Raw genomic sequence first — 57,671 nt, 5'->3', positions numbered from 1 at the left:
TTATTGATACATTATCTTTTGTAATTACATCTTGATGAGGAACATCTAAAGTAACAATACGCAAATCTACCCTTACTAATTTATCTATAATTGGAAAAACTAAAATCAATCCTGGGCCTTTTGGCTTTAAAACTCTTCCCAAACGAAAAATAACTCCCCTTTCATATTCATTTAAAACCCTCAAAGAAGAAATTATAAGAAAAATTAAAATCAGGAGAGGTAAGCTAAGAGAAAACATCTTATTCCTCCTTTTTAATAATGTTTAAGGTTAAACCCTTATGGCCAATTACTTTAACTCGTTCCTTAGGCTTAAGTTCTACTGTAGACTCTGCTTTCCATAACTCCCCTCTTACTTTTATTTGCCCTTGTTTATTTTCCCAAACCACTACCTCTCCTTCTTCACCTATTGGAATTGGTTCTTGAATTTCTTTTACTTGTGCCTTAGCAACTAACCATACAATACTACCCAAAATTAATCCCATACCAATTAACCCATAGCCAAATTTTGACCAATTCCAAGTTAAAAGATCAGAAGAAGTATCATAAAAAAAATAAGAACCAAAAATTAAACAAACCATACCAGCTATACCTAATAAGCCAAAACTAGTAATTTTTATTTCCAAAATAAAAAACACTATGCCTAAAAAAATCAATAAAATACCTGCAATATTAGTAGGTAAAATAGAAAGAGCATAAAGACCTAAAACTAAACATATACTACCTATTACACCGGGCAAAACCACTCCTGGCTGAGAGATTTCAAAAAATAAACCTAGCAAACCTCCTAAAAATAAGAGATAAGCTATTTGAGGATGTAAAAGATAACTCAAAAATTTAGCAAACCAAGAAGGATTAAAATATTTTAACTGTATATTTTTGTCCAAAATAATTTTTTTACCTTTTGCCTCTAGTTGCAAAGAATTGAGTTGCGCAATCAAGTCTTGTTGGGAAACAGCGATAAAATCTATGACTTTATTTAGCACAGCTTCTTTTGCTGTTATGCTTTTACTTTGCAAAATAAAAGATTCATATATTTTTATATTTCTATTTCTTCTTGCACACAAGGTACTAAGTAAACTTAGTAAATCTTGCTCAATTTTTTTCCGCAAAGTTGTATTAATATCTTTTCCCTGCATTTGAATAGGTGTAGCCGCCCCTAAAGTAGTTTGCGGGGCCATTACTGCTATATCTGCACTAGCAACTAAAAAAACTCCTGCAGAAGCAGCATGAGCACCTCTAGGACTAACATAAACCACCACAGGCAAAGGAAAATTTAAAATCTTTTTTACTATTTTACGCATCGAAGAAACTAAACCACCTGGAGTGTCCAAAGTTAAAATAACGCACTTGGCCTTTTCTTTTAAGGCTTGCTTAAAACCTTGATCCAATATTTTCTCCATTGCAGGAGAAACAGTTCCTTGCAAAGGAATATTTAAAATTACCTCAGCTCTAACTTGCCAAGAAAAACAAAAAACAACAATTAAACTTAACAGCCATACTTTTAAAAATTTGTTACTCATTGCACTTACTTAATTAAAAATTACTCCAATCTGCCCTAATGCTTAGGACTAAACCTTAATAAAGTATTCCAAACCAAATTTTTTAATTTTTTATTGTCTGGCAGCAAATCATTAAAATCAGGCAATGTTATTAACATTTTGTCTTGATATTGGAAACTAGTATAAGAAAATTTTTTTTCTGGCAAAAGCTCGTTAAAACATTTTTGTCCAAAGCAAAAAATATATACTGGCTGAATCTCCTTTAAACCTTCGTTAAATAATGCTTCATCTTTAATATATTCGCGCCCTTTGAACCGAAACAAAGGCCAAAAACTAATCCTCTGTTTTCCCCAACTTAAAGCTTTTAAAATTTTTAAAATAAGTTCTTTACGAGGATTTACTCGAGTATCTAATAAATCTTGATAGTATTCAAAATAAATCCACAAACTATAGGCAGGACGATATTGCTGAACAAGCTTTGTCCTAACAGAAGATGGTAGTTTAAAAAAAAGAGGAGTACTATTTGGAGGCTGTTTTATAACCTTTGAATCTGTTTTTTTTATCTTTGGATCAGCAAAGATAAAATTTATACCCAGTTGTTTATAGAGGTTTACCTCTAAAGAATTATTTACAGAGAAAGGAGAATATCCCATAAACGCCAGGCTATTTCAGTCTTTGGGAGATCAGGCCATTCTTCCTCCCGCCCCTCTTTATCCAGCACAAGCACTGTATTTTTTTCTCTTCCAAAAGGACTTGTTATATTTACTTGATTTCCTACAATTAAATCTAAATTTTTCTGTTCTAGCTTACGTTTAGCCTCTTTTCGTAAATTCTCATACTCCAAAGCAAAGCCTACTAATTTTTGATCAACCCTTTTACTCTGGCCCAATGTTAATAATATATCAGGATTATTGGCGAATTTAACTGTCAAACCAGCCTTATTTCCCTTTTTTACCTTTAAATCGCCTATATACTCTGGTCTAAAATCGCATACTGCTGCAGCACAAACACCTATATCCATGCTCTTCCAAAGTTTTAAAGCTACTTCTTGCATTTCTTTAGCAGTAGTAATGGGATAAATATGTAGACCAGGTAAAGAAACTATTTTTTCTGATATAGGCCCACAAATTAAAAAAACATCTGCTCCTCTTAACCACGCGGCTAAACCTAAAGCCAACCCTGTTTTCCCAGAGCTAGGGTTTGACCAAAATCTGACTAAATCATAATATTCTCTTGTTGGTCCGGCTGTAATTAAAACCTTTTTCCCTGTCATATCCTGAGGTGTTATAGATTTTAATACATAAAAATATATACAATCTATATCTGCCAAACGCCCCTTTCCTACATCCCCACATGCCATCTTGCCTTCACCTGGTTCAATTACAAACACTCCCTGTTCTTCTAACATTTTTACAGCATTCTGAACTCTCACATTATTCCACATTTTAAAATTCATTGCAGGAGCAATTAATAAAGGTCCTTCAAAGGCCAACACTTGGGTAGTCAATAAATTATCAGCAAAACCAAAAGCTATCTTAATCAGAGTATTTGCAGAACACGGACAAATTAAAAAAGAATCTATTCCCTTTTGAGGATAAAGATGAGGAAAATCACTTGCAAAAAAATCCTTTTCTTCAAAAACAGTTGTTGCCCCTAAAGATCTAAAATTTAAGGCAGGGACAAATTCTTGCCCTGCCTTGGTCAAAGTGGCTGTAACTTTAATATTCGACTGAACAAGTAAACGCAGTAAGTCTAAACTCTTGTAAGCTGCAATACTTCCTGTAATACCAATATGGACATTCTTGCCATAATAATGTTGAAATAACATAAACCTATTCCACTTTAGTTTTTAATTCTTCATTAGGACTTAAAGGCTCTGCGCTTTCTCCCACTTTAAGTCGAGGAGTAACCCATATCTGCATTTCTGTATTAAATGGTTTATCTTTAATGTGAATAATACAATCTTTATCTGGCTTTTCAAATACTAAAATATATTGCCCATACTTAAAATAAGATCGTAAAGACCAATTTTCTTGGGGCATGGAGTTAACATAATAATCAAACAAAGAAACAGGATCCACCATCCCTTCAAAAGTTACTACGCCAGCTTTTAGTGCAGCAGATTCAAATAAAATAGACTTTTTAGGAACAAGTTTCATTTCTTTAGGCACAGGGATATCATCGAAATCATAATATGCTTGTAACTCTTCTCTTTGTGGTGGTTTAGGAGGCTCAGGCGGATTAGGTCCTTTTGGGGCTTTAGGAGAACAAGCCACAAATAAAAATAAAGCTATAATTATACTAAATAAAAAAAATTTTCTCATACTTCCTCCTTTAAATTATTTTTTTTATGTAAAACCAAAGCTAACGCAGTAGTGAGTTTTATCACATCGTCATTGGCTTTTCTCAACCTAAAGGCTAAATTTTTAGCAATATTTAAAACTATTTTTAAACCTAACTCTGGTTCAGATTGAATAAGATGAAAAAAATTCTTTTGGGAAAGTTTTAAAAACACACACGGAGTAAGTGTGTAGATAGTAGCAGAGCGTTTATCTGAGTCCACTAGAGCTACTTCTCCTAATACTGGGAAATCTTTTCCTTCCAAAACAGCCAATACCTTTTCTGTTTCTTGCAAAAAGGGAATCTTTTCGGCTACTTCTGGTTTTAGCATTTGCTTGACTACTTTGACTCGACCAGAAATTAAAATAAACATCTCTGTTCCAAATTCCCCTTCTTTAATAAAAGGAACTCCTGCTTCTACTTCTATTTTTTGAAGTAATGCAGCTATCTTTTCTTCTTGTTCTCTACTTAACTCTTTAAAAAAAGAAATCTTTTTTAAATCAAACATAACTCATATAAATAACTGCATCAAAAGATGCTAATGATGTTTCTAATTCTGGATTTAAAACAACCTCTGGCTCTAAAGAGCTTACTGTATCATCAACTCCACAAGCGTCAAAAATCTCTTGAATAAACTTATCTAAGTTTGAATTATCATCTAAAACTTGAGAAAGAGAAATAGTTGCTCGCTCCTTACATAACGCTAAAGGCACTATTTCTCTATTATTCTCTTTAAATTCCTTCCAAGACATCTTTCTTTCTTCACCACTTAGCCTTTTAATTTTCAATAAATTACCAGAAGATGTAAGTAATTTATAGGCAAAGGTAAAGATAAAAGGAGAAACGCTTACTTGACTAAGTAAAAGAGATGTAGCCTCTCCCCTGATTAAGACTCTATCTGCTCCTGCCCGAATTATATGAGACTTGTTCTGAGGTTCTAAGATCTCTACAAACACAGGGATACTGGGTGCAAGTTCCCGCACACTGAGTAAAGTATAAAGCACTTCTTGATCAGGATCATTTGTAATTTTAGACTTATCAGGACTTAAAATAATAGCAGTTTGAGCCATCTGGAGTTTGGCTTTTTTTAAAAAATTCTCCCTCTTAGGAGAACCATTTAAATAATATACCTCCTTTTCAGTTTCTGCCTTTATTTGCTCAAACAAGTCCTCTTCTAAAGGAGCAACTATTACTACAGGCAAGCCTGTCTTTTTCAAAATCTCCCATCCAAATTCATTCCAATTCAAAATTACTAAATGTCCTTTTAAATTCACTTCAAGTTGTCCCTTCCTTTTTTTTATTCTTTTTTCCATTAAAAAAGAAGCCAAATTACCTGTCAAGATAGAAACCAGGCCAATGCCCGTAAGCATTACCACAACGCCTAAAATTTTTCCAGCTCCAGTAGAAGGAACAATGTCTCCATATCCTACGGTAGTTACAGTAACAACAGTCCACCACAGAGCTAAAAAAAAATCTTTTATTCCTGTAAAACCTGGTTCAAGTAAATAAAATAAAAATGAACTAACTCCAAGTAAAAATACAAAAAATAAGCTTAACTTAAACCAGGTTTTAGAAAAAAGTTCAACTAAGCTTTTCTTCATCTATCTCTTCTTGCATTTTAAGCAATTCTTCAAACCTAATATCAGCACCTAAAATAGCCTTTATTTCATCCTGTTCATCAAAAATTGGCAACGATACTGTTAAACACAGTTTGCCTGTAAACATAGAACGGTAAAAATCCGTTATATGGAGCTTACCACTTTGCATAGGAGAAATAAACCAATCTCTTGAAGAAAAGTCTGTACCTATAGGCATTTGCTCATAACTTTTAATATATTTTGGATCACTGACTTTAAAGGTAATTAGTTTACCTTTTACATCTGTCAAATAAATATACTGAATAAATGGATATGCATCTAAAAATTCACTTAAAATAGGATCTATTTTCTCTTTATCTAAAGAAGAAAACTCTGCTTTTGTCGACAACCTTGTCATAATTTTTGCCGCTATATTATGGGCAAGGACTTTTAGATGATCAAACTGGGAAGGAAATAGCTCTGGCATAAATCTTTTTACCAATCTTTCCATTTCTTGATGAGAAAAATTAGTTGTTCTGCCTTGTTCATAAGCCTGCATAATCTTGGCATATATCTTTTTAACTGCAGGATGTCTTTTATCTACCTGTTTATCTGCAGGCAAATCCAAATTATGATTTATCCAATAAGCAACGCCTGCTTTACCTGCCTTGTCTGTAATAATAATTGGCACAGGTCTATCTAAAAGTAAATTAGTATCAAAGATATTATAAATTTCCTCATTTTTCATTAAACCATCTATATGAATACCAGCACTGGTAGCATTAAAATCACGACCTGCAAAGGGATAGTTTGGCGGAATCTCTAGTCCTAATTCTTTTTGAAAATATCTTGCAAGCTCAGTAATAGTACTCAATAATGCAGCATCATCATCGCCTGTTAAAGAAATATATTCTACTGCCAAAGCTTCTATTGGAGTATTTCCTGTTCTTTCTCCAAAACCAAACAAAGTACCATTCACTGCAGAACAACCATAGAGCCACGCAGTGATACCATTGACGAATGCTTTATGAAAATCATTATGACCGTGCCACTCTAAATATTTACTAGGTACACCAGCCTCATCTGTAAATGCACGAATTAATTTTGGTACACTTCTAGGCAATGCTGCTCCCGGATAAGGAACACCCATTCCCAAAGTATCACACAATCTAATTTTTATAGGAATACCACTCTCCTCAGAAAGTTGCATTAATTTCTGAGCAAACGGGATACAAAATCCATAAATATCAGCTCTGGTAATATCCTCAAAATGACAACGAGGAGTTATATTTAATTCCAACGCTTTTTGTACAATCTTTAAATAATCTTCTAAAGCTTTTTTCCTATCTTTTTTAAGCTTTAAATAAATATGGTAGTCAGAAACAGAAGTCAAAACACCTGTTTCTCTTATCTTCATTTCCTTAACTAACTTTAAATCATTTTCGTTAGCTCTTATCCAGGAAGTAATTTCTGGGAATCTATATCCTCTTTCTTTACACAACCAAACAGCTCTTTTATCTTTGTCTGAATATATAAAAAACTCACACTGTCTTATTAAACCAGAAAAACCTCCTAATTTATGCAAGAGATCATAAATTTTTAAAATCTGCTCAGGTGTATAAGGTGGGCGTGCCTGTTGACCATCCCGAAAAGTAGTATCCGTAATAAAAAAATCTTCTGGAGGTCTTGGAACAACAAACGAATCATCGAAATAAATTCTTCCTACTTTTCTATAGGGAAAAATCTCCCTGTATAATTCTGGTTTTTCTAAATTCTGCAGTTTATAATCCCGCCAAACAGGATTGCTCCGAATCAACTTACTTTTCATCTCTCCTCCCCTAAATGTATTTAAAAAAAAACCCCAACCATCTCTGGCTGGGGTTTATAGCCTCTTTATTTTTTGATTTTCCTTAAAAACTCCACCCCAGCTCCTGCCTCAAGTTTGCAGGAATATTTGCATCTTGAGGAGGTAAATAAGGTCTAGGAGCCCCTGCCATTTTTCGGCTAGCTTTAAGCTCTTCTAAAGAAAAGTCTCTTGGAACTACAAAAACTTGATTAGGATAAATAAGATCTGGATTCTTAATCTTATCCCTATTTGCTTTGTAAATTAAAGGCCACATAAAAGGATCATTGTAGATTTCCTTGTACTCAGCAATCCACCACAAACACTCCCCTTTTCGCACAGTATGTGCAGTAGGCAACTGGGAATATTTTTGCTCATAAAGTTCCATTGGCGAAGGAGCTACTGTTTCTTGAGTTTCCTGAACTTGCTCAGACTGTTGAGCCTGAGGAGCTACTGTTTCCTGTTTTGGAGCAACTGGTTCACTCTTTACTTGCTTTTTGGCACAGCCAAAAGCAAAAAACATAGCAACCAGTGTTAGGGCCACGGCTAATTTCTTCATTCTGTCCTCCTTAAGCTAAAACTTAAACTCCTTAATCTAAGATAAAACCTTTTGAAGTTCCTTAGCAATAATTTTTGCTTCTTGCAAGCCATCTTTATGGTCTGGAGAAATTTTTAATCCTATTTCTACAGCTTTTTTAGCTTCTTTAAACCATCCTCCTTTACGTAAACTACGAGCAGCCATAAAGTAAAGCATCGATAGATCATCTCCATATATATTTTCTAAAAGTTCAGAATGGGAGTGTTTAAATACTTTTTCTATTAAATTACTTTGAGCAAAAAGAAAACGAGCTAAAAGTTCGTTGTCTTTATGATAAGGCAAGTAAAGTAAAAATAAATGTCTTAAGTGAAATTGCAAAAATCTTATACGCTTTATCTCTCGTAATATAGATTCAGAAGTCTGTTTTAAAACTTGATAAAGTTCATCTACAATACCTCTTATTTCTACTTCCATTAAATCCTTTTGTCTAATTTCTTTAAACCAAGGGCGATAGTATTCTTGTTGATAAGCATCTTCTTTTAATTTCATACTTTCATGAAAAATATAACCCAAGCTCCAATCTATCAATTGAGCTAAAAGAGGAGCCTTACGTTCGTGTTTAGATAAAATATGGGCCATATCCTTCAAACGCCAAAGAGGCCCCTTACTCATTTCCTCTCCAACTAAATAATTAAAAAAAGCAAAATTCACTCTTCCATGTTGGTCATAAGCTGTAAATTCCTTCTCTAATTTACAACTTATTAAACAAAAATCTCGTAAAATATCTCTTACAAATTCAGGCAGTTTTTTGTTTATCCAGTTCTTTGACATCTTATTTTTTTAACACTACTTTTTAAAAAGTGCAAAAATAAATTTTAGGTCTTTTGATTTTTTTAGAAACTAAAACGAAAGAAATAGAAAGCCTTACTAGAGCGTAGTGGTATAGGAAAAGAGTAAAAGCCCTGTGGTTCAGATAGAAATCCTCCCCTCAGGCCAAGCAAACTGTTCATAAACTAACTAAATGGCCAATTTAACTCCTTTTTCTTCCAAAGCCTTCACTCTGGCACTACGATCATAATAATTAGTATGCAATAAGCGATGAGACATATGTCCGCAAGGACCTTCATGTAAAAAACCATGTTTCTTGTCATAAATCTTTTTAATCATAGGATTCTCTTGAGACTTTCTAATTTTATATACCTTACTATCAGCCTCATAAACAGACTTCTGCCTCAAGCCAATAAACTCCATAGTTGCAGCCACAGCCTGCTTAGTTAAATTAAAACCTAAAACCATATAACCTACTGCAATACCTGCTGTTTTAAGAAAACTACGTCTACTTATTGTTACTATTCGTTTCATAACATACCTCCTTATTCTTAACTAATAGTGGGTTTACGTCCTTTATACCGTTTATTTATCTTTGCAATCATCCTTTTAAATAATGAAGCTTCCTCACGGATACTTGGGTCTAAGGGCTGTCCTCCCCCATTTACACAACCACCAGGACAAGCCATAATTTCTATAAAATGGTAAGGAGATTTACCTGCTCTAACTTCTTCACAAAGTTTAGCAGCATTTTTAAGCCCACTAGCAACAGCTACTTTAATGGTTCCAAACTTAGGGATCTTAATATCCGCAGCCTTTATTCCTTCATGGGTACGAACAATTTTTATATCCGGTTTAGTAAGTTTTTGCCCAGATAAAACTTCATAAGCCAAACGAAGAGCAGCCTCCATAACTCCTCCACTAGTCCCAAAAATAGTAGCAGCGCCCGTAGACATCCCAAGTACAGGATCAGGGTCTTGACTAGGCAAACTTCTAAAATCAATACCAGCCTTTTTAATCATATAAGCCAATTCTCTAGTATTAATAGTTGCATCTATATCTCTAAACCCACTATCTGCCATTTCTGGTCTAAGACCTTCATACTTTTTAGCAATACAAGGCATAATAGATACTGTATAAATCTTTTGACCAGGTGTATGAGTTTGGTGCGCACCATAGGTTTTAGCTAATGCACTCAACATACCAATAGGAGATTTACAAGTAGAAAGATATGGCAAAAGATCTGGATAAAAAGATTCACAAAACTTTACCCAACCAGGACAACATGAGGTAAACTGAGGTAGAGGCTTATCCTTACTTGGGTGTTTAATTCGCTCGATTAACTCGGTTCCTTCCTCCATAATAGTTAAGTCGGCAGCAAATTCATTATCCCAGATATAATCAAATCCAAGCTTTCTTAAAGCAGCATGCATTTTACCTCCTACATATGTACCAGGAGAATATCCAAAACATTCTCCAAGAGCATAACGAACAGCCGGGGCAGGCATAGAAACAACTACAGTCTCAGGATCCCTTAACTTCTCAAAAACTTCATCCACAAAAGAAACTCCCTCATAAATAGCCCCATAAGGACAGTTCGCTAAACACTGTCCACAATTCATACAAGCTGAAGGACTTAACACCTGGTGAATACCTTCTTCATTTATAGATTGAATAGCTCCCGTAGCACAATGCTCCTCACATTCTCCACATCCCTGACACTTTGTAGGATCTACTTGGACAAAATAAATATTATCTGGCTCTTCATGGTGTGGAGCATTATTTAAATAAATAACGTCTTCCATCTTCCTCATCGTTCCCTCCTTTTCTGGAATTATAGCGGATAAATCCACCGGCAAAACTTTAGGCTTTTCCTTAACTCTACAAGCAGCCATAACACCTCCTCAAAAAATTAAAGTACATAAAAAACCAATTGGTTTAAAAACAATTGAACAGATGCATAAAAAATATAAAAAAATATGTCAACACAGCTAATTATTTTTTTCTTGAATATAAAAAAATAAAATTTTTTTAGAAAAAGTGCTTGATAATTTTATGACGATTCCCTATAGAAAGATTTACGAGTAATACTATTTTTTAAAAAGTAATACTAAAATGAATAAAATATCTATAATTAGTTTTGGAGATGTTTTAAAAGGTGATTTTGGTGCTGGGTGTTATCTCATTGAGGCCCTAGCTCAAGAAAACCTGGCAAATAATATTTCTTTAATCTATCTAGCAGAAGAAGCTGTAAAGGCAGATATTTGGATCTTTAAGGCAGAATTAGCCATTATCGTTCAAGCTATTAATCTTGGATTAAAGCCAGGCAAAGTGCTTTATTGGGACTATAAAAACTTTAAACAACATCTTCCGTGGTTAGAGGATCAAGTAAAAACTATTTATCCCTTATCTCAAGCTCTTAACAGAATAAAATTAATAAACGGTTTCCCTAAAGAAATTAAGTTTATCTTTATTCAAACTAAACAACATAACTGTATTTATATTTCTAAAGAAGTATGTAGAGCCATGCGTTTAACAATAAAAATAATAAAAAAAGAATTACAAAAACAAAACATTTTACGAGCAAACAACAAAATCGAGCCAATTTATAATCTAACCTCTTTAAGCAAAGAAAAATCTTGGAGGTTTTAAATGAATAAAAGAATGGGAGTGATTGCTATTGTTATAAAAAACAGAAAAGTATCTAGCCCAAGAGTTAACACAATTTTATCAGAATATGGAGATATTATTATAGGTAGGATGGGAGTTCCATATAAAGAAAAAAAATTAAATGTTATAGCTTTAATCGTAGAAGCCAACACCGATCAAATAGGGGCTTTCACTGGTAAATTAGGAATCATTCCTCAGGTAGAGGTAAAGTCTATTTTAATAACAAAATAAATCCTTACTGTTTTAATAGGAGGTACAAGCAATAATGTTATCCCTGACAGAAAAAGAATGGAGAGAAAATCGGTTAATTAAGATCAAAAAGTGGGAAGAAAATTGTCCCTGGGAAGATTTTATTAACGACAAAACAATATTAACCATTCTGGGGAAAAAGAAAAAAACAGAGAAAAAAGAAATTTTAGATATAATTACCAAAGCCAAAGAAAACGCCCTCACAGGAGAAATGCTTTCCCCTGAAGAAGTAGCAGCTCTTTCCAACGTTCAGGATCAAGAACTATGGGAAGCTATTTTTGAAGCAGCTTACTGGATTAAATGTAAGGTCTATGGCAATAGGATTGTACTCTTCTCTCCTCTTTATATTTCTAGTCCTTGTGTAAACAATTGTGTTTATTGCGGCTTTAGAAACAGCAATCATTCCATTCAAACAAAAACTCTTACTCTAGAAGAATTAGAAGAAGAAATAAAAGTTCTTACTAATATGGGACAAAAACGACTGATTGTTGTTTATGGAGAACACCCAGCAAGCAATTACGAATATATCTGCCAAACAATAGAAAAAATTTACAGTATAAAAAATGGCAAAGGAGAAATTAGACGAGTAAATGTCAATGCTGCTCCTTTATTTGTTGATGAATACAAAGCAGTAAAGTCTGTTGGTATTGGCACATACCAAGTATTCCAAGAGACATATCACCACCCTACTTATAAAAAATTACATCCCCAAAACACTTTAAAAGGACAATATAAATGGAGACTATTTGCTCTACACAGGGCATTACAAGCAGGTATTGATGACGTAGCCATAGGAGCATTATTTGGACTTTATGATTGGCGCTTTGAACTTCTAGGTCTACTTTATCATGCTATGTCCTTAGAAAAAGAATTTGGAGTAGGCTCTCATACTATCTCTTACCCTCGTTTAGAGCCAGCAATAAACACCCCTCTAACTGGGAATTCTTCTTATCTTGTAAACGATGAAGACTTTAAAAAAATCGTGGCCATTATTCGTCTCATGTGCCCTTATACAGGTTCAATCTTAACAGCTAGAGAAGCACCAGCATTACGACAAGAAATAATCAAAAAAGGTGGTGTATCGCAAATGGACGCAGGCAGTAGAATTGCTGTTGGGGGATATACTGAAATACAAAAAGAACATATCCCTAACAAGCAACAATTTGTACTCCAAGATACTCGCAGTTTAGATGATTTTATCTACGACCTATGTAAAGACGGCTACTTACCTTCGTTCTGCACTGCATGTTATAGAGAAGGTCGTACAGGAGACAACTTTATGCCTTTAGCCAAACATGCCACTGTAAAAAATTTTTGTATTGGCAATGGAATTCTTACCTTTAAAGAATATCTTATGGATTATGCTTCTCCTAAAGTAAAGGAAATTGGAGAAAAGGTAATCATTCCCAACTATCTAAAATGGCTAGACGAGAATGTACCTCAAGCAGCTAAACAGGTCAGGCGGCTCCTAAAAGAAGAAGAAGCAGGTAAAAGAGATCAGCATTTATAAAAGGAATAGAAATATGGCTGATATTAAAAAATTATTAGAAACAAAGGCTCAAATAATATGCACTAAATTTGGCTTATCCAAGGTATATTTTACCCGACCTTTAGGAAATCGCCAGCATTTTTTAGGTGGATATGGGATCGAAATTTTTACTCGTCCTCAAAAAATAAATTTAACTAACAAGCTTACAATGTTTTTAGAAGGACATATATCTGAAGAAGCAATGCGAGCCTTACTTCAAGAAATAACTCCCTTTGCCAAGCAACTTACCAAGGAAATTTAAACCATGCGCATAGAACAAGACTTATTAGGCAAAAAACAGATTCCCCAAAATGCTTACTTTGGCATTCATTCTTTGAGAGCAAAAGAAAATTTTGCCTTATCAGGCCTAAAAATTCATCCTGAACTGATCAAGGCGCTAGCTCTAGTAAAAAAAGCCTGTGCAAAAACCAACATAGAACTAAATTATCTACCCCCAGATATAGGAGAAGCTATAATTACAGCTTGTGAAGAGATCATCTCTGGTAAGCTCCATAACGAAATAGTGGTAGATGCTCTACAAGGTGGCGCAGGGACTTCTACTAATATGAACATCAATGAAGTTCTTGCCAATAGAGCAATAGAAATACTAGGAGGAGAAAAAGGAAATTATAATCTTGTTCATCCCATTAACCATGTAAATCTACATCAATCCACTAATGATGTTTACCCTACAGCTGTTAAAATTGCTGCTATCACGCTATTATCCCACCTTGAAACAAACATTGCTAACCTACAGGAATCTCTACAAACCAAAGAAAAAGAGTTCTCTGACATAATCAAGATAGGGCGCACAGAACTTCAAGATGCGGTACCTATTACTTTGGGAGCAGAGTTTTCAGCTTATGCAGAGGCAATTGCCAGAGACAGATGGAGAGTTTTCAAATGTCAAGAAAGATTACGTGTAGTAAATATTGGAGGAACAGCCATTGGAACAGGACTTACAGCACCAAGAAAGTATATTTTCTTAGTCATTGAAAAACTACGAGAAGAAACAAACTTAAACCTTGCTAGAGCTGAAAACTTGATAGATTGCACTCAAAATCAAGATGCTTTTGTGGAAGTAGCAGGAATCCTAAAAGCTCATGCTGTAAATTTATTTAAAATATCGACAGATCTACGTTTAATGTCCTCCGGCCCAATAGCTGGATTTAAAGAAATAATTTTGCCCGCAGTTCAAGCTGGCTCCTCTATCATGCCTGGCAAAGTAAATCCAGTTATTTGTGAAGCAATTGGTCAAGTAGCCATTAAAGTAATGGCCAATGATTTTATAATCTCCCAAGTATGCCAAAATGGACAACTTGAATTAAATCCATTTCTTCCTTTACTTGCCCATGCACTTCTTGAATCATTAAGCCTTCTCAATCAAGCAAATAAAATCTTTAACAAAAAATGCATCCAAAAAATATCTGCAAATAAAAATATTTGTACATATTATGCATACAATAGCCCTGCAATTATCACTGCTCTCTTGCCCTATATAGGATATGAACAAGCAACTTTGATAGCTAGAGAAGCTCTAAATACCAAAAAGAGCGTTTTAAAGATAGTTCAGGAAAAAAAATTAATTTCAAAAGAAAAATTAGACTACATACTATCTCCAAAAGCAATGACTGCTCTTGGATATAAATTATGAGTTATAAAACAAGTATTAAATATGAACTCTAAATATAATTTCTTTAATTAAGATAATTGGTTAGGAAATTTTAAATATAATCTTAATTTTGAATAATTAGTTTGGTTAATAGTTATATGAAAAAAGGATTTTTTATTTAAATTTGACTAAGTAAAGACTTTTTACAATACCCCCTATTAGAATTGTTAGTGTTGTTTGTCTTAATGTATCAAATTTATTTTAAAGGAGGGGGACATGTCCAAAATAGGAGTATATGTATGTCACTGTGGTACAAATATCGGAGGGGTAATAGATGTGGAGGCTGTGCGTGCGTTTGCTGAAAAATTGCCCAACGTAGCGATAGCTAGAAAAGATTTATTCATGTGTTCTGACGCAGGCCAAGAGCTAATCAAGCAGGACATTAAAGAAGGCCTAATAGATAGGGTAGTAGTAGCAGCTTGTACTCCAAGAACTCATGAACCTATATTTCGAAATACATTAGAGTCTGCAGGATTAAATAAATATCTTTTTGAAATGGCCAACATCCGTGATCAAAATAGTTGGGTTCATTCCCACGATAAAGAGGGAGCAACTGAAAAAGCTAAAAAATTAGTTGCCTCAGCCGTAGCAAAAGTAGCCCATTTGACTCCTTTGGAAGAAAAATACGTAAAAGCAATTAACTCTGCTCTGGTAATAGGTGGAGGCATAGGAGGTATTTCTGCAGCTTTAGAGTTAGCAAACAAAGGTTATAAAACATATCTAGTTGAAACAAAGCCTTCAATTGGTGGAGTAATGGCAATGTTAGATAAAACCTTTCCTACAAATGACTGTTCTGCCTGCATACTTACTCCTAAAATGGTAGATGTGGCAAACCATCCTAACATCGAATTACTGACTTATAGCGAAGTAGAAGTAGTTGAAGGATATATAGGAAATTTTAAAGTTAAAATACGTAAAAAACAAACCTATGTTGATTGGGATAAATGTACAGGATGTGGGGCGTGTGTTGAAGTTTGTCCTGTCAAAATTCCTGATGAATTTAATTGTGGTTTAGATTCTCGCAAGGCAATTTATATTCAATTCCCTCAGGCAGTACCCAAAAAAGCAGTTTTAGATATAAAAAATTGTAAAAATTGTGATGGTCGTAAATATGGAGAAAAAACAAAAATTAGCAAAAAAACTGGTAACCCTATTTTAGCACCTTGCCAAAAGGTATGTCCGGCAGGAGCAATTAATAGGGATATTCCTTATAACCCTCATGGAGAAACCATAGAAATAGAAGTTGGCTCTATTGTAGTTGCCACAGGTTATAAGGTTATGGAAAAAAATTGGTTTAAAGAACTAGCTCCTCATTCCCCAAACGTCATTACTGCTTTACAACTAGAAAGACTTATTTCTGCTACAGGACCTACTGGGGGAAAACTTTTACGTCCCTCTGACAATAAAAAACCAAACACCATAACCTTTATTTCTTGTGTAGGTTCGAGAGATGAAAAATTTCATACCTATTGTTCAAAAGTATGTTGCATGTATATGATAAAGCAAGCAAGACTATTAAAAGAAAAATATCCTGAACTAAATATCAACATGCACTTCATTGATATTCGCACGCCAGGGAAAGGATATGATGAGTACTATACTGGCGCTCGACAAATGGGAATTAATATTTTCCGAGGGAAAGTAGGCGGTTTAGAAGCACTTCCAGGGGATAAGTTAAGAGTTATGGCTTATGACCTTGAAGCAGGAACGCCCCTTGAATATGAATCTGATTTAGTTATTCTAGCTACTGCAATTGAATTACCCAAAAGCAGTAAAAAATTAGCTCAAACCCTAGGGCTTCAATTCTGTGGGGCAAACTTTTTTAAAGAACTTCACCCTAAGCTAGGCCCAGTAGAAACATCTGTAGAAGGAATTTTTGTAGCAGGTTGTTGCCAAGGTCCAAAAGATATTCCTGATACAGTCTCCCAAGGTAAAGCTGCAGCCTCTGCAGCAGCAGATCCGCTAGCTATAGGCAGAGTCAAAATCGAGCCTATTATTTCTGAAGTCTATTCTGAACAATGTAGTGGTTGCGGCATTTGTATGCCACTTTGTCCTTATAGTGCTATTTCTCTGAAAAAAAATAAACATGGGCAATTTAGAGCCATAATAGAAGAAACTAGTTGTAAGGGATGTGGAGTATGTGCAGCAGCATGTCCATCTCAAGCTATAATCTTACATGGATACACTAAAGAAGCTATTTTCGCCCAAATAGCCGCTCTTACTATGGATGACGCTTAAACAGATTTTATTTGAGCTGGCATGAGTCTATCTATATTAAAACACACCCTGCCAGCTTATATAAACCAAGGGGGGTATTGCATTGTCAAAGGTAAACATTGAAGTAGTTGTTCCTACTACACCCACAAAAATTAATGACAAACTCATCCCCAAAAATACGCATAACCTAGTTAATATTGTAAATATATACATTTTTAAGGAGGTGAGCAGATGTCTTTTAAACCAAATATAGTTGGTTTTGCTTGTCAGTGGTGTACCTATGCAGGAGCAGACCTAGCAGGTAACTTAAGATGCCAATATCCCCCAAACACAAAATTAATTCGTGTTCCTTGTTCTGGGACAGTGGCTCCTGAATTTATCTTAGAAGCTCTTTTAAAAGGCGCAGATGCTGTTTTTGTAGGTGGATGTCACTTTGGAGATTGTCATTATAAAGAAGGTAATTACAAGACAGAGCGCAGAATAAAAAAGATGAAAGAAATTTTACCGGAACTTGGTTTTGAGCCTCAACGTTTAAGGTTAGAATGGATTTCTGGCGCAGAAGGTTACAAATTCGCTGAGGTAATGAAAGAGTATACGACACAAATACAACAATTAGGCCCAAATCCATTAAAAGGAGAAGAGTTACCCCAAGAAACAACTCCTGTTAAACTTTCTGTTGATGGCCAAGAAATCCAGACAAAAAAGAATACTACTATTGAAAAACTTTTAAAAGAACAGAATAAATCTTACTTTCTTCCTTATCACCTACCTCAACTAGCAGCAATAAAAAATCAAAATTGTCCTTTATTAAATATTGTAGAAGTTGATGGTCGCATAGTACACGCAAAAATGCTTAAAAACTTAATGGTTAAAGAAGGTATGGTTATTAAAACTAAATCCAGTTTAATAGAAAAAAAACTTAACGAAAGGTTAAGCTGGCTTAAAGAAAAAGACAATTGTTATCTAATCAAGAAGTTACAAGAACTTGTTATTTGTGAAGCAGAAAATGCAGGATTAATTTCCAAAGAAAAGATAAAAGAACAAAAAATTACAGGTTGGATTTCAGCCCCTTCTATTCTTTATGACCCTGAGCTCTGTATACGTTGTGGTAGCTGTGTAGACACCTGCAAAACAATACAGACTGCAGAGGCAATTGTCCTTGATAAGGAAAAAGGAATAATACTAGATGAGTCAAAATGTGTACGCTGTGGGCAATGTATTCATGCCTGTCCCATGGGCAAAGAAATAAATGCCGTAAAGGTATTTAAAAAAGCCTTTGGTTGTGAAACTTGTGCTTATTCTAGACCACTAGGTGCAATTAGAGAAATAGATCAAGTACAAGAAGTCATAAATGTTCTCCAAGATCCAGAAAAGTTTGTTGTAGTTGAATTTGCTCCTTCCATTAGAGCCAGCCTAGGAGAGGAATTTGGCCTGGAGCCAGGTAGTTTAGTAACCCATAAATTATATGCAGCGTTAAGAAAGGCAGGCTTTGACAAAGTATGGGATACCAATTTTACTGCTGATCTAACCATTATCGAAGAAGGTACAGAACTGATCTTACGACTTATAAAAGCAGGAATCTTAAGCAAAGATGAACTACCTCCAGACCTCAACATAAATGAACATGCCATAGAAGAGGTAAGCTCTGCCTTGCCACAATTTACCTCTTGTAGCCCCGGTTGGGTAAAATTTTGCGAAACCTTTTATCCAGAACTTATTCCTAATATATCTTCAGCTAAATCCCCTCAACAAATGCTTGGGCCCATAGCTAAAACATACGCAGCCAAAAAACTTGGGATCGATCCTAAAAAAATGGTTGTTGTTTCTATTATGCCCTGCACGGCCAAAAAATATGAACGAGAAAGAGAAGAAATGTGTGATGCCTTTAAATATTGGCAAGAAAAAGGTGAAGTAAACAATAAATTTCAAGATGTGGATTATGTTCTCACTACAAGGGAATGCGCCAAGCTTTTAAAAATTCTAGGAATTGATCTTAAAAAAATGCCCGAGGAAGAAGCAGATCCCTTAATCGGTAAATATACGGGTGCAGCAACAATATTTGGACGCACAGGCGGTGTTATGGAAGCAGCATTACGCACAGCTTATGAACTAATTACAGGCACTCCTTTAGAAAAATTAGAATTTGAAGATCTGGGATCCTTGGAGGGAATAAAAAAAGCATCTATTAAACTAGGTAACAAAGAAATTAAAGTAGCTGTAGCTCATGGGCTTAGCAATGCTCGTAAGATATGTGAATCTATCAAGCAGGGTAATGGTTTCAAAGATTACGTGTTTATAGAATTTATGGCTTGTCCTGGAGGATGTATTGGCGGTGGCGGACAACCTATTCCCACTAATCCAACAACTGTTAAAACCAGAACAACGGCTTTAAATACAGACGATAAAAAGTGTGCCTTAAGAAAATCTCATGAAAACCCTGAGGTCAAACAAGTTTATTCTGATTTTCTAAAAGAACCTGTAAGTAAGCTAGCGCATCACCTATTACATACCCAATACATTGATCGTTCTAAAAAAGAAGTATCTTAGTCCCCTCTCCTCAAGAAGTCAGGTTAATGGACCTGACTTCTTGAATATAAACCAAAGTTATACAATGACTAAAAAAGAATTAATATATCACTTGCAAAAAACTCCTCTCTCTCAACTGATACAAGAGGCTACTAAAATACGTCAGAAATATATTGGGAAAGATGTGTATATTCGAGGAATTATTGAATTTTCCAACTATTGCTGCCGTCATTGCCTCTATTGTGGACTGCGCAGTGCAAACAACAATATTAAACGTTATCGCATGCAGCCAGGAGAAATCATTCAACTTGCTCTAAATATGGCTAAACAGGGGGTAAAAACCATTGTTTTACAATCTGGAGACGACTTTGCTTATGATACAAAAACTATTGCTTCTATTATCAGCTCTATCAAACACAAAGCTGACGTAGCTATTACTTTGTCTCTAGGAGAAAGAGATTTGTCTGACTACGAATACTGGCGCAAAGCAGGAGCAGATAGATATCTTATGAAACACGAAACTGCGAACCCTATCTTATATGCTAAATTGCACCCTGGTAAAACATTAAAAGAGCGCCTATCTAGCTTAAAATTCCTTAAAAAGATTGGCTATGAAATTGGGCTAGGATGCATGGTAGGGCTACCTGGACAGACCATTCATGACCTGGCAGAAGATATTTTGCTTATTCATAAATTTCAAGCAGATATGGCAGGAATTGGACCTTTTTTACCTCAAAAAGATACGCCTTTGGGCAACCATTCTCCAGGAGATTTAAATCTAACCCTAAAAATAATCGCACTTATACGAATTTTAATAAAAAAAATTCACTTACCAGCCACAACAGCAATTGCAACACTTGACCCTCAGCAAGGTATAGTTTTGGCACTCCAAGCAGGAGCTAATGTTATCATGCCCGATTTTACTCCCCAAACCTACAGCTCAAATTATGCCATATACAATAACAAAACTCGAATTACTCTTGATTTAAGCAAAGTATTTATCTCAAAAGCTAAACGAAAATTCAATAAAGGAAAAGGAGGTTCTTTGAGGTGCAAAAAACCCCAAAAGGTTTAAGACTTCACATAGGCATTTTTGGTCGAAGAAATGTAGGTAAATCTTCTCTTTTAAATGCCATAACTTCTCAGTCCATTGCTATTGTCTCAGACACTCCTGGCACAACTACGGATCCTGTAGAAAAAAGCATGGAACTTTTGCCCCTTGGTCCAGTTGTTTTTATTGATACAGCAGGTATAGATGACATAGGGGCCTTAGGAGAAATGCGGATACAAAAAACAATGCAAACTCTTGAGCGCACGGATTTGGCTATCCTAGTTACTGAAACAAACATCTGGGGAGAGTTTGAAGAAAAAATTAAAAATATTCTGCAAAAACAAAAAATACCTTTTGTTGTGGTTTTTAATAAAACAGATCTTGAACCTATAAATGCAACTCTCCAGCAAAAACTAGAAACAGCGGGAATACCTTTTATTGGTATATCAGCTACAAAAAAAGAAGGGATAAAAGAACTAAAAGAACTTCTTTTGCAAACTACACCTCCAGATTGGTTTAACCCTCCTACTCTAATAGGAGACCTTGTTTCAGCAGGAGAATTGGCAGTGCTAGTAGTTCCTATTGATTTACAAGCTCCAAAAGGGCGACTAATCCTGCCCCAAGTTCAAACGATTCGAGATATTCTAGATAATGATGCCTATTGTATAGTAGTTAAAGAAAGAGAACTTAGAAATGCATTGCAACGATTAAATCGCGATCCAAAACTTGTTATTTGCGATTCTCAGTGTGTATTAAAAACTGTAGCAGACACTCCCAAAAATGTATGGGTGACTACCTTTTCCATTATTATGGCTAGATTTAAAGGAGATTTAGCCATTTTTTCCCGCGGATTAAAAGCCATAGAGCAACTTCAACCACACGATAAAGTCCTTATTGCTGAGGCCTGTACCCATCATCCCTTGGCAGATGATATCGGTAGAGTAAAAATCCCTCGCTGGCTCCAACAATATACAGGAGTACATATTCAATGCGATATTTGCGCAGGAAAAAATTTCCCTGAACATCTGGAAGAATACAAGCTCATTATACACTGTGCTGCCTGTGTTTTAAATCGGCGAGAAATGTTAACTCGTATTTATAAAGCTCGAAAAAAAGGAGTTCCTATTACTAATTATGGCTTAACAATATCTTACCTCCAAGGAGTCATTCATCGTTGCCTTGAGCCTTTTCCCTACGCTCAATTATGTTTAAAAAACTAAATATTAAAAAGAGATACAAATATTTACTTAAATTTGACCTATAAAACTATCTAGAATATAATAAAATTCTTCTTTTTCAAGCACAAATCAAAAACTCTATAGAATTAATAAGGATCTAAGCATGCCTAAAAAAATAATCCTATATTCTATTATAGCCTCTATTTTTACTATTATTCTCAAGTTAATTGCTGCCTATCTCACAAACTCGGTAGCTATCTTTTCAGATGCATTAGAGTCTTTTATCAATTTAGCAGCTAGTATTGTAGCATATATTGCTCTTAAAATTACAGAAAAACCTGCAGATAACACTCACTCTTATGGATACTCTAAAGTAGAATACTTTGCCAGCGGTTTAGAAGGTGCCCTTATTTTAATTGCGTCTATTAGTATATTCGGCTCTGTGGTTCATAGGATTGTTCATCCTTCCCCTCTGCTTCAGCCCAATATAGGGATTGTTTTAATTGTTATTAGCACATTACTTAATTTTGTTGTAGCTCTTATTTTATTAAAAGGTGCAAAACGCTTTGACTCTATTGTTCTAGAAGCAGATGCTAAACACCTATTAACTGATGTCGCCACAAGCCTAGGAGTATGTATTGGAGTAGTTATTGCTTTTTATTATCCTAAGCTAAAATTATTGGATCCTATTATCGCCTTGATAGTTGCCATAAATATCCTAAAGTCTGGATATGATCTTTTAAAAACATCTTTTTTTGGTTTAATGGATAGGGCCTTGCCTTTAGAAGAACAACAAGATATTCTAAATGAGGTTATACATTATAATCCCAAATTTAAAGTACATAATCTGCGTACTAGAAAATCTGGAGCCAAAAGATTCATTGAATTTCATCTTTTGCTGCCAGGGAAAAAAACTGTCCAAGAAGCACATGATATATGTTGTACTTTAGAAAACAATATTAAAAAAAAATTTCCTTTAAGTGAAATAACCATTCATATTGAACCAATAGAAGATAAACGCTCATGGGATGCAAAAATTTAAAAGGGAGGTCTAAGTGAAAGGCATTATTCTAGCAGGCGGTTCAGGAACACGATTATATCCTCTTACTTTAAGCATAAGCAAACAACTCTTGCCTGTATATGACAAACCAATGATTTACTATCCTCTATCTGTACTCCTGTTGGCAGGAATTAAGGATATTCTTATTATCTCTACCCCTAGAGACTTACCTCGTTTTAAAGAACTCCTTGAAGACGGATCTATGTTAGGAGTAAAATTTTCTTATATAGAACAACCAAGGCCAGAAGGATTAGCTCAAGCCTTTATTTTAGGAGAAGAGTTCATTGGCCAAGATAGCGTTTGCCTTGTATTAGGAGACAATATAATTTATGGAGAAGGATTATCTACAGTCTTAGAAGAATGTGCTCAACTTAAAAATGGTGGAATCATTTTTGGATATCCAGTAAAAAATCCTCAACGCTATGGAGTAGTAAACTTTGATTCCAAAGGAAATGTATTAAGTATTGAAGAAAAGCCTGTTAAACCGAAAAGTAAATATGCTGTGCCAGGGATCTATTTTTATGATAATGAAGTAGTCTCCATAGCCAAAAAAGTAAAACCGTCAGCAAGAGGTGAACTAGAAATAACCGATGTAAACAATGCTTACCTTAAAAAAGGAAAACTAAAAGTAAAACTATTAGGCCGAGGATATGCCTGGCTCGATGCAGGCACTCATGCCTCTTTACATCAGGCCTCCAGCTTTATTCAAGCTATCCAAGAAAGACAGGGCTTTAAAATAGGAAGCATAGAAGAAATTGCTTACCGTAAAGGCTATATCAATAGAGAAATTCTTTTGCAATGGGCCAAAAAATATTCAAAAAATGAATATGGAGATTATCTAAAAAATATCTTAGAAGAAGACTCTAAACATTTACTACTTTAATTCTAAATCTCCTCTCCTTCCCTCTTCTTATCTGTTTTAATAATAAAAAAATAAAACTCTCTTCAATTAAGTTTAAATTAAAAACTATATCAATTTTATTTTTTTTTAATTTAAGAAAGACTTTGGGCCTATATTTAGTTAACATCTACTAAAAAATAATAAAGGAGGAGAACAATGAACTTAGCTTCCACTTTAAACCTGATTCAAAATTGGCTAACTCTATATGCATTAAAAGCTATTGTGGCCATCGCAATTTTTTTTATAGGCAAATGGCTTGCTCGCAAACTCACTAAAGCATTGTTAATTGTTTTAAACAAAAAAGGAATGGATATTACCGTCATAAATTTTGTCGAAGGGATATTATATTATTCTCTTTTAGGAATTGTTTTAATTATCACAGCCAGTCAATTAGGCATAGAAACAACTTCTTTCATAGCTATTCTCGGCGCAGCAGGTTTGGCTGTAGGTCTTGCCTTAAAAGATTCCCTTTCTAATTTTGCCTCTGGAATAATGTTAGTAATTTTTAAACCTTTTCGAGTAGGAGATGTAATAAAAACCAATGGCATAATAGGGACGGTACAAAAAGTTTCTATATTTAATACTATTTTACATAGCCCTGACAATCAAAAAATCATCATTCCTAATAGTAAAATAACTACTGATAACATAACTAACCTTACAGCTAACGATACAAGACGCATAGACATGACCATTGGTATTGGATATGAAGATAACATAAAAAAAGCCAAGGAAATACTTACCCAAATTATCTCTGCTCATCCTAAAATACTTAAATTTCCTGAACCAATAATAGCTGTTTCAGAGCTCGCTGATAGTAGTGTAAACTTTGCTGTTAGGCCCTGGGTTAAAACAGAAGATTATTGGAACGTATATTTTGAATTGATAGAAAAAATTAAAACAACCTTTGATGCTCAAGGAATCTCAATCCCTTATCCTCAACAAGATGTACACCTGTTTTTAAAAAACAGTCCTACTTCATAAAAATATTTTAAAGGGAAAGAGTTTTGAATACCTCTTTCCCTTTTATTCTTTCTATCTTTACCACCCTTCTAACTTCGCCCACTTATTAATATTGCAACTATTTTAGAAAGTACGTTTTCTAACAACCACAAAAGTTTAGTGTCTTTATCTATTATCAAACTGACAATAATGCTTTATATTAATTCCCTTATCTACAAATACAGCACTTTCTGCTATATTTGTAGCCAAATCTGCTATCCTTTCAAATCTACGAGTAATATTAATAGCCTGAACTGAACGTTCAATAGCAGGTGTTTCTTCTGTCATATACTGAATAATATATTTAGTAATTTGAGAGTTTAATTCATCAATCTCATAATCCATTTTACAAACATCTATAGCTAAATCTGCATTAGGTTGAAAAAAAGAACTTACAGCTAAGTCTAGCATTCTTGCTGATTTTTCTCCCATAACCTGGATTCTTTCATAAAATCCTAAAACAGGTTTACAACTAAGCATAATAGTAGCTTCAGCAATATTTGCACATTCATCTCCTATTCTTTCTAAATCTACAGCTATCCTCATACATCCTAAAATAAAACGTAGATCTCTAGCCACTGGTCCCTCTAAGGCAAGCAATCTCAAGGCTTGTTCATCTATTTTAACTTCTGACTCATTAATATCTTGATCGCTTTCAATAACTTCTTGTGCTAAATCAGCATCTAGTAAAGCAAAGGCCTTACATACTTTTTGTAAAGATTGTTTTACTTCTGAAACCATTGTTAGAACATTTTCCTTTAAAACTTCTAATTCTTGTTGCAAATGTGTAGTCATATTTATCTCCTAACCAAATCTACCTGTGATATATTCTTCTGTTTGCTTCTCTTTTGGTCTAGTAAATATTACATCAGTTGTATCTGCCTCTATTAATTTCCCCATATAAAAAAATGCTGTTATATCAGATACTCTTGCCGCTTGCTGCATATTATGGGTAACTATTATAATAGTAAATTTTTCTTTTAACTCAAAAATAAGCTCTTCTATTTTTTGCGTAGCAATAGGGTCCAAAGCAGAAGCAGGCTCATCCATCAACAATACCTCTGGTTCCACTGCAAGTGCCCTAGCAATACAAAGACGTTGCTGTTGTCCCCCTGAAAGGCCTAAAGCTGAGGTCTGTAACCTGTCTTTTACTTCACTCCACAAAGCTGCCATTTTCAAGCTTTCTTCTACTCTATAAGCAATAAATTCTTTATCCTTAATACCATTTACCTTTAATCCATAAGCAACATTTTCAAAGATAGACTTTGGAAAAGGATTTGGCTTCTGAAATACCATTCCCACTTTACGCCTAATCTCCACAACATCTATTTTTGGCCCATAAATATCTACTCCGTCTAGAGTAAGTTCGCCTTCTAATCTTGCCTCAGGGATAAGATCATTCATTCTATTAATACAGCGCAAAAACGTGCTCTTACCACATCCAGAAGGACCTATCAGGGCTGTAACTTGATTTTTAAACATATTTAAAGAGATATTATGTAAAGCCTGAAAATTTCCATAATAAAAATTAATATTTTTAGCTCTAATCTTTACTTCCCTGTCCATAAAACAATCACCTACCTAGTTATTTCTCTTTGGCAATGAAAACCACACAATACATCCATATCCTAGCTCCTTAATTGGACTTTCTACCCAAATTCTTCCCCCTAAATTATGAACAAGATGCCTACAAATAGAAAGACCTAACCCTGTACCTTTTATTCCCTTTGCCACATATTTTTTTACCTGATAAAATCGCTCGAAAATTCTATCTTGTTCCTCATGAGGAATACCTGGCCCATTATCCCATATTCCTAACCATATTTCATGTTTGTACTGTTTAAAGATAGCCTTAATTTGTGCATTTTTATCTGGGACAAACTTAATACTATTGTGAATTAAATTTTGAAATACATGTAATAATGACTCTCTATCTGAGATAAGTTCTATTTCTTTATCAATCATATTTACAAATTTAATATCTTTTTGCTTGATTAAGTGTTTTACACTTTCCCATGACTTTTCTACTATTTTATAAATATTTATATTTTCAAAAATAAATTCTTCTTTACCTGATTCTATCCTAGATAATTTTAGAATATCATCTAAAAGATAATTCATTTGTTCTGCATTTCTTAAAATAACTCTTAACATCTCCTTTCCTTTCTCTTTAAATATTTTATCACTATCAAGCAAAGTTTCTGTATATCCTCGTATAGAGGTTAAAGGTGTTCTAAGTTCATGTGATGCATTTGCTATAAAATCTTTACGCATACTCTCAACTCTTTTAAGTTCAGAAATATTATGAAATACTACAATTGCTCCTAAATCTGTCGCTTTTTTAATTACTATAATATTAACATTGTAAAACTCTTTATCAATGCGTATTTCTAAATTTTTAATATTTATCTGTTGCTGTAGAGCTTTTTGACAAGATTGATGCAAATTTGTATCTATTGTAATTTCTAAAAGACTTTTTCCTACATAATTTTTCATATTAGGAAAAATTTTTTCAAAAGCCTTATTATATTGAACTACTTTTCCTTGCTTATCTAAAGCTACAACTCCAGCATCTATACCATTTAAAATAGCCTCGACCTCTATTTTTTGTTTAGAAATAGTTGCCACATATTGCTCTATATTATTGGCCATTTCATTTACTGCTTCCACCAAAGGTTCAAACTCTTTTGCAGGCGAATTATAAATCCTTCTACTAAAATCCCCTTGTCCAATGGCCTTAGCTACGGTCACAAAACGATTAAGCCTCTTAAAAAAACTAGCTCCAAAAATATAAACTAACAACCCAGACAACAATAAGGATGCAATTGTAATGCCCCATATATTCTTTTTAATACGTCCTAAAACCACAGCTACTGTAGAATAAGGACGGGCAATTCGAAGATATCCTTTAGGTAATCCATGAGATGAATTTATTTTTCTAGCATAATAGATCAATTTTTTATGGATAGTTCCACTAAAACGAATACTCATTCCCTCTTTTTTAGTTCTTGCCTGAACAATCTCGGGTCTAGAAGCATGATTATCGAGTTGTTTAATTCTCTTTTTATCTACTTCAGAATCAGCAATTACTATCCCATCTTCTGTAATATATGTTATTCTATCTTGAATAACTTTCCCTATTTTTTTAATAAAAGTATCAAAAAATTCTTTGTCTTTTTTGAAGTTACATTTTTCTAAAATAAACTGTACACTATTAATTTCTTTTTTTACATTATATATCACATCTCTTTGGATCTCTTTTTGTAGCAAATCTAAAAAATAAGTGCTTGGTAAGAAAAGTGTTATTAATATAACAGACCAAAACAAAAATATTGTTTTTAATTTTAAACTCATTACTCTATCCCAATTTAAGTTTATATCCCATGCCTCTAACCGTTTCTATTACATCTGCATACGAACCCATTTTTTTTCTAAGTCGTCTAATATGAGTATCTACTGTTCTAGCATATCCTTCAAAGTCATATCCCCATACCCTGCTTAAAAGTTGCTCTCTTGATAAAACCTTGCCATCAGCAACAATTAACTCTGTTAAAAGTTTAAACTCTGTTGAAGTAAGTTTTACTTCCTTTTGATCCACCCAAAACTGCATTTTTTCCTTATCTAACTTTAAACCATCATAAGTCCACACTTTGTTTGTTAAAGGTTCTTGTTGACGCCTCAAAATAGCTTTTATTCTCAGCACAAGTTCTCTAATACTAAAGGGTTTTACCACATAATCATCTGCTCCAAGTTCAAAGCCTACTATTCTATCCACTTCTTCTCCTTTAGCAGTAAGCATAAGTACAGGAATTGAGGCTGTCTCTGGATCTTTTTTTATTTCTTTGCACACCTCTAAGCCATCTATACCTGGCAACATTAAATCTAAAATAAGTAAATCAGGATGGATTTTTTTTATCTTTTCTAAAGCTTCAATACCATTCGAGGCTAAATAAACTTCAAAGCCTGCCTGTTGCAAATTTAAATCCAAAAGATTTAAAATATCTGGCTCATCCTCTACAATTAAAATCTTTTTCATAAATATTATCCACGTTAATATTTTTTCTGCATTTTTGCTCTATAGTAAATAGCAATGAAGTTCATTCCAAAAATTAAGGTAATTAAAACCAAAGCAGTACCATATTGAAGGGGTCGTGTTTTTTCTATTTCGGTACCTGCAGTTGCTAAAACATAAATATGATAAGGCAAGGCCATAACTGGTTCCAAAATAGAACTTATCAACTTAGGTGAATAAAACACAGCAGCAGAGTACATAATAGCAGCTGTCTCGCCTGCTGCCCGACTAAGACTTAAAATAGCTCCTGTAAGAATTCCTGGCAATGCAGCTGGCAAGACCACTTTATATATGGTCTGCCATTTTGTTGCTCCAAGCCCCAAAGAGGCCTCACGATACGTAGAGGGAACAGCTTTTAAAGCCTCTTCTGTGGCGCTTATAACAACAGGCAAGGTTAAAAAACCTAAGGTGAACATACCTGTTAATAGACTAACTTTAAACTTTAACTGGGTAGCAAAAAAAGCCAAGCCAAATAACCCAAAAACAATAGAAGGAACTCCTGCCAAATTATTTATCCCTAGCCTAATTAATCTCAACAACCTTCCAGGCCTTGCATATTCATTTAAATAAATAGCGGAACCAATTCCTAAAGGAAGAGCAACTAACATAGCTCCAAAACTCAACAAAAAAGTACCTATAATACAAGGCATTATTCCACCTTGTGTCATCATATTTTTAGGTGGTTGGGTTAAAAATTCCCAAGAAATAGCAGAAATACCGTTTATTATTAAAAAGTATATTAAAATACCTAAAGCCAATGCATTAACAAAAGCTGCACACCTAAGCAAACCAAAACAAAACCCTTGAGTAATCTTTTTACTATGCATTTATGCTCCTAATAGTTTCCCTTTTTATAGAGTTGCCACCCCTACTTGTCTGTATTTATGAGAAATGTGATCTGCAACCATATTAAATAATAAAGTAAAAATAAATAAAACAATACCAATTGCAAAAAGAGCGTAATAATGTTCGCTTCTAAAAGGAGCTTCTGCCATTTCTGCGGCAATACTAGCAGGCATAGGACGCACAGGGTCAAAAATACTTTCTGGAATCATTGCTGCTCCACCTGCTACCATCAACACTACCATGGTCTCTCCTATGGCTCTAGACATTCCCAAAATTACTGATGTAATAATACCTGATAAAGATGCAGGAATTATGACTCTAACAATTGTCTGCCAATGCGTAGCCCCAAGAGCTAAAGAACCCTCTTTTAATTCTCTAGGAACGCTAAAGATAGCATCTTCTGAAATGCTACAAATAGTAGGGATAGACATAAATGCCAACATTAACGAGGCATTAAATAAATTTAAACCTGTAGCTAAATCAAAATAGTCTTGTAAAAAAGGAGCAACCACAACCATACCAAAAAAACCAATTACTACAGAAGGCATTGCAGCTAACAATTCTACTACAGGTTTAACAATATTACGCAGTTTAGGGCTGGCAATTTCTGCCAAATAAATAGCTGTCATTATCCCTAATGGCACTGCAATAAAAGAAGAAAGCAGGGTTACTAATACAGAACCTACGATTAAAGGAAAAATGCCAAAATCAGGAGGCTCAGAAGTAGGATACCAATAATTTCCAAACAAAAACTTTTTTACAGAAACATATTTAAAAATAGGCAGACCTTCTTTAAACAAAAAAAACATTATTAAACCTAAAATTACAACAGAAACCAAAGCAATCCCAAAAAAAATACCTTTAATTAAATTGTCTTTTTGTTTTCTAGATAACATTTTCTACCCACATTAACTATTAAAAATAGGGCAAGGCAATTATTTCCCTGCCCAAGTAGTTTTAAATTAATATAAAGGAATATAGCCAACTTCTTTAACTAACTTTTGTCCTTTGTAGGGATTTATAACATATTGAATAAATTTAGCCACATCTCCCTTAGGCCACCCATTAGTAAACATAAAAAGAGCTCTGGCTACTGGATAAGTTCCATCTAAAGCTGTAGCAGGAGTTCCCAAAATACCGTTCACCTTAACTTGCTTTAATTCCTTATTTAAATATCCTAAGCCTATATATCCAATAGCATATTTATTTTTAGCCACTGCTTGAGCTACAGCACCATTAGAAGCCTGTAATTGAGCACCAGGATAAACCCTAGCCTTATGTAAAACCTTTTTCTCCCAAACTTCATAAGTCCCAGAAGATGTATCTCGAGAAATTACAACAATCCTTCTATCTGGACCTCCAACTTCTTTCCAATTTCTAATTTTACCTGTATAAATAGCCTTAAGCTGCTCAAGGCTCAAATTAGATATAGGATTAGAAGGATGCACAACAGGGATAATACAGTCATAGGCTACTGCAAAAGGAACTGGATAGCGGCCATTTTTTACTGCTCTTTCAATTTCTTTTTGTTTAATAAATCTAGACGCATCTGCAATATCTGTAGTGCCATCAATTAAAGCTTTTATCCCATTGCCAGATCCTCCACCAGAGAGAGAAATACTTATGTTAGGATATTCCTTCATAAATTGCTCTGCTACTTTTTGTGCAATTGGCAAAACAGTTGTAGAACCTTTAATTTGAATAGATCCTGCCCATGCAGAGACAGTGAACAAAAAACAACTTAGCATAACAAAAAATAATTTTTTCATTGATAACCTCCTTTGTATTTTGCTTGTCCAAGTCTATAAGAAGATTATGTTACATTTTTATGACAAAACCTTGATCTTTAAATGACAAAAATATCCATTTTTATTAATAAGGAGAGAAAATGTTTGTTCTAGAAAACAACTCTTGAAATAAAATAGGCTATGATATAGCCTCGCCTTTGCAAATCGTTAAAAAAACAACTTCAAAAATTGCCAAAAAAAAGAGAAAATAACCCAACCCAACGAATACATTTGTTGTATCATTTAAACCCAAAGTAAGGAGAAAAGCTATGCAAATATTAGAAATAAGAACTACTCAAAGAGAAGAATTAAAAGATATCACTCATCTAATCTCACAAGAAATAAAAAAACAAAATTGGCAAGATGGAATTCTAACCATATTTAGCCCCCATACAACTGGGGGAATTACCATCAATGAAGGAGCAGATCCTTCTGTTGCTCAAGATATTATAAAAACATTAAAACGCGTCATCCCTTTAAACTGGGACTATAGCCACCTGGAAGGCAACTCTGACGCCCATATAAAAACATCGTTAATAGGCTCATCTGAACAAGTCATCGTATCAAATGGAAAAATTATGTTGGGGACTTGGCAAAAAATTTTTTTTGCGGAATTCGATGGGCCAAGAAACAGAAAAGTATGGCTTCAGTTTATAAAAAATTAAAAAGTCTATTTATTATCTAAATAAAGTACCTGTTGAGCCATTCGTTAAAATACTGTTGAGCTCTTAAAGCATAGGCTTTTTTACGCTCTTTTTTTCTAAGTTTCTTTTTTATGGCAGGGAAAAGTCCAAAATGAATATTAGAGGGTTGAAAACGTTTTTGTTCAGTTTGAAGGTGCTTTAATAAAGCTCCAAAGGCTGTTTCTGGAGGAGGAAAAGGAAACATTTGGTTTTTCATTTTATATCCAACAATTAGACCCACTAACAAACCACAGGCAGCAGATTCTACATAACCTTCTACTCCTGTTATCTGCCCAGCTAAATAAATAAAAGGCTTTTGTTTCAAAGAAAGATCATGGTTCAAAACTCTAGGGGCATTCACAAACGTATTTCTATGAATACTTCCTAAACGTAAAAACTCTGCCTGTTCCAAACCTGGCAACATCCTAAAAACTCGCTTCTGTTCGGGATAAGTAAGTTTGGTTTGGAAGCCGACTAAATTAAAAGCTGTTTTTTCCCTATTTTCTGGACGTAACTGCACCACTGCAAAAGGTTGTTTACCTGTATTTGGATCTATTAACCCAACAGGCTTTAAAGGACCAAAAGCCAAAGTTAAGTCGCCTCTTTCAACCATTTCTTCTATAGGTAAGCACCCTTCAAAATGTAATTCTTTTTCAAACTCTTTAGGCTGAACTTTTTTAGCATTTTTTAATTCTTCAATAAACGCAAAGTATTGCTCTTTGGTAAGGGGAATATTTAAATAATCTTTTTCTTCAGGATTATAACGAGAAGCCCAAAAAACCTTAGAGAAATCTATAGAATCTGCACTTACTATAGGAGCTATCGCATCATAAAAATATAATTCTCCACCTGAAAGTACTTTTAGTTCTTTTGCTAATTCTTCTGAAGGCAAAGGCCCTACTGCAAGAATTACACTATCAAATTCTTGTAAAAAAGGATCGTCCAAAGATTTTAGTTCATACGTCTTAATTTGAATTAAAGGAGAGGTTTCAAGTTGTTTGGTAATATATTTAGAAAAAAGTGTTCTATCTACAGCCAAAGCCTTGCCTGCAGGCACCTTGGTTTTATCAGCAGCCTCTAAAACAAGGCTTTCTAATTGACGCATTTCCCATTTTAATAATCCCACGCCAGAAGTTAAATCTTCGGAACGAAAAGAATTAGAGCAAACCAATTCAGCAAAAAAAGGTTCCTTATGGGCTAAGGAAAATTTATTGGGCTTCATATCTATTAAAACCACTTCTATACCTAAACGAGCTAATTGCCATGCAGCCTCACTCCCAGCCAAGCCACCTCCAACTACAAGTACTGCCATTTTTATTCCCTTACTTTTTAAATCTAAGTTTAAAAATTATTTTTTAAATCAATCTCAAATACTTTCTTAACCAGTTTTACCTAACTCTACAACTCTTAAATATCTACATTGTCCCCCAACAAAAAGCTTTCATCTAACTAGTTACGCTAGATGCAACCATTTAATTAACTACAATTTTCATCTCCTTCAATTAATATCTCAAAACTATTTCCCTATTTTCTACTCTTGCTTAAAAAATAACCTCTTGTTAAAGATATTTTTATGTTGGAAATAAGCGGGCTAAACGTATCTTTTCTTAACCAAGGGGGAAAAAATCTTCCTGTATTACGAGATATTACTCTAAAAATGCAAAAAGAAGAGTCCCTTGCTCTTATCGGGGAATCTGGATGTGGGAAGACAATCTTAGCTTTATCTATTGTAAAATTATTGCCTCCAGAAGCAAAGATTTGCCAAGGAAAAATTTCCTTTTTGGGACAAAATTTAATTAATTACAAGGAAAAACAACTACTCCAAATACGGGGAAAACAAATTGGGTTTATTTTCCAAGATCCCATGACTGCCTTAAACCCTGTTTTTAAGGTAGGAGAACAAATAGGAGAAACCCTCTGCTATCATTTTAAATTATCGAAACTCCAAGCTAAAAATAAAGTTTTAAATCTCTTTGAAAAAATAGGCTTTAATGAGCCAAAACGTATCTATAATTCTTATCCTCATGAACTAAGTGGGGGTATGAGACAAAGAGTAGTAATAGCTTTAGCAATCTGTTGTAATCCAAAACTTATTATAGCAGACGAACCTACTACTGCCCTAGATGTCACTATCCAGGCCCAAATTCTAGATTTGCTTTCTAAAATAAAAAACAAACAAAAAAGTGCTATTTTATTTATTTCCCATGATTTAAGTCTAGTCTCAAATGTCTGCCAAAGTTTATGTGTTATGTATTTAGGTCAAATTATAGAACAAGGAAACTTAGAAGTTATCTTAGATAATCCTCTTCATCCCTATACCCAAGGGCTTTTAGAAGCTTTGCCTCTTTTGGAAAAAGACAAAGAACTAAGCCCTATTCCAGGAACTATCCCTCCTCTTTCCAAAATACCAAAAGGATGTGCTTTTCATCCCAGATGCAAACACAAACTTGCTATATGTGGTAAAAAAAATCCTCCTGATATTAAATTCAATAATCTTCAAAAAGTAAAATGCTGGCTTTATAGGTAAAAAATGTTAGAAATAAAAAATTTAAGCAAAACTTATGAACAAAAAAAATTTTTAAAAACCACACGCCTTAAAGTTTTAACAAATATAAATTTATATATTAAACAAGGTGAAATATGGGGTTTAGTAGGAGAATCTGGTAGTGGAAAAAGCACTCTGGCGCGAATAATTGCTGGTCTAGAAGCTCCAGATACAGGTTCTATTGTACTTGAAAACAAAACTATTTCTTTCCCAAGAAAATCTATGCCACATATTATCCAAATGGTTTTTCAGGATCCTTTATCTTCTTTAAACCCTAAACAAAAAATAAAAAATATTTTAGATGAACCCCTTAAACTAAACACCAACTATCCCCATAAAAAACGTCTACAAATAATTAAAAGCTGGTTAAAAAACGTAAATCTGTTGGAAGAATCTTTAGAAAAATACCCTCACCAATTTAGTGGTGGGCAAAGACAACGAATTGCTCTTGCCCGAGCTTTTATTTTGCAACCTAAACTCATTATTTTAGACGAACCTGTATCTGCACTTGATGTATCAGTACAAGCACAAATTCTACTCCTCTTAAAACAACTTCAAAAACAATATAAAACAACTTATCTTTTTATCTCGCACGATTTAGCCGTAATAAGGTACTTGGCCACAAAAGTAGCTGTCATTTACAAAGGACATATCTTAGAACAAGGACTTGCCAATGAAATATTCTCCTCTCCTGCTCACCCTTATACAAAACTTTTACTTTCCTGCGCACCTAAATTAAAAGGTAAAATTTCTAGAATTCTCTTCAAAAAACACACAAAAATCTCTTCCCACCAAAATATCTGCCCTTTTGTAGATAAATGCCCTGTAAAAAAAGAACAATGTCTTCAAAATATACCTAAATCAATTCAACTCTCTTCTACACATAGCTATGTGTGCCTCTATAAATAATCCTACAATACTACCCCTTATAGAAAGCAAAGAACAGTTAAAAATCGTATATTTATTAAAAATAAATTCTATTATGCTCAATCTACACTTTTTATCCATTAAGCAGGCTACTTTCATTATTAAACAGTGTTTACAACTTAATATTAAACCTTTTCTATTTAAAAACTGGACAAAAAAGGATTTACAAAAAATTTGTCATCTTACTAACATAAAAAAAATAGAGTTTGTCTGCCCTATAGAATACAAAAAAATATTTCAACAATTTAATATTGAATATAACCCTTTTATAAAAAACATAAGCGAACTAATTTATTTTAAAAATTACAAGACTATATTTCTAAGTCCAATTTGCAATTTAGATGACATCAAAAATTTATTTAACAAAAATCTAAAAACTTCCATTTTAATACATGGCAAATATTGTGCATTCTTAGATCCAAAAACAACTTCTTGTAAAATAAATTTACACGCTCCTTGTACTGACTTTGGTCTGATGCACCTAGTTAAAACTATAAGACAAGCTAAGTATTGGGTTATAAATGGAATTGGTCAACCAATAACAAAATTCTATTACTGGCTATTAATCTATTTAACTTGGAGAGATAAATCTAAAAAAGAAGCAGAAAAATTAACCCCTAAACTACTTCAATTAGGAGCAAGTTTCAAACCTTCTTCTTATTTTTTCTTACCTCAAAACCCAAAACCACTTTTTCTAAATCTAAAGCAAAGACTTGAGCCAAATTATCTGGGACAAGTAAAAGGTACGTCTAAGCAACGCTATCTCTGCCCAAGGCAACCCCTTTATCCTAAAGACAGTATTATTATTTATCCAAATAACCTAAAACCTATCTTTTTTTCTATTCCTAAATATATCCCTCCTAGAGGACGTTTAAACCTACCCTCAAACATACCTCTAAAAAGCGCTGCATACCTCTTAGAAACCTATCCACTGGAACTACAAAAGGCGCTTCAAAAATGTAAAATTTAATTATATTTTGTTTTATTGGCCCTATTTTTGCTTTTATTTTTTACATGAAAAAGATTTTTCTTACCCTATTAAGCATTGTACTTATAAACGGATGTACTTATAAAAGTAAACATATAGTAGATAATAACCCTATCTGGATGTCCTATCCATATATATATGGTCCGCCAATAGTGCAAAAATCTTGTGCTCCTCTTTATTTTTATCCACGCAAGACAAAAAAAAATTCCTCAACAACTGCTATTTTCTTCCCTTTTTACTGCGGACAACAACCTAGAGATTTTCAACTTGAAACAAGAATGGGACAAATATTTTTTCGCATTTGGCAAGGAGAAAAAATATTTCCTAAATCATTTTTTATAAACCAACATTTACATTCAAAAGAAGAAGCCTTAAACATAGCAAGCAAACAAAATGCTTTTGCAGTAATTGGAGAAATAACCTATGTTTTAGATGGCGGCTCTTTAGGGGAAAGTGTTTTAAGTTTACATTTGGAAATATATTCTCCCAAAGGAGAACTTTTATGGTCTTTAAGTCATGCTGGTAGAATAGACAATCCACCTCTTATCGATTGGTATATTATAAAAAAGCAAATTCTTATGCCTGAAGACGGTCTGGGCTATCTTATTTCTTCTTTAGCCCTAGATTTAGCTCGTCCTATTTACGCCTGGGCTAGAGGTAAAGATTATAAAAAATTTATTTATCCTAAAAAAAATAAAAAACAAAAACCTTCCTCATCTAATTTACAATCTTCTTTGCTTAAAAAAGCTAGCTAGTCATAATTTTTAAAACATTAATTAAAGTAAGTCCTCTAGGACTAATTTTAGCTTTTAAAGGAATCACTTTGACTCCAATCTTTACTGCTTGCCAAAATAATTTAGCGTATTCTGAATCAATAAAATCTGCAGGAGAAAAGCATTTGGCATCACTCCGTTGAATTAAAAAAATACAATAAGTTTTAAATCCTTTTTGGCATAAAGAAATAAGTTCCCTTAAATGATTGGCTCCTCTTAACGTAGGAGCATCTGGGAAGTAAGCCACCTCATCTTCCACAAGAGTAACATTTTTAGCCTCTATCCATATCTTATCTTTTCCCGACCCTAAACAGGCATCAAGTCTACTTTTTCCAGAAAATACTTCTGGTTGAAAAGAAATATCCTTCCATTCATCAAGACACTTTTTCTCCCATAGTAATTTAAGAATCTTATTCGGATAACTTGTATTTACTCCTACCCATAAACCACCTATATTTATTGCCTCTAAAGTATATGGTAACTTTCTTTTTTTGTTTTTAGATTTACTAATTAAAATTTCTCTATTCTGCTTTAATAAGCCTAACATAGAGCCTGTATTATTAGTATGGACCCATAGTTTTTTGCCAGAAAGCTTATGAATAGCTTCTATAATAAATCTCTTTTTTCTTTGAATAAAAAAAGCTCTTGTGAGTGGCTTTGGAAAAATAATTTCCACTTCTTGAAACTTATTCATCTTAATCTTGCTTATTAAACCTTATTTTTAATCAAATATCTTGTCTTTTTGTTACTTTTCAAACATTCTCAGTTTCCTATTGACTTCAAGTCATTAGTTTGACACTTTTATATCTAAACCCTTTATTCAAGGAGTTTATATGAACTTTAATCCTTATGGTATCTTAGGCAACAGTCCTGCTCTACAAGAAGTATTTAAAATCTTAGAAAAGGTTGCCCCTACAGATACAACTGTCCTTGTTACTGGAGAATCAGGAACAGGTAAAGAGTTATTGGTTCGAGCATTACACAAAAATAGCCAACGTAAAAACAAACCATTTGTTCCTGTAAATTGTGGAGCTATCCCAAAAGAATTATTAGAATCTGAATTATTTGGTCATGAAAAAGGAGCCTTCACACATGCCATACGTTCTAGAGCTGGCCGTTTTGAAGTAGCCAATGGAGGAACTATCTTTTTAGACGAAATAGGAGAATTAGATTTAAGTTTACAAGTTAAAATACTCAGAGTTATTCAAGAAAAAGAATTTGAAAGAGTTGGTAGCAATAAAACTCAAAAAGTTGATGTACGAATAGTAGCAGCAACGAATAAAAATCTAGAAGAAGAAGTAGATAAAGGAAACTTTAGAGAAGATTTGTTTTATCGCTTAAATGTTATTCCTATTCATCTACCTCCGCTTAGAAAAAGAGGATCAGATATTCTCCTTTTGGCAAATTATTTTTTAAAAAAATTTTGTACGGAAAAAAATCGAGAACCTCTTACATTAACTTCAGAAGTAGAAAATCTTCTTTTAAATTACTCCTGGCCTGGAAATGTTAGAGAACTTGAAAATTTTATGGAACGCATATCTATCTTATGTGAAGGAACAGAAGTAAAAATTCAAGACTTACCTGAGAAAATTATTAAAACCTCTAAAACTTCTCCATCGCAAAAAAAACAATTTCTATTTCCTTCTCTTGCAGATATGCATAACTTAAATCTAAACTTAAAAGATTTTTTAGAAGAAATAGAAAACAAACTCATTCTAGATGCCCTTAAAAAAAGTAATGGAGTAAAAAATAAAGCAGCAGAACTTTTAGGAATAAAACGGACTACTCTTATCGAAAAAATAAAAAAGAAAAAACTTTAAAAATAATTTTGCCCATTTTTTGCATATATTTAAAAAAAATAAAAAAATCTAGCTAGATGAAAAAAACAATTTTCTTTTTTATAACTCTCCTCCTAACGCCCTTATTAATACCCCAATCCGCAAGGGGGTTAGTTTATTTTTGGCAAAAAAAACCTCAAAGTGAACGTCTGGTCTTTGAATTTCAGACCTTAACAAGTGCGCCAAAGGTAATTCGCTCAAATTATCGCAGTATTTCCATAAAAATACCTCCTGCTATACTCCAGCAAGAACCAAAGCCTGCTCCTGTGGACTTATCTTTTTCCCATCTGGTGGAAAAAATTATTATTCAACAATCCAACATTATTATACAAACAAAAACCAATGCCATTGGCTTCATATCTTTTTGGAAAAAAAATGAACAAAAACTTTATCTTGATTTATTTTTTGATCCTTTAGGCAAAAGATGGAAACCACCTGCAAACAATAAACCCAAAAAGACTATTAAAAAAGTATATACTCAGAAAAAAACTCAATCTAAGCTTAAGAAAAAAGCTCTTAAAATAAAAAAAACAAATGCTTTACCAAAAGCTAATCCTCAAAACTTAGACAAAAAACAATCCTCTAAGGATTCTACACGTCAAACACCTCCTCCCCTCAAAAAACAATTTACTGCCACTGGCAATATTCAAAACAAGACAAACCTTCAAAATAAAAAGTCTCCTTTATTTAAACTCAAAGCCAAAATAAAAAGAGTTTCTATAGAAAATGCTGTAATACTAAGACCTATTGTTAAGGTATCTAATCAAACTAACCCATCAGATCAAACAACAGCTCAGCCTATTAAGCAAAATAAAAAACCTACCTCCCAACAAAAACCAAAATCTGATTCCAAAGTTATACAAAAAAAACCATCTACCACAGAAAATAATAATGTATTATCACCAGATAATGCTACAAATGCCTCTTTGCCCAATGCTGATACTCCAGACTTTGAAGATTTGTTAATAACGGCTAAAGCAGCCATTGCTAATGGAGAGCTAAATGCTGCTCTAGAAACCTTAAAATCTATTATAAACCATCCTAAGTTGCCTGAAAATCTTAAAGAAGACGTATATTATACATATGCTAATGTACTTTTTGATTTATACAAAGACAAACTCCCAGAAGGATTTGAGCAAATAGTTGCAGCATATGAAAGAGCTATTAATTATAATCCTAAATCTTTAAATGTTCCTAATGCTCTTCTTAAATTAGGATATTTAAATCTACAAGTAAACAACATCCCTGAAGCAAAAGGCTATTTTAATCTTTTAAGAGATAAATACCCCTATGATCCTTCTGTTCCACTTACTTATTTTTATTGGGGTGAGTATTACTTTAAACACAGGCAATATCAAAAATCAGCAGACTTATTTCAAACATTTATAACCAAATATCCAGACAATAAAGTAGCAGAAGATGCTGCCATTTATCTTGCTAAAAGTTTAAAAAAGCTTCAATTTTATACTCAAGGACTTGAGATAGTCCAATATATAGAACAAAGATGGCCTAGGTATTATTTAAAAAAACCCTATTTTCTTTTAGACAGTGCGTTTTTATATTATAAAAACAATAAATTCCCACAAGCAAAACAACGCTATCTTTTATATATCAACTTATTACCTGAGGGAGAAAATGTAGATATAGCTCTGGCTAGAATAGGAGATATTTATCTTTTACAAAAACATAAGAAGGCTGCTAAAAAATTATATGAACTTGCAGCTACCAACTTTCCAAACAAAGAAGGTGGTTTAATTGCTGCTATGCGCCTTGCTGAAGAAGGTATATATGATAAACCCTCTATTAAAGATATGTTTTCCGTTTTTAATAGGCCCTATAATTTACGTCCTGAAAAAATTTATACTACTATTATTCAAAAATATCCTTCTAGTCCTTTAGCATCTCTAGCGAAAATAAAGCTCGCCATTTGGGAAATATTTAATAATCATCCAGAAAAATCTTTATCTATTCTAAAGTCCTTTTTTGATAATCCTCAAAAAGAGTTAAAAACCAAAGCAACAGAAGTAGCTCTTGAGGCATTTACCCAGATATTAAAAAAATATTTAAAGGCAAAGAATTATAATAAAATAGTTTATTTTGTAAAAACATATCCTTTTTTACAAAAACTTTTTCCCTATCTTCAAGATGAACAAAAATTACTTCTAGCGACAGCCTACCTAGAGTTAGATAAGTTCAAAAAAGCTATAAATATAATCTATCCTATTTTACAAAAAAATCCCAAATTACAATCAACTAAAAATGCCCTGGCCCTTGCTCTGACTTTATATCTAAAACTAGAAAATTGGCCCAAAATTATTGAACTAGGACAAAAAGCAAAAAAATGGCCCTTAAACAAAAAGCAACAAGAACAAGTGGATTTCGCCTTAGCTCTTGCGTATGAAAAATTAAAAAATATTAATAAAAGTATTCCATTATGGCGAAAAATTGCTTCCAATATAGATACTGATGCCCAAAAAAGGGCTTATGCTCTTTACTTTTTAGCCAATCATTATGCTAAAAAAAGAGATTGGGAAAACGTATATGTATTTTCGCAAGAAGCACTTTCTTTATTTTTGGAAAAAGCAAAAAATACTGAAAAAGACAAAATTATTACCTGCCTCAAGCTACTTATTCAAGCCACAAGTCTTACAGGGCGAAAAACAGAGGCATTAGGATGGGCGCTTGAATTAAAAAAATATTTAACTGAAACACATCCTAGTTGGCCTGCTTTTCAATATCAACTAGCTCTTTTATATAAAGAAAATGGAGATAAAAATGCCTGGCAAAATGCTTTAAAAGAGCTTATTCAAAAAGCACAAAATTCTTTATATGCCCAAATGGCAAAGGAAGACTTAAACATTGCCAAATTAAAGCAACAAGCAAAAATCTTTGAAGCCAAAAAACCTTAGAAAGGGGGAACTATGGACAGAAACCCAGTAGTTGCTGGTCAATTTTATCCTGAAAATAAAGAAAAATTATTCCAAGAAGTAGCCTCCTTCCTTCAGGGTGAGCCTCGTAAAACACCTACTATTTTAAGTATGGTTCCTCATGCTGGATATATATATTCTGGGAAAATTTGTGGTAAAACTCTGGCTTCTAGCCAACTTAAACCTACTATACTTTTACTTGGCCCAAATCATACAGGAAAAGGTGCAAAACTTGCTTTATGGCCTGAAGGTAAGTGGTTTATTCCTGGTGGTTATCTTGAAGTAAACTCTGAACTCGCTATCCAATTAAATGAAATTTCACAGATAAAATTTGATTATGAAGCCCATCTCTTTGAGCATTCTTTAGAAGTAATTTTACCTTTTTTATTCTATCTAAATCCTCAAACTACTATAATTCCTATCTGCGTCTCAGAATATAATTTTGAGATTTTACAACAAACAGCTGACCAATTAGCTAACATTCTAGATCCTCAAAAAACAACTATCATTGTAAGTTCTGACATGAGTCATTATGTTCCTCATGACATAGCCTACACTAAAGACCATAAAGCCTTAAAACACATCTTAAACCTTGATGTATTAGGCCTAATAGAGAGTGTTCAAAAACATAACATTTCTATGTGTGGCATCTTGCCTATGACATTAGGTCTATTGATTGCAAAAAAATGGAATGCCTGTAAAGGGATATTGATAGATTATGCCACCTCAGGGGAAGTAAGTGGAGACTTTAATCAAGTAGTCGGCTATGCTGGCGTAATTGTGGAGTAATATATGAAATTTATTCAAACTACTTTAGAAGATTTTTTTAAAATAGGCCCAGGACCTTCTAGTTCTCATACTATTGGCCCAATGAGAGCTGCTTTATTTTTCAGAAAAGAAATAGAAAACTTATCCCAAAAGAAAATAGAACAAGCCCATACAATTGAAGTAACTCTTTATGGCTCTCTTAGTGCAACAGGCAAAGGGCATGGCACGCCTCAAGCAATTTTAGCAGGTCTTTTGGGATATGAGCCGCACAAATGTGTTCCAGAATTTTTTAACAACCTTTTTAAGGAAAGTTCTTCTTATACCCTTCAATTTAAAAATAAGAAAATTGACTTTCACTATCAAAATATAAAATTCGGCCCAATTGATACTCAATTAAAGCATCCAAATACGATGGAGTTTAAATTATTAGATACAAAAAATAATATCTTGCTAAAAAAAATATTTTACTCTGTAGGAGGAGGATTTTTATCTTGGCCCAATAAAAAATTAGAACATCGCAAAATACCATATCCTTTCTCCTCAATGAAAGAATTAAAAAATATCATCAAGAAAACATCTCTATCTTTTAGTCAAATTATTTTAGAAAATGAAAAAGCACTTACTCAAAAAACTGAAGAAAAAATTTTTTTCTATTTAAGAAAAGTTTTAAATACAATGGAAATGGCTGTAAAAAGAGGTATTAAAACTTCTGGCGTGCTTCCTGGAAGTATCGGTTTAAAAAGAAAAGCTCCTAAAATTTATCAAAGAGCGCAAATACTATCTGATACACCTGACAAATTTTTAATGTATTTAAACGCTTACTGCTTAGCAGTTGCAGAAGAAAACGCAGCTGGCCATTTAATAGTTACAGCCCCAACTTCAGGATCCGCAGGGGTTTTACCTGGAGTACTTTACATATTACGACATCATTTTCATTACGATATTCAAAGTTTATTAGAAGGTCTTCTAGTCGCTGCTGGCATAGGCTACCTTATTAAACAAAACGCGAGTATTTCTGGAGCAGAAGTAGGTTGTATGGGAGAAATAGGAAGCGCCTCTGCAATGGCAGCAGGAATGATCGCTGCTGTGAATGGATATTCTATTCAAGTTGTTGAAAATGCAGCGGAAATAGCCTTAGAACATCATCTAGGTATGACTTGTGATCCAGTAGCAGGTCTTGTACAAATTCCTTGTATAGAACGAAATGCCATGGGAGGAGTAAAGGCATTCAATGCATATATCCTTGCCACTAGTGGAGATCCTAACTCCCAAAAAGTAAATTTAGATCAAGTTATTCAAGTAATGGCAGAAACAGGAAAAGCTTTACCAGCTCAATTTAGAGAAACCTCATTAGGAGGATTAGCTAGAACCTTGGCTCAATGTTAAAAACAAGGGGAGATGCATTAATAAAGCATCTCCCCTTGCTAATCATACTGATTTAAATCTAAAACACTATAAATCTAAATGCTGCTTATAGGCACCAAAAGTATTTACAAGTAACTGCGCAATAGTCATTGGCCCAACTCCTCCAGGTACAGGAGTAATTGCCAAAGCCTTTTCTTTCAAAGCCTCAAAATCACAATCACCAACAAGTCCTTGCTCAGTTCTATTAATACCTACATCCACAATTACAGCTCCTGGCTTAACCATATCTGCCTTAACAAACTTTGCTCGTCCCACTGCAGCAAAAACAAAATCTGCATCTAACACTTCTTTAGTTAAATCTTTTGTTCTTGAATGACAAACTGTCACAGTGGCATTGGCCTGTAATAAAAGTAAGGCTAAAGGCTTTCCAACTATATTACTTCTCCCAATAACTACTGCTTTTTTCCCAGCAGGGTCTAAATTATAACGTTGCAAAAGGGTCATTATCCCAGCAGGAGTACAAGAGCGAAACCCAGGCAAACCCAACATAAGTTTACCAACATTTTGAGGATGAAAACCATCTACATCTTTATCAGGAGAAATAAGCTCTAGACAACGTTGACTATCTAATCCTTTAGGCAGTGGTAATTGTAATAATATTCCATCTATTTCTGATTCTTTATTCAATTTCTGAATCAAAGATTCTAATTCTTGCTGAGATATATCTGCACTTAAACGAAAAGATTTGGAAACAATCCCCACATCTGCACATGCCTTTTCTTTATTGCGAACATATACTTGGGAAGCAGGATCATCTCCAACCAAAATTACAGCCAAGCCAGGGGCTCTATGCCCCTTTGCCATATAAGCTTTAATTTTTTCTTTTAATTCTTGTCTAATCTCTAAAGATGTCTTTTTTCCATCAAGCAAGATCATTTATTTCTCCTCTTCTTCTAAATCTTCTCCAAACCACTGCATCTGAAGTGCTGGACCGTAATAAATGGCCTGATCTTCTAATTCTTCTTCTATTCTTAGCAATTGATTATATTTAGCTAATCTATCACTTCTACTTACAGAACCTGTTTTAATTTGGCCTGCATTCACAGCCACTACTAAGTCAGCAATAAAACTATCCTCTGTTTCACCCGAACGATGGGAAACAACTGTAGAAAAGCCTGCTTCTTTAGCCATCTCAATGGTATCTAAAGTTTCTGTTAAAGTGCCAATTTGGTTGAGCTTAATTAAAATAGAATTAGCAATGCCTTGTTTTAAACCTTCTGCTAACAAATAAGGATTGGTAACAAAAATATCATCTCCTACTAATTGACAAGCAAATTCTAACTTTTCAGTTAAAATTTGCCATCCTTCCCAATCATCTTCAGCTAAACCATCTTCTATAGAAACAATAGGATAATTATTTACCAACTCTGCATAATAATCTACTAATTCTTTTGCAGAAAATTCTTTATTTTCTCCTGCTAAAACATATTTACCGTTTTTAAAAAATTCGCTTGCAGCTGCATCTATAGCCAAAGCAATCTCACTACCTGGCTGATAACCAGCTTCTTCTATAGCTTTAATTATATATTCAAAAGCTTCTCTATTACTTTTTAAATTAGGAGCAAAACCTCCTTCATCACCCACAGCAGTACTATGACCATCTTGGGCTAAAATCTTTTTCAAAGTATGAAATACTTCTGATCCCATTCGTAAGGCATCTCGAAATGTATATGCTCCTATTGGTAAAATCATAAATTCTTGAATATCCAAATTATTAGGTGCATGTACACCTCCATTGACTATATTCATTTGAGGCACTGGCAAAATTTTAGCATTTACCCCTCCAATATACTGATAAAGAGGAAGACCCAAATAGTTACTAGCCGCCCTTGCAGTAGCCATGGAAACACCTAAAATAGCATTTGCCCCTAATTTTGATTTATTATCTGTACCATCTAGTTCAATTAAAAGTTCATCTAACTCTACCTGCCGCAAAGCGTCCATACCAATAATATGATCTGCTATTTCATCTATTACATTAGATACAGCCTTTGTAACTCCCTTTCCAAAATATCTTTTTTTATCTCCATCTCTGAGCTCTAATGCTTCTTTAGAACCTGTAGAAGCTCCAGAAGGAACTGCTGCCCTTCCAAAAGCACCAGACTCTAAAACAATCTCTACTTCTAAAGTAGGATTGCCTCTTGAATCTAAAATTTCTCTTGCCCATACATCTGTGATAATACTCATTTTCCTGCTCCTTTCTCTTTATGGTTTAAAAAGCTAAGCCTTAAACCCTCTAAAATTAATTCTGGATAAACTAAATCTATACTTTTGCTTACAGTGGCAAGCAAAGAAGCCAAACCACCCGTAGCTACTACCTTTGTTTCTGGTTTTAAAATTTCTTTCAACCTCCCCACTAACCCATCTACCATAGAGGCAAAACCAAAAAGCATTCCCTGATTCAAACTGTGTTTTGTACTTCTTCCTATTTCTAAATTATCTTTAGAAATATCTAAAGAAATTTGAGGTAATTTAGCGGTTTGAGTGCTAAGAGCTTTTAAAGAAGAACGTATACCAGGACAAATCAAACCTCCCAAGTAAGCATTATTCTCTACACAATCAAAAGTAGTAGCAGTGCCAAAGTCTATAATAATCAAAGAAGAAGGCTTAGAAAATAATTTTCTTGCAGCATAGGCGCCTATTAATCGATCTGCACCCACTTCTTGCGGTTGTTTGTAATGATTTTCAATATCTAAAAAAATATCTCTTGGAACAAAGTAAAGAGGACACTTTCCATAAATATAACTTGCTTCCTCTAAAACACTATTTAAAAGAGGAACAACAGAACATACTACCCAAGCAATTATTTTTTTACCAGCACAGGCATAATTAATAAGACTATGAATTTTTAAACCTAAAGAATCAGCTGTTTCCTCAAGATTAGTTGGCAATACAAAGGCTTGTACAACCTTTTTCTCATCTCCAATACCAAATTTTATATTTGTATTACCCACATCAATTAAAAGAAAAGTCATGAACTTGTCCTCAGTTCTTTTTTCTCACTTTAATAACTTTAATCTCATTTCTAAGAGGATCAACTTTTCCAAACGTAAGCAAACATTTCTCTCCTACCGGAGTTTTATCTTCTAAAAGAGATGTAGGTACTCGCACCAACACTTGCTCTTTAGGTAAAGAAAATACACTTAAGGGATTTCCCTTGTCCACTAACACTCCTTCAAACTCTTCTTTTTTATGCCTTTGTTTAAAATAAAGCAACTTCCAATATCTAGGACGAAAACGCTGTACTTGGCTTACTAATGATTGCCTACTAGTAAGATAAGATAAAAGATTTTGTAAATCTTGTTTGGTAAAAAGAAGATCTTTTTTCTGCAAAAAAGCCATGATTTGTGCTACATTTACAAAATCAGGATACCGCCTAAGAGGGGAGGAAACTCCAGCATAAACCTCTACCCCTAAGCTGGCATGCCAACCTGGTTCCACCTCTAAAAGAGACGGTGCCATGTTTTTAACAAGAGTATAAATTTCTTCTGGTCTATGCCACACTCCTGCATTATCTTTTGATAAATTTATTTTTTGAGAGCGAAAGTAAAGAGGAATATCGTATTTTTTCGCCCATTTGCCAGCCCACAAATTACATAAAATCATAAGCTCTGAGATAACCATCTGGGATAAACACAACTTATCTTTAAACAGCATCTCCACCAGAATGTCTTCGTTATTTTGCTTTAAAATAATCTGTGGTTCTAATTGTTCAATAATTACTGCCCCATTTAAAATACGTTTTTCTCGTAAATTTTTGGCAAGCTCAAACAGTTGTTTCCAATATTCTTGTTTTTCTTGAATAAAAATATCTGCCTCTTCATAAGAAATATTTTTTTCTGTTTCTATCCAAGCAAAATCTAAAGAAAAATTTTCTAATTCTTTTAAATTATCAAATTCAAAATTAAAAACTAAAGCTGGCCTTACCTTACCCTGTTCTAGGCTATATAAATTTATCCCAATTTCTTCTGGAAGCATATGCGATGTGCCTTCTGGCAAATAAAGACTAGAAAAACGCTCTCTCACTTTTAAATCTAGTTTACTCCCAAATTCCCAATTTAATATAGGGCAAGAAATTGCTATTTTTAAAAAAATCCTATTGTCCCTTATCTCTATCTTAAATGCATCATCAATATCTTTGGTAGTTTTAGAATCAATACTAACAAACCCTTTTAAACTTGCCTTTGCAGGCCATGTTTTAGATTTTTCTTTTAATTGATCAATTTCTTTTTGAAATTCGTTCCAAGAGGGATAAAAATCATAACCAGCTTGGATGAGATGATAATTAAAATGATTAGGAATAAACCCCAAATTAAGAGCCAAAATATAAGCTAAAAAGTCATCTTTTGGAAGGCCTTGGGTTAATTGACGAAATAATTTTTCTTGCTTAGCATCTGCACGCTTGCCTAAAACCGCTAATAGTATATCTTTTAAACCCTTAACAAAATCCTCTTCATAATTTTCTAGTTTAACCCTATTAGGGCCTTTTAAAGCTTCCTTTAAAAGTTCTCTACCTTCATTTACAATCCGCGCCTGAAGAGCCTTTTTTTTCTGTTCTTCTCTTAAATGTTCTACTTGTTCTGGAGAGTGAATCTCAAAAAAAGGAGGACGATATTTAAACAAAATCCGATTCGTTAAAAGCGCTCTTCCCAAAGCAGATTTTTGATGAATATCAGGAGATACAAAATAGATATCTGCTAGCCAATCTATATCTATTTTTTCTACTTCTGAGTGAACTAATTCCCAAATCTCTTCTACATTGATTGTCAAAAATAATTTTTCTCGCTCTATTTTAAATAACTCTAGTTTTTGAACCAATTCTTCTCGACTAGTAGATAAAGCTATAACAGGACCTATCCAAGGCAGGATTCTACTTTGAGAAATTTTTTTTTCTCTATTAGAGGGGAGTAAAACTCGTAAACGAGAATCTTTTTTTTCTAGCACCAGAGCAATTTGAGGTTTAGAATCTTCTAAAAACTCTACTACCTGCCCTGGTGCTAAAAGAGATAAAAACTGTTTTTCTTCACTCACAAAAACAACTTTAAATATTTTTTATTAATGTTTAAAAGAACGTTGGGCAGTAAAAACCATTGCTACCTGAGGAACAGCCTCGTTTACTGCTTCAATAACTTCAAAATCTCTAATAGAGCCACCTGGCTGAGCAATAGCTGTTACCCCTTGCTCAATTGCAACATCAACTCCATCTCTAAAAGGAAAAAATCCATCTGAAACCAAAACAGAACCTTTTAAACCTCCCTTTGCCTCTTCTGTCCTCTTCAAAATATCATCTAAATATTCTTTTAAATTAGAATCAGCTCTAGCTTTTAACTTCAATTCATACAAAGACATATTTTTTTCTTTAAAAACAATATTATCTGCATATTTGGTATAAGCCTTATGAACAGTTAACTCCACACATCCGACTCTATCTTGTTCTCCAGTACCAATTGCCACAGTTTGGCCATTTTTAGCAAATAAGACAGAATTAGAAGTAACTCCAGCCTCCACTGCCCACGCAAAAAACAAATCTTCTAATTCTTGAGGAGTTGGCCTGCGAGCATAAACTATTTTGCCATCTTTTTCTGCCTTTGCAGGCAAAAAGTCTTCTTCACTTAAAATTTTATTTCTAAAAGAAAATTGAGCTATAATCCCACCATCAACTAAAGATTTTAAATCTAAAAAAGGAATACCTACTAATTCATCTAACCTAGCCAATCCAGGAATCTCTAAAATACGTAAATTTTTCTTTTTCTTTAAAATATCTAACACACCTTGTTCATAACTAGGGGCAGCCACCACTTCAAAATAATATGAAGTTAAAAATTCAGCACACTCTTTATTAAGAGGACGATTTACTACTACAGCCCCTCCAAAAGCAGCGATTCTATCTGCAAAATAAGCCTTTTCTAAGGCATTAAAAACACCTTCATCTGACCAAGCCGCACCAGAAGGATTATTGTGTTTTAAAATAATGGCAGCTGGTTTTCTAGTAAGATACTGTAAAATATTAATACCATTATCCACATCTGTAAGATTGATTTTCCCAGGATGCTTACCAGCCTGAAGCATATTATCTTCTGTAAGGGCAGAAACTAAACCCTTACCAGGACCTCTAAATACCACTCCTCCCAATTCCATTTCACCTTGCACTAATTCATATAAGCAAGCAGGCTGATCTGGATTTTCTCCATAACGCAATCCTTTTTCCTCGCCTCCTATATTCCAAGTTCTTTTTTTAAAAACAAGTTCTCTATCTCCTAAAACTATTTTCATTTCTTTGGGAAAAGGATCTTGAACAATAGTTTTATACATCTTTTTTATATCCATTTTTCTCTCCTTATAAAACTCTTTTGGTCTATAAAATCATTAGATAATATTTATTTCAACTCCTATGTTTTTCTTGACTTATTCATAACAACATTTAAATTTTTAACATAGCTTATTTAAATGGGCAAATTTTAAAAACAGGTTAAAAATGGAAAACTTACTTCGCAGCATTGCACAAAAATTAATTCATCTTGATGAGGCTTCCCTAAGCAGACTATGGGATATCTACTATCAAAAAACTAAACACTTTATGCCAACTCAAGAATGGGAAATAGACTTTCTTGTATTTACTCTCATCCAGGCAATAAAATGGAAAAATAGGGTTTTTAATTTACAACTACAACAAGGAGCGTTTCCTAATCAGCAAAACCCAGCAAATCAACCCAAAAAAGACTTTCTAAAGCCAGGAATTAGGCCTAAAAGGAAAAAAAGAGCGAAGATAATCTCCTTCCCCACCCCCGAAAAAAGCTAATAAACTCAACATATAATAATAATATCTTACATTTTGCACATATGTTATAGCTTCGTATCCTCTACAATAACCATAACGACTCTTTTTATAATACTTTCTATAGCTTAAAAGAGGATAGACCTCTTTTACATTGCTCCATAAACTAGCATCCTTTCCTTGCAGTTTTACTAAGTCCATAGCATCATATAAATGCCCCAAGCCCTGATTATAAGCGGCTAGAGCCATACACCATTTGTTCCATCCCTTTACTCCTCTCTTAGCAATTCTATCCACTAAAAAAGCCATATATTTGGCTCCTCCTAAAATGCTTTGTCTGGGATTTAAGCGATTATCTATACCTATCCAAGAAGCGGTATTTAAGCTAAGTTGCAGTAAACCTCTTACTCCTGTTCGACTCCTTGCTTTAGGGTTAAAATGTGATTCTTGATAAATTTGAGCAATTAAAAATAACGGATCTAAACTAAACTTTTGACAAGCATCAAGAATATACTGTTCATATAAAGGCAATTTTTTTCTTATTACCATTCTTAAATGTTCTAATTGATAATAATCTACATTATCTCTAAAAAATCCATAATATATCTCTCTCGTTGCATCTATAAACTCTTTTGTTTGAGGACTATGCCAAAACTCTTCTAACATTTTATTTAATTTTTTATACTGCTTAGTCCATATCCACACATGAGAAAACTTGGTCTTAAATTCGTATGTTTTGCGTAAGTCTAAAAAATAAGGATTCAGGTTATTGAATCTAATTTTATCAGTTAACATAAACCTAGCTTTATTTTCTGCTATAAGTTCATATAAGTCTTGTTCTCTTTTCTGAATAACCTCATAGTTTATAGGGCAGAAAATTACTTCATCATATTCTTTTATTTTTAAAAGCGATAAAGAAGATAAAGGAACTATAACTTTATATTTACAAAGCTCATCAAACCTCCGCAAAGGATACCTATATTTATTATGGATAAAAAGGAAATTGTCCTTTATATAATTCGGTCCTTTTGCCAATTTAGGATCATTAATTTTAATTTTTGTAGGCACACCAACAATAACATCTACCTTTCCCCGCTTTAAAAGGAAAAAGGCATCTTTAAATACTGGGACTCTTTGCCATTTTAACTTTAATTTATGTTTTTTGGCCAACAAATTAGCAATTTCAAAATCAACACCTTTGCCAAATGGAGAAAAAAAGCTCAAAGGGCTTTCTTCTACCTCAACTACTCTTAAAACCTTTCCTGACCAATAATAGAGTCTTAAATAAAACCAAATCCCAAGCAAAATAACTTGAACAAAAATTAAAACACATAAAACTCTTTTTTGATTGAAGACCATAGCCCCTCTTACTTATCTTACTTAAAAAATCTGTACATAAAAATAATTTCTCTCTATCTAAAAATAAGTACAATAAATGGATAACGCAGTCAAAAATTCACATTCCTTCTCTCCTAAGAAACCTTAGGCGACTTTTTAGATTTATTTTAGTTTATCAATATGAACTCCTCTCACCTTTTCAGTTGCTTTGGGCAAAGAGGAATGCTAAAAAGTAAATAACTTTTAAATAAAATAAAAGGAGTTTTCATGAAAGTTCTTATTACTGGGGTAGCAGGTTTTATTGGTTTTCATTTGGCTAAACGCTTTTTACAAGAAGATATTAAGGTGGTGGGTTTAGATAATTTAAATGATTATTACTCTGTAGAACTCAAAAAAGATCGTTTGGCTCAACTAAAATCTCCCCAATTTCAGTTTTATCACCTAGACTTAGCAGATGATTCATCTTTAGAACAATTATTCCAAAAAGAACAACCTACCCATGTGATAAACATGGCTGCTCAAGCAGGAGTTCGCTATAGTATAATAAATCCCAAGTCATATGTGCAAAGCAATCTTGTAGGTTTTGCTAATCTTTTAGAATGTTGTCGACACTTTAAAATAAAACACTTAGTCTTTGCATCTTCTAGTTCTGTATATGGATTAAATACTAAAATGCCCTTTTCCATTCATCACAATGTGGATCACCCTATTAGCCTATATGCTGCATCCAAAAAAGCAAATGAACTAATGGCCCACACTTATGCCTATCTTTACAATCTACCTTGTACAGGACTTAGATTTTTTACTGTATACGGCCCCTGGGGAAGACCAGATATGGCTTTATTTTTATTTACAAAAGCTATCCTCGAACAAAAACCAATAAAAGTGTTTAATCATGGCAAAATGGAACGAGACTTTACTTATATAGACGATATAGTTGAAGGTGTCTTTAGACTAACATCACACCTTCCCAAGCCAAATCCTAATTGGAATGGGAATAACCCCGACCCTGGCACAAGTGTTGCTCCTTACAAAATATACAATATTGGCAACAACAACCCTGTTCCTCTAATGACTTTTATCGAGGCTATTGAGAACGCGTTGGGACAAAAAGCAATTAAGGAATTCCTCCCTCTTCAACCAGGAGATGTGCCAAAAACCTTTGCAGATATAGATGATCTTGTCCAAGATGTAGGCTTTGCACCTAAAACACCTATCCAAGAGGGAATTCAAAAATTTATACATTGGTATAAAAATTACTACAACATATAGGTAACAAAAAAACAACCAGAAAAGGGACAAAAATTGTTTTTTTGTCCCTTTTAAAAATTAAGAAAAATTAATTAAACTGAAAACTTTTCCTCACAGTTAATATTTCAATTAAATGTTGCTTATTCTATTTAAACAAGTTAAGGAATTTTTGTTTTTAAAATTGAAAATGTTTCACGTGAAACACTAAAAAACAATGAGTAAAAAAATAGCACTAGCAAATCAAAAAGGTGGGGTAGGAAAAACAACTACAGCCATTAACTTAGCAGCGTCCCTGGCTGTAATGGAAAAGAAAATTTTATTAGTTGACTGTGATCCTCAGGCCAATGCAACAAGCGGGCTTGGAGTTGACCCTCAACAAAACAAAAAACATCTTTACTCTGTATGTACAGGTGAGGCAAAAATAGAAGAGGCTCTTGTTCAAACTAATCTTCCTTTTTTATATATTCTTCCTTCTCATCAAGATCTGGTTGGCCTAGAAATAGAACTTTTATCCCAAAAACAACGAGAATATTTTTTTAAAAACGCTATATCTCCTATAGAAAATCAATTTGAGTATATATTTTTCGACTGCCCGCCTTCTCTAGGATTACTTACGTTAAATGCTCTGGCTGCTTCCTCTCATCTTATCATTCCTCTTCAGTGTGAATATTTTGCCTTGGAAGGTATTGCTCATCTTTTGCGCACTTATGAGCTAGTTCGAAAAGGAATAAACCCAAATTTAAAAATTTTAGGCGTGCTGCGAACTATGTTTGACAAGAGAGTCAATCTTTCTCATCAAGTTAGTGCCGAGCTTGAGCAATATTTTAAAGATAAAGTTTTTAATACAATAATACCTAGGAATGTGCGTTTATCTGAGGCACCTAGTCACGGTAAGCCAGCCCTTGCTTATGATATCCGTTCTGTGGGGAGTGTGGCTTATCTTGATCTTGCTAAAGAAATAGAAGAAAAATTTTCCTAATAAATAAAATTTTACAAAAATACTTGCCCTCATCTATTTTCTAAAAAAGATGAGGGCTCTTTTAATGTCATGCTTAAAAAATCAAATAAAAACCGCTTCTCTATTTTTTTGATTTTATTTCGATAATTAATTTAAAAACTATTTCTTTTTCCGATCTACAAATGGTGTTGTCTCATAAGTGATGTGGTCTTTAAAATGACGTTTTATAATTCTCGCCTGACAATTTAAACATAAAAAAGAAACCAACCCTCCAAGATTTGCGGCCTTTAACAAAAATTTTCTGGGTGAGTCTACGGTCCAATCTTCTGTGCACTGTCCACATATCTCGCAAACAACTTTTTTTTCCACTGGATAGTGAAAATCCCAAAATTTTAAAAAAGTTTCCCAATCATCTAATGGTTCTGAAGGTAATGCTTCTTGAGTTTGTATAGCTTCTTCAGAACATATCGGTCCATTTAATTTTGCCAAACTTTTTTCTAAAACAGAATCTATATCTGCTGCTATTTCTTGCCATAATCGTGCGGAAACAAATACACCTATTAAGTTTCCAGTTTCATCGTAAAAACCTTGAATATCTTTCTTAATCATATTATCTCTCCTTATTAACAAATTATTTTGCAGGATAAAACAAAATGAACAAAAAAGGATTAGGAAAAGGTATTGATGCCCTTTTAGGAGATTGGCGAGAGTCCAGTAAAGATTTGGAAATCATTTTCTTAGACCTCACTCTTATCTCTCCAAACCCAAAGCAACCAAGGCAAAATTTTAACTCAGAATCATTACAGGAACTTGCTAAATCTATCAAGAGTGAAGGTGTTCTGCAACCAATATTAGTAAGGCCTGTTGGGGATAGGTATGAGATTGTCGCAGGAGAAAGGCGTTTTAGAGCTTCTCAGCTTGTTGGCTTAGAAAAAATACCAGCTATTGTAAAAAACCTTGAAGATAAAGAAGCTTTACTTTTAGCACTTATTGAAAACATTCATCGAGAAGATTTAAACCCAATAGAACAAGCAAGGGCATTGTCCAAATTAAAGGAAGAGTTCCAACTATCCCAAGAAGAACTTGCCCAAAAGGTAAATCTTAGTAGAAGTCAAGTTGCCAATCTCTTAAGATTGCTCTCTCTTCCCGAACATATTCAAAAACTAATAGAAGCGGGCAAACTTAGTGCAGGACATGGACGAACTTTGGCAAGCATCAAAGATCCTATTCAACTAGAACAACTTGTCCAAGAAATTTTAAACAAGAATCTTTCTGTAAGAGAAATTGAATCCAAGGCAAAACGTATTAAAAACAGTTGTAAAAAAACTCTTGATGACCTCTTATCTTTTTTAGAAAAGAGCATTTCGCAAAAACTCGAAATCAAGGCAAAATGCAAAGGCTCTAGAAAAAAGGGCAAAATAATTCTCGAATATTCTAATGAAGATGAACTTAAGAAATTATTAAAAATATTTTCTATAGAAAATCATTAAGTTTTATAAATCAGAACAAATTTAACTTTCTTATTCTCATCTCAAATACAGAAGTTATAAATCTTTGAATTTTCGACATCGTCAAGTTCGAAGAGTTCTAATTCGTCTGGTGATCTGTGTTTCAGGTTTTGGAGAGACGATCTGCACTCTCTTTACGCTTTTACTAAACCGCACTATCTCGCTTCCGGACTCGAGTTTTCCGTTTCCATCCAAATCGCACTTTCCATCGATTGGAATTACATTTAGTTCTATATTCCAGTCTCCACAATAGGTATAATTTCCGTTTTCGCAAAAATTTCTCGCATTGTTTAAAATTCCATCAATTTCTGCCCTGTCAAACTGCACTGTAACAGGATTTTGTTTTAGAAGAATGTAGGGAATTCTTCCATCTGCGGTTTTAAATTGGTTAAAAATTTCTTCTCCGAGAGTTTGCGAGGTCGCCTCTCCATTTGGAGAATTAAAATTATCTTTGTTATAAACATAAGTTCCGTCTGAGTTTGTTGGTTTTAAGAAATAGGAATGCTTATCATTTGAGATTTTAAGATAAGAAAACGCTTTCATATAATAATTTTTCTTTAAAAGATGATCCACCACCTCTATGTTTTTTACGTCTGTTCCATCAAGCTTTTTAATTTGATTCAAAGAAGAAGAGATGCTGTAAGAATAACCACCCAAATCAGTTATGCCAACCGCTCTACAAGTGCCGTCTATCTGTGCGTATTTTCTCTTTGTAGAACTTAGGATTATATCTTTGTTTCTGTATTTGCCGAAAGTAAAAGGTATATTTATTGGTGCAGTAGTATATGCTGCATAACTTATTTTAGAATATTTTAAAAAATAATCTTGATTTAAAGGTGCTCTAAATAATAATCCATATTTATTTGGAGTAGAGGTAAAAGTTAAAGTCCATTTTCCATTTACTGAAATTCCTTCTACGTAATTAGTATTGAAAAGAGTATCAGAGTCTACATTACTTTTCCAAACTTCTGCTCTAAAATCTTTTCCTGTTGTTTCTTTATAAATAACTGTTGCTGTTGAACCATAAATAAAAGAAAAACAGAAAAATAGTGTAAATATGTAAATTAAAAATAGTTGTTTTCTATCCATACGGATAAACTAAAAAGAAATATATTTAATATTTTTTATCAACTGATAAAAAGTAAATAAAAGATTCATAACTCTCCTAAATCAGGGTTTCCAGTAGGAGGTTCATTACTATTATTAGAACCTTGCGCACTCTCTCCAATTCTATTTCCTCCACCGTTTCCTACCATTTGATTATACATCTGTGCGAATTTGTCTAAATCCAACTCATAACCTTTACTTAAACTTCCTTTTAAAAAGTTCTCAAACTCTCGGTTCTTAGAGATTGGTATTATTCCATCTCCGTTTATATCCCACTTGCTTAAATCTGGATTCTCTTTTAAAGCCTCTGCTAAAGTCTTTTCTAACTGATTCCCTTTAGATAAATTCCATTCTACTACATGCCTTGGCGCCACAAATTCTGACCACGCTCCTCCAAATAAAGAATAATGTATCTTTACCAAATCTCCTTTCTTGTTAAATCCGTATTGTGGCTTGCTTTCTGCCTGAGCATTTCC

54 protein-coding genes (1 of these 54 running past the window's edge) are annotated in these 57,671 nt (G+C 33.6%); 24 read left to right on the top strand and 30 right to left on the bottom strand.

Features of this window, described 5'->3' with window-relative positions; all coding sequences use genetic code 11:
* The 12 genes from BLP60_RS07975 to BLP60_RS07920 all read right to left on the bottom strand — a co-directional run.
* Positions 1–238, bottom strand: partial view of a slipin family protein gene (locus BLP60_RS07975; RefSeq protein ID WP_092065808.1) — the start only. 497 nt of this gene lie to the left of the window's left edge; only the first 238 of its 735 coding nucleotides appear in the window; it begins with the start codon at positions 236–238; its stop codon lies off the left edge, out of view.
* Between the two features lies 1 nt (position 239).
* Entirely contained in the window at positions 240–1,520 is a 1,281-nt protein-coding gene (locus BLP60_RS07970) for an NfeD family protein (protein ID WP_092065806.1), read from the bottom strand.
* A 35-nt stretch (positions 1,521–1,555) separates the two neighbouring features.
* Positions 1,556–2,152, bottom strand: a complete 597-nt coding sequence (locus tag BLP60_RS07965) for a hypothetical protein (protein ID WP_092065804.1) — start codon at positions 2,150–2,152, stop codon at positions 1,556–1,558.
* Positions 2,128–3,327: a bifunctional phosphopantothenoylcysteine decarboxylase/phosphopantothenate--cysteine ligase CoaBC gene (gene coaBC / locus BLP60_RS07960; RefSeq protein ID WP_092065802.1), complete on the bottom strand. Its 1,200-nt coding sequence runs from the start codon at positions 3,325–3,327 to the stop codon at positions 2,128–2,130. The genes BLP60_RS07965 and coaBC overlap by 25 nt, the downstream gene beginning before the upstream one ends.
* Positions 3,328–3,331: 4 nt before the next feature.
* Entirely contained in the window at positions 3,332–3,823 is a 492-nt protein-coding gene (locus BLP60_RS07955) for a hypothetical protein (RefSeq protein ID WP_092065800.1), read from the bottom strand.
* On the bottom strand, positions 3,820–4,347 hold the full coding sequence (locus tag BLP60_RS07950) for a cyclic nucleotide-binding domain-containing protein (RefSeq protein ID WP_092065798.1): 528 nt from the start codon (positions 4,345–4,347) through the stop codon (positions 3,820–3,822). The genes BLP60_RS07955 and BLP60_RS07950 overlap by 4 nt, the downstream gene beginning before the upstream one ends.
* Positions 4,340–5,440, bottom strand: a complete 1,101-nt coding sequence (locus BLP60_RS07945) for an ion channel (protein WP_092065796.1) — start codon at positions 5,438–5,440, stop codon at positions 4,340–4,342. Before BLP60_RS07945 ends, BLP60_RS07950 begins: the two co-directional genes overlap by 8 nt.
* A complete protein-coding gene (locus tag BLP60_RS07940) occupies positions 5,421–7,244 on the bottom strand; it encodes a triose-phosphate isomerase (RefSeq protein WP_092065794.1) in 1,824 nt (607 codons plus the stop codon). The genes BLP60_RS07945 and BLP60_RS07940 overlap by 20 nt, the downstream gene beginning before the upstream one ends.
* Positions 7,245–7,326: 82 nt before the next feature.
* Positions 7,327–7,818, bottom strand: coding sequence for a LysM peptidoglycan-binding domain-containing protein (locus tag BLP60_RS07935; RefSeq protein WP_092065792.1), 492 nt, complete (start codon positions 7,816–7,818; stop codon positions 7,327–7,329).
* Between the two features lie 36 nt (positions 7,819–7,854).
* Positions 7,855–8,628: a hypothetical protein gene (locus BLP60_RS07930; RefSeq protein WP_200779123.1), complete on the bottom strand. Its 774-nt coding sequence runs from the start codon at positions 8,626–8,628 to the stop codon at positions 7,855–7,857.
* A 186-nt stretch (positions 8,629–8,814) separates the two neighbouring features.
* Complete coding sequence (locus BLP60_RS07925) at positions 8,815–9,159, bottom strand: iron hydrogenase small subunit (RefSeq protein ID WP_092065790.1); 345 nt, start codon at positions 9,157–9,159, stop codon at positions 8,815–8,817.
* 17 nt (positions 9,160–9,176) lie between these two features.
* Positions 9,177–10,439, bottom strand: coding sequence for a [FeFe] hydrogenase, group A (locus BLP60_RS07920; protein ID WP_092065830.1), 1,263 nt, complete (start codon positions 10,437–10,439; stop codon positions 9,177–9,179).
* Positions 10,440–10,740: 301 nt separating this feature from the next.
* Between BLP60_RS07920 and BLP60_RS07915 the strand changes: the two genes are divergently transcribed.
* The 12 genes from BLP60_RS07915 to BLP60_RS07860 all read left to right on the top strand — a co-directional run bounded on the left by BLP60_RS07915 (position 10,741) and on the right by BLP60_RS07860 (position 24,661).
* Positions 10,741–11,277 (top strand): hypothetical protein, encoded by a 537-nt coding sequence (locus BLP60_RS07915; protein WP_092065788.1) that lies wholly within the window; start codon positions 10,741–10,743, stop codon positions 11,275–11,277.
* Positions 11,278–11,526 (top strand): TM1266 family iron-only hydrogenase system putative regulator, encoded by a 249-nt coding sequence (locus BLP60_RS07910; protein WP_092065786.1) that lies wholly within the window; start codon positions 11,278–11,280, stop codon positions 11,524–11,526. It abuts the gene before it with no gap.
* Between the two features lie 34 nt (positions 11,527–11,560).
* The gene (gene hydG, locus BLP60_RS07905) at positions 11,561–13,054 is read left to right on the top strand and encodes a [FeFe] hydrogenase H-cluster radical SAM maturase HydG (protein WP_092065784.1); all 1,494 of its coding nucleotides are present in this window, start codon (positions 11,561–11,563) and stop codon (positions 13,052–13,054) included.
* 13 nt (positions 13,055–13,067) lie between these two features.
* Positions 13,068–13,334, top strand: a complete 267-nt coding sequence (locus tag BLP60_RS07900) for a hypothetical protein (RefSeq protein WP_092065782.1) — start codon at positions 13,068–13,070, stop codon at positions 13,332–13,334.
* Between the two features lie 3 nt (positions 13,335–13,337).
* Positions 13,338–14,726, top strand: a complete 1,389-nt coding sequence (locus BLP60_RS07895; RefSeq protein ID WP_092065780.1) for an aspartate ammonia-lyase — start codon at positions 13,338–13,340, stop codon at positions 14,724–14,726.
* Positions 14,727–14,960: 234 nt separating this feature from the next.
* The gene (locus BLP60_RS07890) at positions 14,961–16,982 is read left to right on the top strand and encodes a CoB--CoM heterodisulfide reductase iron-sulfur subunit A family protein (protein ID WP_092065778.1); all 2,022 of its coding nucleotides are present in this window, start codon (positions 14,961–14,963) and stop codon (positions 16,980–16,982) included.
* 210 nt (positions 16,983–17,192) lie between these two features.
* The gene (locus tag BLP60_RS07885; protein ID WP_159427713.1) at positions 17,193–19,508 is read left to right on the top strand and encodes a [FeFe] hydrogenase, group A; all 2,316 of its coding nucleotides are present in this window, start codon (positions 17,193–17,195) and stop codon (positions 19,506–19,508) included.
* A gap of 64 nt (positions 19,509–19,572) precedes the next feature.
* Positions 19,573–20,562 carry a [FeFe] hydrogenase H-cluster radical SAM maturase HydE gene (gene hydE, locus BLP60_RS07880; RefSeq protein WP_092065776.1) on the top strand — a complete coding sequence of 330 codons (990 nt, stop codon included), beginning with the start codon at positions 19,573–19,575 and terminating at the stop codon, positions 20,560–20,562.
* Complete coding sequence (hydF, locus tag BLP60_RS07875; protein WP_092065774.1) at positions 20,538–21,758, top strand: [FeFe] hydrogenase H-cluster maturation GTPase HydF; 1,221 nt, start codon at positions 20,538–20,540, stop codon at positions 21,756–21,758. The genes hydE and hydF overlap by 25 nt, the downstream gene beginning before the upstream one ends.
* Before the next feature lie 121 nt (positions 21,759–21,879).
* Positions 21,880–22,758, top strand: a complete 879-nt coding sequence (locus BLP60_RS07870; RefSeq protein ID WP_092065772.1) for a cation diffusion facilitator family transporter — start codon at positions 21,880–21,882, stop codon at positions 22,756–22,758.
* Between the two features lie 13 nt (positions 22,759–22,771).
* Complete coding sequence (gene rfbA / locus BLP60_RS07865; protein ID WP_092065770.1) at positions 22,772–23,659, top strand: glucose-1-phosphate thymidylyltransferase RfbA; 888 nt, start codon at positions 22,772–22,774, stop codon at positions 23,657–23,659.
* A 174-nt stretch (positions 23,660–23,833) separates the two neighbouring features.
* Complete coding sequence (locus BLP60_RS07860) at positions 23,834–24,661, top strand: mechanosensitive ion channel family protein (protein ID WP_092065768.1); 828 nt, start codon at positions 23,834–23,836, stop codon at positions 24,659–24,661.
* Positions 24,662–24,805: 144 nt separating this feature from the next.
* On the opposite strand, the gene phoU is transcribed toward BLP60_RS07860, so the two are convergent.
* From phoU to BLP60_RS07825, 7 genes are all read right to left on the bottom strand, one after another.
* A complete protein-coding gene (gene phoU / locus BLP60_RS07855) occupies positions 24,806–25,474 on the bottom strand; it encodes a phosphate signaling complex protein PhoU (protein WP_092065766.1) in 669 nt (222 codons plus the stop codon).
* 9 nt (positions 25,475–25,483) lie between these two features.
* Positions 25,484–26,245: a phosphate ABC transporter ATP-binding protein PstB gene (pstB, locus tag BLP60_RS07850; RefSeq protein ID WP_092065764.1), complete on the bottom strand. Its 762-nt coding sequence runs from the start codon at positions 26,243–26,245 to the stop codon at positions 25,484–25,486.
* A 15-nt stretch (positions 26,246–26,260) separates the two neighbouring features.
* On the bottom strand, positions 26,261–28,033 hold the full coding sequence (locus tag BLP60_RS07845; RefSeq protein WP_092065762.1) for a HAMP domain-containing sensor histidine kinase: 1,773 nt from the start codon (positions 28,031–28,033) through the stop codon (positions 26,261–26,263).
* Positions 28,034–28,037: 4 nt separating this feature from the next.
* Positions 28,038–28,715: a response regulator gene (locus tag BLP60_RS07840; RefSeq protein WP_143338926.1), complete on the bottom strand. Its 678-nt coding sequence runs from the start codon at positions 28,713–28,715 to the stop codon at positions 28,038–28,040.
* A gap of 14 nt (positions 28,716–28,729) precedes the next feature.
* Positions 28,730–29,578 (bottom strand): phosphate ABC transporter permease PstA, encoded by an 849-nt coding sequence (pstA, locus tag BLP60_RS07835; protein WP_092065760.1) that lies wholly within the window; start codon positions 29,576–29,578, stop codon positions 28,730–28,732.
* Positions 29,579–29,602: 24 nt separating this feature from the next.
* Entirely contained in the window at positions 29,603–30,493 is an 891-nt protein-coding gene (pstC, locus tag BLP60_RS07830; RefSeq protein ID WP_092065759.1) for a phosphate ABC transporter permease subunit PstC, read from the bottom strand.
* Positions 30,494–30,559: 66 nt separating this feature from the next.
* Complete coding sequence (locus BLP60_RS07825; RefSeq protein WP_092065757.1) at positions 30,560–31,366, bottom strand: PstS family phosphate ABC transporter substrate-binding protein; 807 nt, start codon at positions 31,364–31,366, stop codon at positions 30,560–30,562.
* A 287-nt stretch (positions 31,367–31,653) separates the two neighbouring features.
* Between BLP60_RS07825 and BLP60_RS07820 the strand changes: the two genes are divergently transcribed.
* The gene (locus BLP60_RS07820; RefSeq protein WP_092065755.1) at positions 31,654–32,049 is read left to right on the top strand and encodes a secondary thiamine-phosphate synthase enzyme YjbQ; all 396 of its coding nucleotides are present in this window, start codon (positions 31,654–31,656) and stop codon (positions 32,047–32,049) included.
* 16 nt (positions 32,050–32,065) lie between these two features.
* On the opposite strand, the gene trmFO is transcribed toward BLP60_RS07820, so the two are convergent.
* Positions 32,066–33,379 carry a methylenetetrahydrofolate--tRNA-(uracil(54)-C(5))-methyltransferase (FADH(2)-oxidizing) TrmFO gene (trmFO, locus tag BLP60_RS07815; protein WP_092065753.1) on the bottom strand — a complete coding sequence of 438 codons (1,314 nt, stop codon included), beginning with the start codon at positions 33,377–33,379 and terminating at the stop codon, positions 32,066–32,068.
* 261 nt (positions 33,380–33,640) lie between these two features.
* On the opposite strand from trmFO, the gene BLP60_RS07810 reads away from it, so the two are divergent.
* Genes BLP60_RS07810 through BLP60_RS07795 form a run of 4 tightly spaced genes read left to right on the top strand, consistent with a single transcriptional unit; the run spans position 33,641 to position 37,282 of the window.
* The gene (locus BLP60_RS07810; protein WP_092065751.1) at positions 33,641–34,594 is read left to right on the top strand and encodes an ABC transporter ATP-binding protein; all 954 of its coding nucleotides are present in this window, start codon (positions 33,641–33,643) and stop codon (positions 34,592–34,594) included.
* Between the two features lie 3 nt (positions 34,595–34,597).
* Positions 34,598–35,521: an ABC transporter ATP-binding protein gene (locus BLP60_RS07805; RefSeq protein ID WP_092065749.1), complete on the top strand. Its 924-nt coding sequence runs from the start codon at positions 34,598–34,600 to the stop codon at positions 35,519–35,521.
* Entirely contained in the window at positions 35,502–36,509 is a 1,008-nt protein-coding gene (locus tag BLP60_RS07800) for a hypothetical protein (RefSeq protein WP_092065747.1), read from the top strand. Before BLP60_RS07805 ends, BLP60_RS07800 begins: the two co-directional genes overlap by 20 nt.
* A 44-nt stretch (positions 36,510–36,553) precedes the next feature.
* A complete protein-coding gene (locus tag BLP60_RS07795; protein ID WP_143338925.1) occupies positions 36,554–37,282 on the top strand; it encodes a hypothetical protein in 729 nt (242 codons plus the stop codon).
* Here BLP60_RS07795 and sfsA read toward each other — a convergent pair.
* Positions 37,275–37,994, bottom strand: coding sequence for a DNA/RNA nuclease SfsA (gene sfsA, locus BLP60_RS07790; protein ID WP_092065743.1), 720 nt, complete (start codon positions 37,992–37,994; stop codon positions 37,275–37,277). The two genes, BLP60_RS07795 and sfsA, sit on opposite strands and share 8 nt — an antisense overlap.
* A gap of 139 nt (positions 37,995–38,133) precedes the next feature.
* Here sfsA and BLP60_RS07785 point away from each other — a divergent pair, with 139 nt between their 5' ends.
* From BLP60_RS07785 to BLP60_RS07770, 4 genes are read left to right on the top strand one after another with little or no spacing between them, the layout of a single operon-like run.
* A complete protein-coding gene (locus BLP60_RS07785; protein ID WP_092065741.1) occupies positions 38,134–39,120 on the top strand; it encodes a sigma-54 interaction domain-containing protein in 987 nt (328 codons plus the stop codon).
* Between the two features lie 56 nt (positions 39,121–39,176).
* Positions 39,177–42,047, top strand: coding sequence for a tetratricopeptide repeat protein (locus tag BLP60_RS07780; protein ID WP_092065739.1), 2,871 nt, complete (start codon positions 39,177–39,179; stop codon positions 42,045–42,047).
* 12 nt (positions 42,048–42,059) lie between these two features.
* Complete coding sequence (amrB, locus tag BLP60_RS07775; protein WP_092065737.1) at positions 42,060–42,854, top strand: AmmeMemoRadiSam system protein B; 795 nt, start codon at positions 42,060–42,062, stop codon at positions 42,852–42,854.
* Positions 42,855–42,857: 3 nt separating this feature from the next.
* Positions 42,858–44,219: an L-serine ammonia-lyase gene (locus BLP60_RS07770; protein ID WP_092065735.1), complete on the top strand. Its 1,362-nt coding sequence runs from the start codon at positions 42,858–42,860 to the stop codon at positions 44,217–44,219.
* 66 nt (positions 44,220–44,285) lie between these two features.
* Here the strand turns inward: BLP60_RS07770 and folD are convergent, their stop codons facing one another.
* The 6 genes from folD to BLP60_RS07740 all read right to left on the bottom strand — a co-directional run bounded on the left by folD (position 44,286) and on the right by BLP60_RS07740 (position 52,392).
* Positions 44,286–45,134: a bifunctional methylenetetrahydrofolate dehydrogenase/methenyltetrahydrofolate cyclohydrolase FolD gene (gene folD / locus BLP60_RS07765; RefSeq protein WP_092065733.1), complete on the bottom strand. Its 849-nt coding sequence runs from the start codon at positions 45,132–45,134 to the stop codon at positions 44,286–44,288.
* Positions 45,135–46,445 (bottom strand): phosphopyruvate hydratase, encoded by a 1,311-nt coding sequence (eno, locus tag BLP60_RS07760; RefSeq protein WP_092065731.1) that lies wholly within the window; start codon positions 46,443–46,445, stop codon positions 45,135–45,137.
* Entirely contained in the window at positions 46,442–47,233 is a 792-nt protein-coding gene (locus BLP60_RS07755) for a type III pantothenate kinase (RefSeq protein WP_092065729.1), read from the bottom strand. The genes eno and BLP60_RS07755 overlap by 4 nt, the downstream gene beginning before the upstream one ends.
* A gap of 10 nt (positions 47,234–47,243) precedes the next feature.
* Positions 47,244–49,289, bottom strand: a complete 2,046-nt coding sequence (locus BLP60_RS07750) for a ribonuclease catalytic domain-containing protein (RefSeq protein WP_159427712.1) — start codon at positions 49,287–49,289, stop codon at positions 47,244–47,246.
* Positions 49,290–49,313: 24 nt separating this feature from the next.
* Complete coding sequence (locus tag BLP60_RS07745) at positions 49,314–50,585, bottom strand: IMP cyclohydrolase (RefSeq protein WP_092065725.1); 1,272 nt, start codon at positions 50,583–50,585, stop codon at positions 49,314–49,316.
* 397 nt (positions 50,586–50,982) lie between these two features.
* The gene (locus tag BLP60_RS07740) at positions 50,983–52,392 is read right to left on the bottom strand and encodes an MltF family protein (RefSeq protein ID WP_092065723.1); all 1,410 of its coding nucleotides are present in this window, start codon (positions 52,390–52,392) and stop codon (positions 50,983–50,985) included.
* Positions 52,393–52,638: 246 nt separating this feature from the next.
* On the opposite strand from BLP60_RS07740, the gene BLP60_RS07735 reads away from it, so the two are divergent.
* Positions 52,639–53,643, top strand: a complete 1,005-nt coding sequence (locus BLP60_RS07735) for an NAD-dependent epimerase (protein WP_092065721.1) — start codon at positions 52,639–52,641, stop codon at positions 53,641–53,643.
* Positions 53,644–53,836: 193 nt separating this feature from the next.
* On the top strand, positions 53,837–54,601 hold the full coding sequence (locus BLP60_RS07730; protein WP_092065719.1) for a ParA family protein: 765 nt from the start codon (positions 53,837–53,839) through the stop codon (positions 54,599–54,601).
* 138 nt (positions 54,602–54,739) lie between these two features.
* Here the strand turns inward: BLP60_RS07730 and BLP60_RS07725 are convergent, their stop codons facing one another.
* On the bottom strand, positions 54,740–55,189 hold the full coding sequence (locus tag BLP60_RS07725) for a hypothetical protein (protein ID WP_092065717.1): 450 nt from the start codon (positions 55,187–55,189) through the stop codon (positions 54,740–54,742).
* Positions 55,190–55,233: 44 nt separating this feature from the next.
* Between BLP60_RS07725 and BLP60_RS07720 the strand changes: the two genes are divergently transcribed.
* Positions 55,234–56,070, top strand: coding sequence for a ParB/RepB/Spo0J family partition protein (locus BLP60_RS07720; protein WP_092065715.1), 837 nt, complete (start codon positions 55,234–55,236; stop codon positions 56,068–56,070).
* Between the two features lie 81 nt (positions 56,071–56,151).
* Here the strand turns inward: BLP60_RS07720 and BLP60_RS07715 are convergent, their stop codons facing one another.
* Complete coding sequence (locus BLP60_RS07715) at positions 56,152–57,177, bottom strand: hypothetical protein (protein WP_092065713.1); 1,026 nt, start codon at positions 57,175–57,177, stop codon at positions 56,152–56,154.
* A gap of 65 nt (positions 57,178–57,242) precedes the next feature.
* The coding region (locus tag BLP60_RS10605) for a hypothetical protein (protein WP_159427711.1) at positions 57,243–57,671 on the bottom strand (429 nt) is incomplete at its 5' end.

This window comes from Desulfonauticus submarinus (genome assembly GCF_900104045.1).
In the GTDB taxonomy this organism is placed as follows: domain Bacteria; phylum Desulfobacterota; class Desulfovibrionia; order Desulfovibrionales; family Desulfonatronovibrionaceae; genus Desulfonauticus; species Desulfonauticus submarinus.
The sequence above is the reverse complement of the archived record's forward strand: the minus strand, read 5'-3'. Positions and strand labels throughout refer to the sequence as shown.

Excerpts from the sequence above, each read along its gene's own strand:
- BLP60_RS07795 (WP_143338925.1), top strand. The coding sequence starts at position 36,554 with ATGAAAAAGATTTTTCTTACCCTATTAAGCATTGTACTTATAAACGGA.
- phoU (WP_092065766.1), bottom strand. The coding sequence starts at position 25,474 with ATGACTACACATTTGCAACAAGAATTAGAAGTTTTAAAGGAAAATGTT.
- BLP60_RS07755 (WP_092065729.1), bottom strand. The coding sequence starts at position 47,233 with ATGACTTTTCTTTTAATTGATGTGGGTAATACAAATATAAAATTTGGT.
- BLP60_RS07935 (WP_092065792.1), bottom strand. The coding sequence starts at position 7,818 with ATGAAGAAATTAGCCGTGGCCCTAACACTGGTTGCTATGTTTTTTGCT.
- BLP60_RS07720 (WP_092065715.1), top strand. The coding sequence starts at position 55,234 with ATGAACAAAAAAGGATTAGGAAAAGGTATTGATGCCCTTTTAGGAGAT.
- BLP60_RS07950 (WP_092065798.1), bottom strand. The coding sequence starts at position 4,347 with ATGTTTGATTTAAAAAAGATTTCTTTTTTTAAAGAGTTAAGTAGAGAA.
- BLP60_RS07910 (WP_092065786.1), top strand. The coding sequence starts at position 11,278 with ATGAATAAAAGAATGGGAGTGATTGCTATTGTTATAAAAAACAGAAAA.
- eno (WP_092065731.1), bottom strand. The coding sequence starts at position 46,445 with ATGAGTATTATCACAGATGTATGGGCAAGAGAAATTTTAGATTCAAGA.
- BLP60_RS07800 (WP_092065747.1), top strand. The coding sequence starts at position 35,502 with ATGTGTGCCTCTATAAATAATCCTACAATACTACCCCTTATAGAAAGC.
- BLP60_RS07825 (WP_092065757.1), bottom strand. The coding sequence starts at position 31,366 with ATGAAAAAATTATTTTTTGTTATGCTAAGTTGTTTTTTGTTCACTGTC.
- BLP60_RS07820 (WP_092065755.1), top strand. The coding sequence starts at position 31,654 with ATGCAAATATTAGAAATAAGAACTACTCAAAGAGAAGAATTAAAAGAT.
- BLP60_RS07715 (WP_092065713.1), bottom strand. The coding sequence starts at position 57,177 with ATGGATAGAAAACAACTATTTTTAATTTACATATTTACACTATTTTTC.
- BLP60_RS07840 (WP_143338926.1), bottom strand. The coding sequence starts at position 28,715 with ATGAAAAAGATTTTAATTGTAGAGGATGAGCCAGATATTTTAAATCTT.
- BLP60_RS07810 (WP_092065751.1), top strand. The coding sequence starts at position 33,641 with ATGTTGGAAATAAGCGGGCTAAACGTATCTTTTCTTAACCAAGGGGGA.
- BLP60_RS07890 (WP_092065778.1), top strand. The coding sequence starts at position 14,961 with ATGTCCAAAATAGGAGTATATGTATGTCACTGTGGTACAAATATCGGA.
- BLP60_RS07955 (WP_092065800.1), bottom strand. The coding sequence starts at position 3,823 with ATGAGAAAATTTTTTTTATTTAGTATAATTATAGCTTTATTTTTATTT.
- folD (WP_092065733.1), bottom strand. The coding sequence starts at position 45,134 with ATGATCTTGCTTGATGGAAAAAAGACATCTTTAGAGATTAGACAAGAA.
- pstB (WP_092065764.1), bottom strand. The coding sequence starts at position 26,245 with ATGGACAGGGAAGTAAAGATTAGAGCTAAAAATATTAATTTTTATTAT.
- BLP60_RS07900 (WP_092065782.1), top strand. The coding sequence starts at position 13,068 with ATGGCTGATATTAAAAAATTATTAGAAACAAAGGCTCAAATAATATGC.
- BLP60_RS07895 (WP_092065780.1), top strand. The coding sequence starts at position 13,338 with ATGCGCATAGAACAAGACTTATTAGGCAAAAAACAGATTCCCCAAAAT.
- BLP60_RS07945 (WP_092065796.1), bottom strand. The coding sequence starts at position 5,440 with ATGAAGAAAAGCTTAGTTGAACTTTTTTCTAAAACCTGGTTTAAGTTA.
- BLP60_RS07780 (WP_092065739.1), top strand. The coding sequence starts at position 39,177 with ATGAAAAAAACAATTTTCTTTTTTATAACTCTCCTCCTAACGCCCTTA.
- BLP60_RS07805 (WP_092065749.1), top strand. The coding sequence starts at position 34,598 with ATGTTAGAAATAAAAAATTTAAGCAAAACTTATGAACAAAAAAAATTT.
- BLP60_RS07870 (WP_092065772.1), top strand. The coding sequence starts at position 21,880 with ATGCCTAAAAAAATAATCCTATATTCTATTATAGCCTCTATTTTTACT.
- BLP60_RS07885 (WP_159427713.1), top strand. The coding sequence starts at position 17,193 with ATGTCTTTTAAACCAAATATAGTTGGTTTTGCTTGTCAGTGGTGTACC.
- BLP60_RS07915 (WP_092065788.1), top strand. The coding sequence starts at position 10,741 with ATGAATAAAATATCTATAATTAGTTTTGGAGATGTTTTAAAAGGTGAT.
- BLP60_RS07845 (WP_092065762.1), bottom strand. The coding sequence starts at position 28,033 with ATGAGTTTAAAATTAAAAACAATATTTTTGTTTTGGTCTGTTATATTA.
- BLP60_RS07930 (WP_200779123.1), bottom strand. The coding sequence starts at position 8,628 with ATGTCAAAGAACTGGATAAACAAAAAACTGCCTGAATTTGTAAGAGAT.
- hydG (WP_092065784.1), top strand. The coding sequence starts at position 11,561 with ATGTTATCCCTGACAGAAAAAGAATGGAGAGAAAATCGGTTAATTAAG.
- trmFO (WP_092065753.1), bottom strand. The coding sequence starts at position 33,379 with ATGGCAGTACTTGTAGTTGGAGGTGGCTTGGCTGGGAGTGAGGCTGCA.
- pstA (WP_092065760.1), bottom strand. The coding sequence starts at position 29,578 with ATGCATAGTAAAAAGATTACTCAAGGGTTTTGTTTTGGTTTGCTTAGG.
- BLP60_RS07940 (WP_092065794.1), bottom strand. The coding sequence starts at position 7,244 with ATGAAAAGTAAGTTGATTCGGAGCAATCCTGTTTGGCGGGATTATAAA.
- BLP60_RS07745 (WP_092065725.1), bottom strand. The coding sequence starts at position 50,585 with ATGGATATAAAAAAGATGTATAAAACTATTGTTCAAGATCCTTTTCCC.
- hydE (WP_092065776.1), top strand. The coding sequence starts at position 19,573 with ATGACTAAAAAAGAATTAATATATCACTTGCAAAAAACTCCTCTCTCT.
- BLP60_RS07740 (WP_092065723.1), bottom strand. The coding sequence starts at position 52,392 with ATGGTCTTCAATCAAAAAAGAGTTTTATGTGTTTTAATTTTTGTTCAA.
- BLP60_RS07925 (WP_092065790.1), bottom strand. The coding sequence starts at position 9,159 with ATGAAACGAATAGTAACAATAAGTAGACGTAGTTTTCTTAAAACAGCA.
- BLP60_RS07860 (WP_092065768.1), top strand. The coding sequence starts at position 23,834 with ATGAACTTAGCTTCCACTTTAAACCTGATTCAAAATTGGCTAACTCTA.
- BLP60_RS07970 (WP_092065806.1), bottom strand. The coding sequence starts at position 1,520 with ATGAGTAACAAATTTTTAAAAGTATGGCTGTTAAGTTTAATTGTTGTT.
- BLP60_RS07735 (WP_092065721.1), top strand. The coding sequence starts at position 52,639 with ATGAAAGTTCTTATTACTGGGGTAGCAGGTTTTATTGGTTTTCATTTG.
- BLP60_RS07730 (WP_092065719.1), top strand. The coding sequence starts at position 53,837 with ATGAGTAAAAAAATAGCACTAGCAAATCAAAAAGGTGGGGTAGGAAAA.
- sfsA (WP_092065743.1), bottom strand. The coding sequence starts at position 37,994 with ATGAATAAGTTTCAAGAAGTGGAAATTATTTTTCCAAAGCCACTCACA.
- coaBC (WP_092065802.1), bottom strand. The coding sequence starts at position 3,327 with ATGTTATTTCAACATTATTATGGCAAGAATGTCCATATTGGTATTACA.
- BLP60_RS07965 (WP_092065804.1), bottom strand. The coding sequence starts at position 2,152 with ATGGGATATTCTCCTTTCTCTGTAAATAATTCTTTAGAGGTAAACCTC.
- pstC (WP_092065759.1), bottom strand. The coding sequence starts at position 30,493 with ATGTTATCTAGAAAACAAAAAGACAATTTAATTAAAGGTATTTTTTTT.
- BLP60_RS07725 (WP_092065717.1), bottom strand. The coding sequence starts at position 55,189 with ATGATTAAGAAAGATATTCAAGGTTTTTACGATGAAACTGGAAACTTA.
- BLP60_RS07770 (WP_092065735.1), top strand. The coding sequence starts at position 42,858 with ATGAAATTTATTCAAACTACTTTAGAAGATTTTTTTAAAATAGGCCCA.
- amrB (WP_092065737.1), top strand. The coding sequence starts at position 42,060 with ATGGACAGAAACCCAGTAGTTGCTGGTCAATTTTATCCTGAAAATAAA.
- BLP60_RS07920 (WP_092065830.1), bottom strand. The coding sequence starts at position 10,439 with ATGAGGAAGATGGAAGACGTTATTTATTTAAATAATGCTCCACACCAT.
- BLP60_RS07785 (WP_092065741.1), top strand. The coding sequence starts at position 38,134 with ATGAACTTTAATCCTTATGGTATCTTAGGCAACAGTCCTGCTCTACAA.